Annotated in this window: 65 protein-coding genes (2 of these 65 only partly in view); 25 read left to right on the top strand and 40 right to left on the bottom strand. The window is 36.0% G+C overall.

Annotation, left to right across the window (positions count from 1 at the left end):
* The 6 genes from AC2A1G_RS17525 to greA form a co-directional block, all read right to left on the bottom strand.
* On the bottom strand, positions 1-300 hold the 5' portion of the coding sequence (locus AC2A1G_RS17525) for a peroxiredoxin family protein (RefSeq protein WP_484048183.1). 984 nt of this gene lie to the left of the window's left edge; only the first 300 of its 1,284 coding nucleotides appear in the window; its start codon is at positions 298-300; the stop codon falls past the left edge of the window.
* Positions 301-362: 62 nt separating this feature from the next.
* Positions 363-599, bottom strand: a complete 237-nt coding sequence (locus AC2A1G_RS17520; RefSeq protein WP_484048182.1) for a signal peptidase — start codon at positions 597-599, stop codon at positions 363-365.
* Positions 600-622: 23 nt separating this feature from the next.
* Entirely contained in the window at positions 623-2,644 is a 2,022-nt protein-coding gene (locus AC2A1G_RS17515; protein ID WP_484048181.1) for a T9SS type A sorting domain-containing protein, read from the bottom strand.
* Positions 2,645-2,742: 98 nt separating this feature from the next.
* The gene (gene clpX, locus AC2A1G_RS17510) at positions 2,743-3,909 is read right to left on the bottom strand and encodes an ATP-dependent Clp protease ATP-binding subunit ClpX (protein ID WP_484048180.1); all 1,167 of its coding nucleotides are present in this window, start codon (positions 3,907-3,909) and stop codon (positions 2,743-2,745) included.
* A 64-nt stretch (positions 3,910-3,973) separates the two neighbouring features.
* Positions 3,974-4,363 carry an HIT family protein gene (locus AC2A1G_RS17505; RefSeq protein ID WP_484048179.1) on the bottom strand — a complete coding sequence of 130 codons (390 nt, stop codon included), beginning with the start codon at positions 4,361-4,363 and terminating at the stop codon, positions 3,974-3,976.
* A gap of 24 nt (positions 4,364-4,387) precedes the next feature.
* Entirely contained in the window at positions 4,388-4,858 is a 471-nt protein-coding gene (greA, locus tag AC2A1G_RS17500) for a transcription elongation factor GreA (protein ID WP_484048178.1), read from the bottom strand.
* A 108-nt stretch (positions 4,859-4,966) separates the two neighbouring features.
* Here greA and AC2A1G_RS17495 point away from each other — a divergent pair, with 108 nt between their 5' ends.
* The 4 genes from AC2A1G_RS17495 (at position 4,967) to bamJ (ending at position 7,771) form a co-directional block, all read left to right on the top strand.
* The gene (locus AC2A1G_RS17495) at positions 4,967-5,419 is read left to right on the top strand and encodes a hypothetical protein (RefSeq protein WP_484048177.1); all 453 of its coding nucleotides are present in this window, start codon (positions 4,967-4,969) and stop codon (positions 5,417-5,419) included.
* Positions 5,420-5,869 carry a D-aminoacyl-tRNA deacylase gene (gene dtd / locus AC2A1G_RS17490; protein WP_484048176.1) on the top strand — a complete coding sequence of 150 codons (450 nt, stop codon included), beginning with the start codon at positions 5,420-5,422 and terminating at the stop codon, positions 5,867-5,869. It begins immediately after the preceding gene.
* A 221-nt stretch (positions 5,870-6,090) separates the two neighbouring features.
* Entirely contained in the window at positions 6,091-6,942 is an 852-nt protein-coding gene (locus AC2A1G_RS17485; RefSeq protein WP_484048175.1) for a hypothetical protein, read from the top strand.
* Positions 6,943-7,066: 124 nt separating this feature from the next.
* Entirely contained in the window at positions 7,067-7,771 is a 705-nt protein-coding gene (gene bamJ / locus AC2A1G_RS17480) for a BamJ family beta-barrel-assembly machinery protein (RefSeq protein ID WP_484048174.1), read from the top strand.
* A 78-nt stretch (positions 7,772-7,849) separates the two neighbouring features.
* On the opposite strand, the gene AC2A1G_RS17475 is transcribed toward bamJ, so the two are convergent.
* From AC2A1G_RS17475 to AC2A1G_RS17425, 11 genes are all read right to left on the bottom strand, one after another.
* A complete protein-coding gene (locus AC2A1G_RS17475) occupies positions 7,850-8,365 on the bottom strand; it encodes a hypothetical protein (RefSeq protein ID WP_484048173.1) in 516 nt (171 codons plus the stop codon).
* Between the two features lie 44 nt (positions 8,366-8,409).
* A complete protein-coding gene (locus AC2A1G_RS17470) occupies positions 8,410-8,955 on the bottom strand; it encodes a hypothetical protein (protein WP_484048172.1) in 546 nt (181 codons plus the stop codon).
* Between the two features lies 1 nt (position 8,956).
* Positions 8,957-10,333 (bottom strand): DUF4153 domain-containing protein, encoded by a 1,377-nt coding sequence (locus AC2A1G_RS17465; RefSeq protein ID WP_484048171.1) that lies wholly within the window; start codon positions 10,331-10,333, stop codon positions 8,957-8,959.
* 32 nt (positions 10,334-10,365) lie between these two features.
* On the bottom strand, positions 10,366-10,851 hold the full coding sequence (locus AC2A1G_RS17460) for a Coq4 family protein (protein WP_484048170.1): 486 nt from the start codon (positions 10,849-10,851) through the stop codon (positions 10,366-10,368).
* A gap of 175 nt (positions 10,852-11,026) precedes the next feature.
* Positions 11,027-11,416 (bottom strand): hypothetical protein, encoded by a 390-nt coding sequence (locus tag AC2A1G_RS17455; protein WP_484048169.1) that lies wholly within the window; start codon positions 11,414-11,416, stop codon positions 11,027-11,029.
* A 154-nt stretch (positions 11,417-11,570) separates the two neighbouring features.
* Complete coding sequence (locus AC2A1G_RS17450) at positions 11,571-11,870, bottom strand: hypothetical protein (RefSeq protein WP_484048168.1); 300 nt, start codon at positions 11,868-11,870, stop codon at positions 11,571-11,573.
* A gap of 287 nt (positions 11,871-12,157) precedes the next feature.
* Positions 12,158-13,006, bottom strand: coding sequence for a metallophosphoesterase (locus AC2A1G_RS17445; protein ID WP_484048167.1), 849 nt, complete (start codon positions 13,004-13,006; stop codon positions 12,158-12,160).
* A gap of 126 nt (positions 13,007-13,132) precedes the next feature.
* Positions 13,133-13,423, bottom strand: coding sequence for a hypothetical protein (locus AC2A1G_RS17440; protein WP_484048166.1), 291 nt, complete (start codon positions 13,421-13,423; stop codon positions 13,133-13,135).
* A gap of 66 nt (positions 13,424-13,489) precedes the next feature.
* Positions 13,490-13,780 carry a winged helix-turn-helix domain-containing protein gene (locus tag AC2A1G_RS17435; RefSeq protein WP_056076403.1) on the bottom strand — a complete coding sequence of 97 codons (291 nt, stop codon included), beginning with the start codon at positions 13,778-13,780 and terminating at the stop codon, positions 13,490-13,492.
* A 375-nt stretch (positions 13,781-14,155) separates the two neighbouring features.
* Positions 14,156-14,407 carry a hypothetical protein gene (locus AC2A1G_RS17430; protein ID WP_484048165.1) on the bottom strand — a complete coding sequence of 84 codons (252 nt, stop codon included), beginning with the start codon at positions 14,405-14,407 and terminating at the stop codon, positions 14,156-14,158.
* A 1-nt stretch (position 14,408) separates the two neighbouring features.
* Positions 14,409-15,026, bottom strand: a complete 618-nt coding sequence (locus AC2A1G_RS17425) for a hypothetical protein (protein WP_484048164.1) — start codon at positions 15,024-15,026, stop codon at positions 14,409-14,411.
* A 101-nt stretch (positions 15,027-15,127) separates the two neighbouring features.
* On the opposite strand from AC2A1G_RS17425, the gene AC2A1G_RS17420 reads away from it, so the two are divergent.
* Both AC2A1G_RS17420 and AC2A1G_RS17415 read left to right on the top strand, forming a co-directional pair.
* Positions 15,128-16,729 (top strand): class I SAM-dependent methyltransferase, encoded by a 1,602-nt coding sequence (locus tag AC2A1G_RS17420; protein ID WP_484048163.1) that lies wholly within the window; start codon positions 15,128-15,130, stop codon positions 16,727-16,729.
* A 205-nt stretch (positions 16,730-16,934) separates the two neighbouring features.
* A complete protein-coding gene (locus AC2A1G_RS17415) occupies positions 16,935-17,477 on the top strand; it encodes a GNAT family N-acetyltransferase (RefSeq protein ID WP_484048162.1) in 543 nt (180 codons plus the stop codon).
* 44 nt (positions 17,478-17,521) lie between these two features.
* On the opposite strand, the gene AC2A1G_RS17410 is transcribed toward AC2A1G_RS17415, so the two are convergent.
* On the bottom strand, positions 17,522-18,286 hold the full coding sequence (locus AC2A1G_RS17410) for an enoyl-CoA hydratase/isomerase family protein (protein WP_484048161.1): 765 nt from the start codon (positions 18,284-18,286) through the stop codon (positions 17,522-17,524).
* A gap of 165 nt (positions 18,287-18,451) precedes the next feature.
* Between AC2A1G_RS17410 and AC2A1G_RS17405 the strand changes: the two genes are divergently transcribed.
* From AC2A1G_RS17405 to AC2A1G_RS17395, 3 genes are read left to right on the top strand one after another with little or no spacing between them, the layout of a single operon-like run.
* Positions 18,452-18,994 (top strand): phage tail protein, encoded by a 543-nt coding sequence (locus tag AC2A1G_RS17405; protein WP_484048160.1) that lies wholly within the window; start codon positions 18,452-18,454, stop codon positions 18,992-18,994.
* A gap of 36 nt (positions 18,995-19,030) precedes the next feature.
* Positions 19,031-19,558, top strand: a complete 528-nt coding sequence (locus AC2A1G_RS17400) for a phage tail protein (protein WP_484048159.1) — start codon at positions 19,031-19,033, stop codon at positions 19,556-19,558.
* 29 nt (positions 19,559-19,587) lie between these two features.
* Positions 19,588-20,418 carry a T9SS type A sorting domain-containing protein gene (locus AC2A1G_RS17395; RefSeq protein ID WP_484048158.1) on the top strand — a complete coding sequence of 277 codons (831 nt, stop codon included), beginning with the start codon at positions 19,588-19,590 and terminating at the stop codon, positions 20,416-20,418.
* A 117-nt stretch (positions 20,419-20,535) separates the two neighbouring features.
* Here the strand turns inward: AC2A1G_RS17395 and AC2A1G_RS17390 are convergent, their stop codons facing one another.
* The 19 genes from AC2A1G_RS17390 to AC2A1G_RS17300 form a co-directional block, all read right to left on the bottom strand.
* The gene (locus AC2A1G_RS17390) at positions 20,536-21,300 is read right to left on the bottom strand and encodes a methyltransferase domain-containing protein (protein WP_484048157.1); all 765 of its coding nucleotides are present in this window, start codon (positions 21,298-21,300) and stop codon (positions 20,536-20,538) included.
* A 233-nt stretch (positions 21,301-21,533) separates the two neighbouring features.
* Positions 21,534-21,998, bottom strand: coding sequence for an IS200/IS605 family transposase (tnpA, locus tag AC2A1G_RS17385; protein ID WP_484048156.1), 465 nt, complete (start codon positions 21,996-21,998; stop codon positions 21,534-21,536).
* A 203-nt stretch (positions 21,999-22,201) separates the two neighbouring features.
* Positions 22,202-24,697, bottom strand: coding sequence for a phenylacetic acid degradation bifunctional protein PaaZ (gene paaZ / locus AC2A1G_RS17380; RefSeq protein ID WP_484048155.1), 2,496 nt, complete (start codon positions 24,695-24,697; stop codon positions 22,202-22,204).
* A gap of 74 nt (positions 24,698-24,771) precedes the next feature.
* The gene (locus AC2A1G_RS17375) at positions 24,772-25,599 is read right to left on the bottom strand and encodes an alpha/beta hydrolase (protein WP_484048154.1); all 828 of its coding nucleotides are present in this window, start codon (positions 25,597-25,599) and stop codon (positions 24,772-24,774) included.
* 27 nt (positions 25,600-25,626) lie between these two features.
* Complete coding sequence (locus AC2A1G_RS17370) at positions 25,627-26,454, bottom strand: alpha/beta hydrolase (protein WP_484048153.1); 828 nt, start codon at positions 26,452-26,454, stop codon at positions 25,627-25,629.
* 91 nt (positions 26,455-26,545) lie between these two features.
* Positions 26,546-27,124 (bottom strand): transposase, encoded by a 579-nt coding sequence (locus AC2A1G_RS17365; protein ID WP_484048152.1) that lies wholly within the window; start codon positions 27,122-27,124, stop codon positions 26,546-26,548.
* Between the two features lie 64 nt (positions 27,125-27,188).
* On the bottom strand, positions 27,189-27,782 hold the full coding sequence (locus AC2A1G_RS17360) for an acyltransferase (RefSeq protein WP_484048151.1): 594 nt from the start codon (positions 27,780-27,782) through the stop codon (positions 27,189-27,191).
* Between the two features lie 143 nt (positions 27,783-27,925).
* Positions 27,926-29,134, bottom strand: coding sequence for a 3-oxoadipyl-CoA thiolase (gene pcaF / locus AC2A1G_RS17355; RefSeq protein ID WP_484048150.1), 1,209 nt, complete (start codon positions 29,132-29,134; stop codon positions 27,926-27,928).
* A gap of 206 nt (positions 29,135-29,340) precedes the next feature.
* Positions 29,341-29,589 (bottom strand): four helix bundle protein, encoded by a 249-nt coding sequence (locus AC2A1G_RS17350; RefSeq protein ID WP_484048149.1) that lies wholly within the window; start codon positions 29,587-29,589, stop codon positions 29,341-29,343.
* 65 nt (positions 29,590-29,654) lie between these two features.
* Positions 29,655-30,068 carry a hydroxyphenylacetyl-CoA thioesterase PaaI gene (gene paaI / locus AC2A1G_RS17345; protein ID WP_484048148.1) on the bottom strand — a complete coding sequence of 138 codons (414 nt, stop codon included), beginning with the start codon at positions 30,066-30,068 and terminating at the stop codon, positions 29,655-29,657.
* A gap of 292 nt (positions 30,069-30,360) precedes the next feature.
* Positions 30,361-30,663, bottom strand: a complete 303-nt coding sequence (locus tag AC2A1G_RS17340) for a hypothetical protein (protein ID WP_484048147.1) — start codon at positions 30,661-30,663, stop codon at positions 30,361-30,363.
* 85 nt (positions 30,664-30,748) lie between these two features.
* Entirely contained in the window at positions 30,749-31,882 is a 1,134-nt protein-coding gene (locus AC2A1G_RS17335; protein WP_484048146.1) for a 3-hydroxyacyl-CoA dehydrogenase NAD-binding domain-containing protein, read from the bottom strand.
* Positions 31,883-32,007: 125 nt separating this feature from the next.
* Positions 32,008-32,808: an enoyl-CoA hydratase-related protein gene (locus AC2A1G_RS17330; protein WP_484048145.1), complete on the bottom strand. Its 801-nt coding sequence runs from the start codon at positions 32,806-32,808 to the stop codon at positions 32,008-32,010.
* A 154-nt stretch (positions 32,809-32,962) separates the two neighbouring features.
* Positions 32,963-33,427 (bottom strand): 1,2-phenylacetyl-CoA epoxidase subunit PaaD, encoded by a 465-nt coding sequence (gene paaD, locus AC2A1G_RS17325; protein WP_484048144.1) that lies wholly within the window; start codon positions 33,425-33,427, stop codon positions 32,963-32,965.
* An 81-nt stretch (positions 33,428-33,508) separates the two neighbouring features.
* Positions 33,509-34,258, bottom strand: coding sequence for a 1,2-phenylacetyl-CoA epoxidase subunit PaaC (paaC, locus tag AC2A1G_RS17320; RefSeq protein WP_484048143.1), 750 nt, complete (start codon positions 34,256-34,258; stop codon positions 33,509-33,511).
* An 84-nt stretch (positions 34,259-34,342) separates the two neighbouring features.
* Positions 34,343-34,624: a 1,2-phenylacetyl-CoA epoxidase subunit PaaB gene (gene paaB / locus AC2A1G_RS17315; RefSeq protein ID WP_034679196.1), complete on the bottom strand. Its 282-nt coding sequence runs from the start codon at positions 34,622-34,624 to the stop codon at positions 34,343-34,345.
* A 105-nt stretch (positions 34,625-34,729) separates the two neighbouring features.
* Entirely contained in the window at positions 34,730-35,668 is a 939-nt protein-coding gene (paaA, locus tag AC2A1G_RS17310; protein WP_484048142.1) for a 1,2-phenylacetyl-CoA epoxidase subunit PaaA, read from the bottom strand.
* 84 nt (positions 35,669-35,752) lie between these two features.
* Positions 35,753-36,838, bottom strand: a complete 1,086-nt coding sequence (locus tag AC2A1G_RS17305) for a 2Fe-2S iron-sulfur cluster-binding protein (protein WP_484048141.1) — start codon at positions 36,836-36,838, stop codon at positions 35,753-35,755.
* On the bottom strand, positions 36,835-38,154 hold the full coding sequence (locus tag AC2A1G_RS17300) for a phenylacetate--CoA ligase family protein (protein WP_484048140.1): 1,320 nt from the start codon (positions 38,152-38,154) through the stop codon (positions 36,835-36,837). The genes AC2A1G_RS17305 and AC2A1G_RS17300 overlap by 4 nt, the downstream gene beginning before the upstream one ends.
* A 215-nt stretch (positions 38,155-38,369) precedes the next feature.
* On the opposite strand from AC2A1G_RS17300, the gene AC2A1G_RS17295 reads away from it, so the two are divergent.
* The 4 genes from AC2A1G_RS17295 (at position 38,370) to AC2A1G_RS17280 (ending at position 42,511) form a co-directional block, all read left to right on the top strand.
* Positions 38,370-39,377: an aldo/keto reductase gene (locus tag AC2A1G_RS17295; protein ID WP_484048139.1), complete on the top strand. Its 1,008-nt coding sequence runs from the start codon at positions 38,370-38,372 to the stop codon at positions 39,375-39,377.
* A gap of 267 nt (positions 39,378-39,644) precedes the next feature.
* On the top strand, positions 39,645-40,541 hold the full coding sequence (locus AC2A1G_RS17290) for a helix-turn-helix domain-containing protein (protein WP_484048138.1): 897 nt from the start codon (positions 39,645-39,647) through the stop codon (positions 40,539-40,541).
* Between the two features lie 98 nt (positions 40,542-40,639).
* The gene (locus AC2A1G_RS17285) at positions 40,640-41,542 is read left to right on the top strand and encodes an SDR family oxidoreductase (RefSeq protein ID WP_484048137.1); all 903 of its coding nucleotides are present in this window, start codon (positions 40,640-40,642) and stop codon (positions 41,540-41,542) included.
* 54 nt (positions 41,543-41,596) lie between these two features.
* On the top strand, positions 41,597-42,511 hold the full coding sequence (locus AC2A1G_RS17280; RefSeq protein WP_484048136.1) for a helix-turn-helix domain-containing protein: 915 nt from the start codon (positions 41,597-41,599) through the stop codon (positions 42,509-42,511).
* A gap of 12 nt (positions 42,512-42,523) precedes the next feature.
* Here the strand turns inward: AC2A1G_RS17280 and AC2A1G_RS17275 are convergent, their stop codons facing one another.
* Positions 42,524-42,904, bottom strand: a complete 381-nt coding sequence (locus tag AC2A1G_RS17275; protein ID WP_484048135.1) for a winged helix-turn-helix transcriptional regulator — start codon at positions 42,902-42,904, stop codon at positions 42,524-42,526.
* A 106-nt stretch (positions 42,905-43,010) separates the two neighbouring features.
* Between AC2A1G_RS17275 and AC2A1G_RS17270 the strand changes: the two genes are divergently transcribed.
* On the top strand, positions 43,011-43,613 hold the full coding sequence (locus AC2A1G_RS17270; RefSeq protein WP_484048134.1) for an FMN-dependent NADH-azoreductase: 603 nt from the start codon (positions 43,011-43,013) through the stop codon (positions 43,611-43,613).
* A gap of 185 nt (positions 43,614-43,798) precedes the next feature.
* Here the strand turns inward: AC2A1G_RS17270 and AC2A1G_RS17265 are convergent, their stop codons facing one another.
* A complete protein-coding gene (locus AC2A1G_RS17265; RefSeq protein WP_484048133.1) occupies positions 43,799-45,139 on the bottom strand; it encodes a dihydroorotase in 1,341 nt (446 codons plus the stop codon).
* Between the two features lie 122 nt (positions 45,140-45,261).
* Between AC2A1G_RS17265 and AC2A1G_RS17260 the strand changes: the two genes are divergently transcribed.
* From AC2A1G_RS17260 to ribA, 8 genes are all read left to right on the top strand, one after another.
* Entirely contained in the window at positions 45,262-46,716 is a 1,455-nt protein-coding gene (locus tag AC2A1G_RS17260) for a lipopolysaccharide biosynthesis protein (protein ID WP_484048132.1), read from the top strand.
* Between the two features lie 32 nt (positions 46,717-46,748).
* Positions 46,749-47,765 carry a sugar phosphate nucleotidyltransferase gene (locus tag AC2A1G_RS17255; protein ID WP_484048131.1) on the top strand — a complete coding sequence of 339 codons (1,017 nt, stop codon included), beginning with the start codon at positions 46,749-46,751 and terminating at the stop codon, positions 47,763-47,765.
* 101 nt (positions 47,766-47,866) lie between these two features.
* Positions 47,867-48,712, top strand: coding sequence for a lipoprotein insertase outer membrane protein LolB1 (lolB1, locus tag AC2A1G_RS17250; RefSeq protein ID WP_484048130.1), 846 nt, complete (start codon positions 47,867-47,869; stop codon positions 48,710-48,712).
* The gene (locus AC2A1G_RS17245; RefSeq protein ID WP_484048129.1) at positions 48,709-50,271 is read left to right on the top strand and encodes a murein hydrolase activator EnvC family protein; all 1,563 of its coding nucleotides are present in this window, start codon (positions 48,709-48,711) and stop codon (positions 50,269-50,271) included. The genes lolB1 and AC2A1G_RS17245 overlap by 4 nt, the downstream gene beginning before the upstream one ends.
* Positions 50,272-50,297: 26 nt before the next feature.
* On the top strand, positions 50,298-50,516 hold the full coding sequence (locus AC2A1G_RS17240; protein ID WP_484048128.1) for a twin-arginine translocase TatA/TatE family subunit: 219 nt from the start codon (positions 50,298-50,300) through the stop codon (positions 50,514-50,516).
* Positions 50,517-50,530: 14 nt separating this feature from the next.
* On the top strand, positions 50,531-51,142 hold the full coding sequence (locus AC2A1G_RS17235) for a DUF4254 domain-containing protein (RefSeq protein WP_484048127.1): 612 nt from the start codon (positions 50,531-50,533) through the stop codon (positions 51,140-51,142).
* On the top strand, positions 51,139-51,585 hold the full coding sequence (locus AC2A1G_RS17230; RefSeq protein WP_484048126.1) for a hypothetical protein: 447 nt from the start codon (positions 51,139-51,141) through the stop codon (positions 51,583-51,585). The genes AC2A1G_RS17235 and AC2A1G_RS17230 overlap by 4 nt, the downstream gene beginning before the upstream one ends.
* 12 nt (positions 51,586-51,597) lie before the next feature.
* Complete coding sequence (gene ribA / locus AC2A1G_RS17225) at positions 51,598-52,194, top strand: GTP cyclohydrolase II (RefSeq protein WP_484048125.1); 597 nt, start codon at positions 51,598-51,600, stop codon at positions 52,192-52,194.
* A gap of 67 nt (positions 52,195-52,261) precedes the next feature.
* Here ribA and AC2A1G_RS17220 read toward each other — a convergent pair whose 3' ends face one another.
* Entirely contained in the window at positions 52,262-52,777 is a 516-nt protein-coding gene (locus AC2A1G_RS17220; protein WP_484048124.1) for a hypothetical protein, read from the bottom strand.
* Positions 52,778-52,893: 116 nt separating this feature from the next.
* Between AC2A1G_RS17220 and AC2A1G_RS17215 the strand changes: the two genes are divergently transcribed.
* The 3 genes in view from AC2A1G_RS17215 to AC2A1G_RS17205 are tightly spaced (at most 53 nt apart) and all read left to right on the top strand, a layout consistent with a single transcriptional unit that may run on beyond the window.
* A complete protein-coding gene (locus AC2A1G_RS17215; RefSeq protein WP_484048123.1) occupies positions 52,894-54,582 on the top strand; it encodes a glycoside hydrolase family 3 protein in 1,689 nt (562 codons plus the stop codon).
* A 31-nt stretch (positions 54,583-54,613) separates the two neighbouring features.
* On the top strand, positions 54,614-55,762 hold the full coding sequence (bshA, locus tag AC2A1G_RS17210) for an N-acetyl-alpha-D-glucosaminyl L-malate synthase BshA (RefSeq protein ID WP_484048122.1): 1,149 nt from the start codon (positions 54,614-54,616) through the stop codon (positions 55,760-55,762).
* Between the two features lie 53 nt (positions 55,763-55,815).
* Positions 55,816-56,178: the 5' portion of a hypothetical protein gene (locus tag AC2A1G_RS17205; RefSeq protein WP_484048121.1), read on the top strand. The gene runs 183 nt beyond the window's last position; 363 of the gene's 546 nt are visible here — the first part of the coding sequence; the start codon lies at positions 55,816-55,818; the stop codon falls past the right edge of the window.

Below are 56,178 nucleotides of genomic sequence, written 5' to 3'. Positions count from 1 at the left end.
TTTATCTCCTTCAGTTTCCAACGTAATCTCAACATTTTTATTTTCTGAAATAAAATTGAAACTGTTGTTGGTATTGGGTAGAAAGACTTTCATCATTCCAACATAATTCTTTGGATATTTAAAAGTCCAGACATTTTTCTTAGCTGTTTCCTTAGTGAAAACAATATCCTTCGAACCGTTTAAAGTATATAGAATTGCTTCCTGTTCTTTGAAATTAGCAGGTGCTTTGATGGTAACCGCGAACTGAGCATTTATACTAAAAGCGACAAGCAAAGCTGCTGATGCGAAAATCTTTTTCATACTGTAAAAATAAAAAAACTCTCTGAAACAAATCAGAGAGTTTTGATATTTTAATATAATTTTTATATTTTTTGAGACTTGTATTTTTTTGCAAAAAACACAAGCAACATAATTGCCATAGCTGCAAGTACATAAACGTACATATCTACAGGGACGGATTGTGCACCAGGTGTCCCGGTATCGCCAGTAGATCCTCCAGGTCTTGCTGCCGACGGGGGAGCAGGAACTTCCTCTGCATACATAAATCCGCTAACAAATAAATATGTTAAAATTAAGAAGCGTAATATATTTTTTTTCATTTTTATCAAGTTTATGGTTATAATTATCTCTCAATTTTCGTTTGTACAATTTCTCCCTTGTCTGAAACTACTTTAACAACATAAACAGCTTTTAAGCTTTTCTGCAGTTTAATAGTATAATCAGATCCTGCATCTACATTCTTTTCAGAGATTACAAGTTTACCACTCATGTCATAAACCTGAATATCTGCTTTTTTCCATTTTGGATCAAATCTTACAATATAATCATCGATTGGAGGATTATAAACCACCACCGTTCTTGTTGGAGATTTTACTTCAGTAGCACCTAAGGTAGCAGAATTTGGCTGACCGTAATAAAGATCATATTCCTGTTCTGCAGCACCTGTAGCAGGTAACATTTGCTCATTACTAATTGATTGAAGAACACCATCCGGACCTTTAAAGTAGAATCCTATACCTGTTGACAAAGCATGAGCACCAGGTGTAATTGGTGAACCATCTTCTTTAACAAAAAATTTGAAATTAGCGATATTTGAAGTATACTTAACCATTTTTATTGCCTTCCCAACGAAATTATCATTTGCTTCATTGATATACAACCAATATTTATTTTGATAATTTACATCATATCCACCAATAGTTGGATTTTCTTCGTAAGTACCCAAATCATAAGTATTGTCATTACCCATTTGAGTTTTTGCATCAGGAGAATATCCAGTAATTGAATTAGGAGAAACTACAAAATAAGTTCTAACTAATTCATTTCCGTTTGCATCATAACCAATTACTCCCAATTGTTTTACTGTACCTGAATTATTTTGACCATTTTTTGCAGCAGTAACAGAATAAGGAGTTCCACCTGCTTTAGAGTGATAATTAAACCTTCTAAGATTTGCAAAGTTTAATGTTGGTGAAGCTGGGCTTGGCCCAGGAATGTTGCTACTTAATTTTATTACAAATGTACCAAATGGTCTCACGTTAAGATATTCAGTATCTCCTGTCCACACGCTTCCCGATCTAGTAACCTTTTTAAATCCTATTACAGAACCCCCTTGACCTGAAACATAAGTTGTGCCGCCAGCTGTAGGCTCGAAACGGATCCCTTGCAAATTACTAATATAATTTGGATCAGATGGGTTGATTAGGTTATTTAGGTCGATATTAGTTAAATATGGATTTGAAAAAAAGTAAAGATTTTTACCAAATTTTACTCCGTCCCAAATATTACCAGCAAGTTCCGTGTAAGCAAAATAATCACCCAAATACGAATTATACTTTTCATTATAAGCATTCACAGCATTACCACCAACTCCGTAATTTACTGGCAAACCTGCTCCAGCTAAAGTTACAGTCGTATTCGATTGATCAGATACAGGTCTACCTATCAGGGTTCTTTTTGTACCTAAACCATTTGATGCCCAAGCTGAACCTGTACCTCCTGCACCTAAAATATAATACGAGTATGCAGGTCTGGTATTGCTACCAAAATTAGCAGTCGTTATATTATCAAATACGGTATTAGGGTTGCTCCAAAGTAATACTTCGTTTTGCGAAAATCTTGTTGTATTAAAAGTTTTTCCAAACTCGGAAAGTGATGTAAACGATTTATCCCAAAAAGGAACACCTATTTGTTGATAAGAACCATGGTTCACCGAAGCAAACTCTTGATTTACTACAGCTTTAATATTATCCTGAATTAATCCAGAAATATAAAGCTGTCCATAAGTATAATTTAATGTACTTAGAGGAACTGTCTGATTTCCAATGGCTGTATTTCTTAAAGCAAAGTTAGCTTCTTCATTGAGTTTGTTCACAAATGTACCTGAAACTCCACCCGGAACTTCAGCTCCAGAAGTACCATCTAAATTCCTAAAAACATCAGAAGAATTATTACCAGAAATCATGAAATTACCATGATTTTCGATATTACCACCTCCTTTTGTTTGCAAACCCCCGCCATTATAGACAAGAGTCCCTTTACTTACATACATTTTAGCTGCATTATCAACATGCATTAGTACCGTCTGCGCCTGAACAGAAAGACCTAAAGCTAAAAGACCAATAGTTAATAAATTTTTTTTCATTGTATATTATTTTATGTGTTAATACAATATTCAATTGCAAAGATAGAATAATTTTGTTTTAAAAAAAATAATATCAGGTGTTTAAGGGAAATTTTATATTATGTTAATATGATTTCTTCCTGTTCTCCTACACTGAACATATAATCTTCTAAAACCTTTTCTGTAGTTCCGCGAAGACCTCTCGCCCCTAGACCTTTCTCCATTGTATCGTCTACAATTTTCTCTATGGCGGCGTCTGTGAACTCCAATTTTGTACCATCCATCTTAAAGAGTTCAATGAATTGATTTACGATAGAATTTTTAGGTTCTTTCATAATCTGAATCATGGTCTCTTTGGTTAATTTTTCTAAATAGGTAATGATTGGAAATCTTCCCAACAGCTCAGGAATAAGACCAAAAGTACGAAGATCAATAGCATTGATGCTTCTTAAAATATATTCATCTTCATCTACTTTATTGATTTTTTCCGCACTGAAACCAATCGCCTGCTTATTCATTCTTCTTTCGATGATTTCTTTGATACCATCAAATGCTCCGCCGGCAATGAATAAGATATTTTGGGTGTTTACCTGGATATATTTTTGATCAGGATGCTTTCTTCCCCCTTGAGGCGGTACATTCACAATACTTCCTTCCAAAAGTTTCAGCAAACCCTGCTGTACTCCTTCTCCTGAAACATCTCTTGTAATGCTCGGATTATCTGATTTTCTTGCAATTTTGTCGATTTCATCGATGAAAACTATTCCTTTTTCCGCTTTTTCTACATCGTAATCCGCCACCATCAATAGCCTTGAAAGTATACTTTCAACATCTTCACCTACATAACCAGCTTCAGTTAAAATCGTTGCATCAACAATACAGAAAGGCACATTCAGTTCTTTGGCAATGGTTTTTGCCAAAAGCGTTTTACCCGTTCCCGTTTCGCCAATCATAATGATGTTTGACTTCTCCAATTCTACTTCACGGTTTTCTGTCTGTGCGTGAAGCAATCTTTTATAATGATTATAGACCGCAATCGCAAGCTGTTTCTTTGCCTGATCCTGCCCGATTACATATTGATTGAGAAATTCTTTAATCTCTTTGGGCTTTTTTAAATCTTCCATACGTTCTGCCGGAGACAATGCAGAATCTGAAGACGCTGTATCTTTTACGATAGAATGCGCCTGCTCGATGCAGCTTTCGCAGATAAAACCATTTTGCCCGGAAACCAGCATCTGTACTTCATTTCTCTTTCTACCGCAGAAAGAACATTGGTTTGGATTCATTTTATATAGGTATATGATGAAAGAAAATCGCAAAAAATTTCTTTTTTACGATCTTCTATATTTGTTAAGAATTAATAATTGAATTTTGAATTTCGGAATACTCTTCCGATGAAAGTTTAAGTCTTTCATTTTTGAAATTCATGTCTTCGACTTTGTTTAAAGGAATAAGATGAATATGAGCATGAGGAACTTCGAGACCTACAACTGCAACACCAACCCTCACGCATGGAATTGCATTTTTCACCTTCTTGGCGACTTTCTGAGCAAAAGCCCATAAATTTTTATAGTCTTCACTTTCAAGATCAAAAATAAGGTCAACTTCATTTTTAGGAACCACCAAAGTATGACCTTTTACCAAGGGCATAGCATCCAGAAATGCTATAAATTTTTCATCTTCAGCGATTTTGTATGCGGAAATTTCTCCGTTGATGATTTTTGTAAATATTGAGCTCATTTTTCCGAGTTTTAAAAATGATATTTAAAGAGTGATATCCAAAACTTCAAAAGAAAGTTTATTTCCGTTTGGCAATACGATTTCCGCCGTTTCACCAATCACTTTCCCTAATAAACCTTTAGCAATAGGCGTATTTACAGATATTTTACCGGTTTTCAGATCACTTTCGTTATCCGGAACCAATTTGAAAACCTGCTCTTTTTTTGTATCGTTATTTAAAAGTTTAACTGTAGTAAGAATTGATACTTTAGATGTATCCAACTGCGTTTCGTCAATTACTTTTGAAGTTGTAACAATATCTTTAAGTTTTGAAATTCTCATTTCGAGCATTCCCTGCGCTTCTTTTGCTGCGTCGTACTCAGCGTTTTCAGACAAATCTCCTTTATCTCTTGCTTCTGCAATCTGTTGGGTAATTTTCGGTCTTTCAATTTTTTCTAATTGCTCAAGCTCGGCTTTCATTTTATCCAATCCTTCCTTAGTTACATAGCTTGCCATAATTTTAAAATTTTGTTTTAGTATAAAAAAATAATCCGACATTTGTCGGACAATGTTTTTGCTTGTTAATCGTTATTGTTTTACAAATATATAAAAATTTCAATTCAAATGAAAAAAACTTTTTCGCTCATCATATTTTCAATAATTCTGATTTTCAGTAATTTAAGTCTAAATTCTTGCAGAAGTACCAATGATACCGTAAGCTGTTTTCCTAATGCTCCTGTGAATGTTTCTTTAAATTTAAACCTTCCCGCCTACTTTAATCTTACACAACCTCAGGGCTGGATTTACGTGAACGAACAACAGTCCGGAACCCGAGGTTTAATCATTGTTCGCAGATCCGGAAACACCTTTCAGGTCTATGACAGAAATGCACCTCATCTTTGTCCGGACACCAATACTACACTCGAAGTAAAAGACAATATCAGCATCGTTTGCCCAAAAGATAACGCCACCTGGATTTTACTGACAGGAGATCCCACTTCAGTTACGTCACTTCCTCCAAAAACATACCTTTACAATTACGATGCTTCTACGAATGTTTTAAATGTATATTTTTAAATGAAAGCAGTAATACAGAGAGTTTCTGAAGCAAGCGTAAAGGTGGATGCTAAAATTGTAGGAGAAATAAAAAAAGGCTTCATGCTTCTTATTGGAATTGATGAAAGTGATGAAAAACCGGATGCCGACTGGCTGGTTCAAAAAATTCTAAATCTCAGGGTTTTTGGGGACGAAAATGACAAACTCAATCTTTCCATTCAGGATATATCTGGGGAGATACTTTGCATCAGCCAATTCACTCTTATCGCAGATTATAAAAAAGGCAACAGACCTTCTTTTATAAAAGCCGCAAAACCCGACAAAGCCATTCCGCTGTTTGAATATTTCAAATCTGAAATTTCAAAATCCGGACTAAAAACCGAAAGCGGAATCTTCGGAGCGGATATGAAAGTCTCTCTCATCAACAACGGTCCCGTTACAATTATAATGGATACAAAAACGAAAATTTAACATTACTCCTGTTTTTGGTGATTTAAAATCGTTAAATCACTCCTAAACCCGTGAAAACAGTACAGTTTCATTAAGAAACCTTTTTTAGTTACAAAAACACACTATTACTGATTACGCATCAATAATTTAATATTACGATGATAATCACAACATAATAGCATATTTTTTGCTTTGGTTTTATTAAATTTAACTAATTTAACACCAACTAAAAATTAAATCTTATGAGAAAATGTTACATTTTGCTTACAGCTCTTCTATGCAGCTATGGCATACACGCACAAGTAGGGATCAACACCGATAATCCACAAGCAACATTAGACGTTCAAAAAAGTACAACTTCCAGTCAGCCAATGGGAATCATTCCGCCCCGTGTCACAGGAGATGAGCTTAGATTGAACGCTAACCTGTATGGATCTGCTCAAAACGGTGCAATCGTATACGTTACAACACCTGTTACAGCTACAAATGAACCTAAATCATCAGGAGTTACAACTCGTGGACTATTTATTTATGATGCATTAGAACCCAATGGAGTTGGAAACGGGTCGTGGCAGATAATTCCTGACGGGCCGGCAACACCAACAACTGGCGCAGGAGATGGAGCTTATGCTGCAAAATTTAGCAGTAACTTTAACCTTCTGGGATTAAGCGTTGCAAACAGTTTGGTAGAACTGAATATCGGAGGAACAACAGGAGGAACAACTACAGTACAAGTACCTTCATCAAGCATGAGCAATGGAGTTTATACAGTTCCTTCAACAGGAATTTATCAAATCACATATCAGTATAAAGAGGGGTCAGGTGCCAATGTAAGTCTTCTTACAAATTCGGGAATCCGTATTCTGAGAACACCTGTTGGCTCAACCACTGCTTCTATCTTAGATTCTAAAGGCTTTGGAGGTGTAAGCGTTGCTTTAGTTCTTACAGTCAGCATTACAGAAACCACAATCAATCATTTATATAGCTTGAATGCTGGTGACAAAATTCAGTTTGGTATCGACAGACAATCGCTTGTCGGAGTTTCCCTAACTACCACTTCCGAAGCTGACATCTCTATTTACAGAATAAAATAAAACTCTTCAAAAAAAATAAAAATGCTTTCTCAATTGATGGGAAAGCATTTTATTTTACATATCAATTAAGAATTTCCACAATAATTGTTAGTTTTGTATCCTTATAATTTTAAGATTAAAAAAAATGAAAAAACAGACCATCGCATTGATCTGCGTAGCAATATTCAGCGTTTCCTGTGCTCAAAAGAAAGACAAGCAGGCAACAGACAAATATACTGATGACCAAAAAGCATCTTATTATATTGGATTGAACATTGCTCAGAACATGAAAAAAGAAGGCTTTAATGTAGATGCAGATTTATTGGCACAGGCAATTAAAGAGGATTTGGCCGGAAAACCAAAACTTTTTCCTGAAGAGGAAATGAATACTTTCATGCAGACTTTCATGCAAAAGCAAGGCGAAAAAAAGATGTCTGAAGCTACAGCGAAAGCAGGTGAAAACAAGAAAAAAGGATTGGAATTTCTTGCAAAAAACAAGCAAAACGCAAAAATAAAAACTACTGCTTCAGGTTTACAGTATGAAGTTGTAACTGAAGGTGATGGAAAGACAAAACCTAATGCAACTGATGCTGTAGAAGTAAAGTATACAGGAAAATTAATCGATGGAACTGTTTTCGATTCTACAGACAAGAATGGCGGCGCACCCATCGAACTTAATCTTGGAAGCGTAATCAGAGGATGGACAGAAGGCATTCAGCTGATGAGCAAAGGAGCAAAATACAGATTTTACATCCCTTCAGATTTAGCTTATGGCGATCAGGGAGCAGGAGGAGCTATTCCACCGGGAGCAACCATTATATTTGATGTGGAACTTGTGAATATCAAATAGATTTTTTGACCTATCAGATAAAAAAAATGTCTTTCATTAATTTTGAAAGACATTTTTATGTTTAATATTTTAATGTAATTATCTTACAGGTACGCTGCTGAAATTCAAAGCTACTTTCAGATTCATGTCTGAGGAAGTCTGGTTTTTCAGTTCGTAAACGGTTCTCACTGTTACTCCCGAGCTTTTCACTACAGAATCCAAAAATCCTGTTTCGTTATTTAAATCGAGATTTAGGCTTGAAGATGTTGTAGAAATATTAGATCTCGAGGCAACCAGTCTTTCGCTGGTACCGTCTGACGATATGTAAATTTTTACAGATTTCAATGCGCTTAAAGTTCCTCCTGTGGGAGATGCTACTGAGATTTTGGCATCAGAAATTCTTACATCTTTGATCTGAGCATTATTATTTCCGCCAAACCAAGTTTGAACGTTATTTGCTGTTGACGTAGACGAAACTTCTTTATCTGCAGGAACTCCCGTAGATACTAAGACACTTGTTGTGTAAGGAAACGTATTTTGTACAATAGACTGTACTGCACCGCAACTTGCCAAAAATGCAGATGCAAAAACTGCGGTTGCTACTATCTTTTTCATTTTAAATCAATTTTTTTTGTTTCTGGCATCACAAATTATACCAATTATTCAACTGTTACCGAAAAGTCTCCGGTGGTGATTCCGTCGGACATATTGTTTTTACCGATGATTAGCCACAGTTCGCCTTTTCCTTTTACTGCATGTACAAGTTCTTTTCCGAATGGGCCATCCATTGATCCGTCGGGCATTTTGATCTGATTAAATCGGATGTTTTGGTTTTTATCTTTGACTTTTATTGTTGCTGAAATATCAGATTTCGTAAAATCGGTAATTTTCAGAATCAGTTTATCGTGTTTTTCTGTAAATTTTTCTCCGATGGTAAAAGGAAGCCTCTGTCCGTCTGCCATTCTGATGATCACACGGTCTTTTTCTTCCCGCATCACACCTGTTTCCAAAACCTCTTTGGTTTTTGGGGCATTGTTGATGACAGAATCTTTCATTCTCACCGCTGCTGATTCTTCAACATTGATGTTTGCTGCCTGTTCATCCACAATCACAGAGTCGTTAGTTTCATTTACCGCTTGCTGTTTTTCTTTCTGACAGGAATTTAGAGATAAAAACACGATGGCTATTGGAAATAAAAATTTCATATTACTTAGTTTTGGTAGTTTCGTAGAACAGAATTTTTGAGAAAAAGGTTTTCTGTTTCTCCTGTTCAATTTTAAAAATAACTTCTTTTAAAAGTTTTTCATCCTTTTTTTCTTCAGCATATTTCAGCAATTGTTTTTCGCTGAAACTAATGGACTGAAGATGAAAATTAATGGCAAAATCACTTCTCTTGCTGTTTTGAAAGGTGATCAATCCACCCCAATTGACGAAAGAACATGCTAAAACTGTTCCATAAAAAGCCCAGATCATTGAGTTGAATAAGTAAGCATTGGTTTTCTTTTTCTGAATTTTAATGAAAGTAATAATTAATCCGACAGCGGAAAGAATAAGGAAAGCATAGACTCCCAATTTTTTGTAGGTGAAGGCATGAAGAATAAGATATTCTGTGTTTTTAGCTGCTGTTACGAGAAGCAGGATCAGATTCAGAACAATCCATAATTTAGCTAAAACTTTAAGCCAATATGCTTTCGGATCAAAATTGAAATTTGATTTAAAATAAAACATAATCACCATAATCGCCATAACAATCGAACCAATGACCGCTTCTACCCTGTTGTGCGTTTCTTCCGACATGTAATTCGGAGATTTTTCTGTTTGGTAAAACTGTTCGTAAGTATAAGTTGCGATAAAAAAGATCAGCATAATGTTTAAAACCACCAGAGAAACGATGCCGCTCGCTCTTTCAGAATTAAAATCTAAAAATGAAAATGTAGGTTTTTCTCTATTTAAAGATGAAGAAAATGCATTGTTGAGGATAGAATTGTTTTTATAAATAACTCTTTCCACAGTAAAATTATAAAAGTTGAAGGTAATGAAAAATCCTAAAACCGAAAGCACAAAAATCTGCCAGAGGTTAATATCTAAAATGACATTATTGAACAGTCCTGCAAAAGAATCGCTTCCCGCGGAATAAATCCAAAAGAAAATAAGGGCAAAAATTAATGGTATGAGAACAAATGCTAAAGTTTTCTGCCACAAACCTGAAACGTTTCGCTTCGGCATCCAATCATCAAAACTGAAAACCCTACAGACTGAAGTAAAAAAACTGGTGATAAAGACCGGCAAAATCATAAAAGTTTTTAACCTGTTTTGTTTTGAGCGGTATGACAGAAGGAAAAGCGAAGAAATTTCAGCAAAAAATGACGGAGCATCGCAGTAATAAGCAAATGCGAAAGCCGAAAACAGACTTGCTACAAACGCAAAGTAAAATATTTTGGTTTTATTCTGAGCTGGTGTTTTCAAAAATGTAAAAACGGAATAAACAACCCCGAGAATTCCGAGGTTGAGACCAATATCTTCGTTGTAAAATACAATAACGAAAACTAATGTTGAGATAAATATATAGTGATGTGTTTTCATGATGCTGGATGTTGGATGCTTGATGTTGGGTGTTAAAATAAGACTTGAGTTTCTTTCTGTCTGAAGAAGTCTTTTACGTTTTCGAAATTTTGCCAGAGAAGTTCTTCGAAGTCGATGTGATGAAAGGCTCGCATTGATTTTCCTTTTTGGTAGGCATTTCTGTAAATTTTGTGATATTCGGGTAGGATGATGCTTCCCAAAACAATGGCGGCCAAAAGATGGGCGTTGAGTTTTCCGTTGCCGAGGAGCAGGAACTGCATGGCGATTTCGTCTTCGAAGTTGGTTCCGCAACCGGTGATCAGATGATGTACGTCGTGGTTTTCCATTTTTGGGATCATCGTGAAGCCGTGTTTTTTGTAGAATTCGCCGAGTTTTCTGCCAAGGGAATCTTTTTCAAATTCCAAAAGCTGTTTTTCATTAAACTGCCACTGTCTTTTCTTCTTTTTGAAATATTTTCTGTAGAGTTTTTGTGTTTTGTCGTAAACGAAAAGCAGGAATTTTACGCGGAGTTTTTTCATAATTTTTATTTTTAAACGCAAAGTGCGCAAAGGTTTTTTTTAATTACTAACTGTTTTTAGGTTCGCAAAGGCGTTCCACTCAGCAAAGACTGCGGGTTGCAAAATGAGCTGAATTTATCTCAGACATAAAAACTTTAAAACATTTATTTTCAAGCATTTATTACTGAAAGTTTTTTTAATAAAATTCTAAAAAGTAAGACCTCACAATCATCAGAGGAACTAAAAAAGGCAGGGAAACTGAAAACCAAAAGCCGATATTAAAAAGATGAATTCTGAACTTATGAGAATTTTCTTTATTAAAATTAAAGTCATGATTCGCACCTAAAAAATAGAATAAATTAGCAAAAACCATCATGCCCACATAGCCGACTCCCTGAAAGAACATTGTAAAAAAAGTAATTTCAAATTCGGGATCATGAGGCATAATAAGCGTAACGCCCAAAATTACATACAGGATAAAAGCAGTTATTCCAGAAACTACAAGTCCGAAATTGTAGAGCAATCTTTTTTCACTCCACCATTCTTTAATCTGTGAGTTGGTGAGATTTGAATTTTCGGTTTCCATTGGGTAAGGTTTTTTCTTTGATAAATGAATACAGTTTGTTTGGACGGTGAATTGCACGCGCCCCGACCTGAACGGAGCTCTTTTTGTAAGCGATGGGAAAAGCCAAGGCACAAAAAAGCGGGAGTGGAGGGCGGATACAGGCGCCCAAAAAAAATTAAATAGAATTTAAAGTGAGTCCGATATAGGTGTAAAGAGCTGCGATTGGGATGTTGATGCAGAGCATTGCGGATGCAGAAAAACAGTTGGGGAGCTGGCTGCGACGAAACAAACCGTAAATCAATAATCCAAAAATAATCAGCAGATTGAGCGCCGACGCAAGATATAGCAAAACAAAAGCGCAGAGCGCAAAATCAATATTTTTTGTAATGATATTCCCGAAAAGGCAGATGTTGCCGAGAATAAAACAAATCCAAAACGTATAATTTCCGATGTTTTTGATAGCTGAATTTTTCATGATTTTGATTTTAAATGATTGAAATAATGAAGTACAGAAACAATATGTCAGGAAAGTTGAAAAACAATAAAACAGCGGAATTTCTAAACTCTATTCTGTTTTCTGAAAATACATAGTAAAATAGAAGTAGAACAATAATTAAAATTGCATTGACTATGATATTGAGGATCGAAATGACAAGAAGAAAAACAACTACTTCATTTAAAGCTCTTGCCAGATACGCCATTAGAATTATTATTCCAACCAGCCAACTTGCACAGAAATAAAGAACCGCAGCTGAATTTATTTTAAATGTCTCCATCGCATTCCAATTTAAAAACCGTAATCTCCGGCCTTACCATAAATCTCACCTGATAAGAATGCCCGATCGCGCGGTTGATGTAGAGCATTCTTCCATCCTGCAGATCAATTTCTCCGGAAATATATTTTCTGTTTTTGACGGGAAGAATTGGAGTGACAACTCCCGGAATTCTGCACTGTCCGCCGTGGGTGTGGCCGCTGAGAATCCAGCCCTGATAGCCGTTCCAGACATCTTTGTCGCAGACATCGGGATTGTGACAGAGGACTAAATTGGCTTTAGAAGCGTCGTAATCTTTCATGACTTTCATAGGATCAAAATTGGGCGACCACAAGTCGTCGAAGCCGATGAGATTTAATCCATGACAATTTTTTTGAGCATTATTAATCATTGTAACGCCGCTATCCTCAAGAATTTCACAGATAATTTCTGAAGTTCCAACATCTTTAAATTTCACGCCATAATCGTGATTTCCGAGAATTCCGAATGTGCCTAAATTTCCGTAAACGGCATCTGCCATTACTTTTCTCAGACTATCGTGATCTTCGGTCGTTCCGTGATTGACGTAATCTCCGGTGTAAACCACAAAATCGGGATTGAAGTTTTTGGCTTTCTGAAAAGATTCGATGAGAAATTTCCAGTCGAAACGGTCTCCCACGTGTAAATCTGAAATCTGCATCAGGATTTTACCTTCCAGTTCTTTCGGCAAATTTTTGATAGGCAGTTTTCTTTGTACAAACTCCACCCAAAACGGTTCGATCTGCCATGAATAAAGGAACGGTACAGACCCGACTGCGGAAAGCTGCAACAGTCTTTTGAGGAAATGTTTTCTGGTCATGTCTCTAATTTCTTTGCGATGTTTTTTTATCTCACGCGGATCTTTTGGATTTAGCAGATTTTAAATTGCTTGTAAATCTGCTCAATCTGCGTGAAACTTATTTACTTAAAATCCTTTCGACTACATTTAGCTCCCAGCGATCGGTGATCCGAAAAGACCAACTGCCATTTCAACCCAAATAACCATCAGAATAAGAACGATGACGATGGAAATCATGATCTTTGCTCTGAATGAAAGTTTTGAATTCACAATCATGTAAATAAATGAGGCTGTTCCGAAGAGTAAAACTGCGGCGATCAGGAAGTCTGAACCCGTCCAGTTAAAGCCTTCCACAACGTAATTTGAAATGAAAGCTGCCGCCATTAAAACAGAAGGAATGGCTAAAATTAGTGCTGTTTTTTGTTGTTTTGTCATCATAATTTTTAATTTTAATTTATTAAAGTACTTTGTGTTTCAAAGTTAATTTTCAAAAAAATATAGTGTTTATCTTCCTATTAATTTTTCAAGTGCATCTAAATGTTGTGTGAAAGCTGTTCTTCCGGATTGCGTCACACGGTAAGAAGTCTTTGGTTTTTTGCCGACGAATTCTTTTTTTACTTCGATGTAATTTGCTTTTTCCAGAGCGTTGCTGTGGCTTGCCATATTTCCGTCTGTGATTTCCAGAAGGTTTTTCATTTCAGAAAAATCAACCCAGTCGTTGACCATCAGAACGGACATGATGCCCAATCTCACACGGCTTTCGAATTCTTTGTTGAGTTTTGAAATGTTGATCATTTTTTTTTAATTATTGCTTGGGAAAACATTGAGAACCGACTGCACCTCCTCCATATTCCAACATTAAGTTTCTATTTACTAAAATGTATTCGCATCTATTTTTAAATGCACTTCTATCTGTTTGAATTTCCTGAAAGATATTAAATGAATACATTCCCAAACCGCTTCTTTTAAAACCTATTTTTATTGGCTCGCCATCTTCTACAGATATACAGTTTGCTTTATCCAGTTTCTCTTTTAACTTAACAATATCTTCTTCATCCCATTTTAATATGTTTTTTAAACTATCTTTTTGTAAATCTTTAACATCAACATCCCATTTTTGATAAATCGCCTGACTTAAGGAATCTTCGTGAGCTGAAATCTGTAATCTATTTAATGTTTATCATCTTCAAATTCAATATCTATTGAGTATCCATCTGGTTTAATCTGATTATAATACATTATTAATTCTCCTATTTCTTTCTCTTTCGAAAAATATTCATCTTTCAATTCAGATATAGAATAATTTTTATCAAAACCGCCAAAAGCCATACTAAGCATTACAGAAAAAACAATTGCACCAATCAAAAGCAATCCTCCTACAATGAAAATTCCAATAAAAATATACTTAACTGTCTTTTCCATTTCATTTATACTTCTTATGCATAATCAATCCATACACAATATGCAAAACCCCAAAGCCAATCGTCCAAGCCACCAATCCCCATCCTAAAAACAGGAAAGAAACCAAGCCCAAAACAATCTGGCAATAGCCTAAATATTTTATATCCGTTAAAGTGTATCTTTCTGCGCTTACCAAAGCTAGTCCATAGAAAATCAATGTTGCCGGAGCGACCAAAACGAACAAGTGATGATACAAAAGTCCAAGACAGAAAAATCCTCCGGTTACTAAAGGAACAGCAAAGGCAAAAAGCAATTTTTTTGTCGTGGCATCCCAGATTTTCAGTCCCTTCTTTTTGCTTTTGTTGGCAGTAAAAATGTATCCACTTGCAATCGCGACAACGAGAATTACTGCTCCGATTACAACAAGTTCCTGCACCAAAGATTTGCTGAAAATATTTCTGTCGCCATCAAAATAATCGATTCCCTCTCTTTTAAAAACAAAAAAAACATAAGCTGCACCAATCATGGCAGCTAAACCTGCCACTACTCCCGACAGGCCACTCAGTGAAATAAACCGTGACGACCGTTCCATCATAGAACGGATGTGTGATAAGTCTTCGTGATAGTTTTTTGATTCCATATAAAAGAACTTTGAATTGCAAAGTTATATTTAATTTTTAAACAGCAAAACTTTTTTCAGAATATTTATCTAAATTTTTTATTTTAGAAAAAACATATTGTATGGATAAGGAAATTCTGAGGTCGGAGATTTTTAAGCATCTGGATGGCGTGGTAACAGCTCCCATCGTGGCATCGCTCATAGAAAAGGAAATTATTTCTCTGATTATTCAGCGTGAAAAAATATTGCTGAATGAGCTTTCGGACGAATTTGGGGCTAATGAAGGTTATTTGAATGTAGCAGTTCGGGCATTGGCATCGCAGGGGTTTTTAGATTACGATGTTGAAAATCACAATGATATTATTACGATTTCAGCGAATAACAGAACACCGTTTCTCCAGAAATACAGTTTGCTTTATCTGAAAGTCATCCCTTTTCTAAAGCTTTCAACCGATATTAAAAATCAGATCAACGAAAATTCTTTTATTGAAGAGTTTTCACAATTGAGCAATTCTGTCAAAAGTAATTTTGGAATTCAGCTTTCTGATGATTTGGAAGAAAAAATCGTGCAGGAACAGATTTTAAAACATATCGAGGGTTGTATCATCGGCCCAGTCATCGTTTATTTGGGTATGACAGGAATGTTTCACAAATATTTTATGGAAACTTCTTTTCAGGCGGCAGAGTTTCATAAAAACTCAGAGAATTTTGAAGTGATTTTGGACTTTCTGACTTACTTAAACTGGTTTAAAAAGACTGGCGACAATTATAAATTTACCGAAACGGGAATTTATTTTGCCAAAAGAGCAGCATCATACGGCGTTACGGTTTCCTATCTTCCATTGTTGAATAAAATGGATAATCTTCTGTTTGGAAACGCTTCTAAAATAAGAGAAATTGCTGATGGCGAAGATGAAATTCACGTTGACAGGGCAATGAATGTTTGGGGAAGTGGCGGCTCGCATTCCAATTATTTTAAGGTGGCAAATGATTTTATTATTCAGATTTTTAATCAGCCTATTCATCTGCAGCCGAAAGGTGTTCTCGATATGGGTTGCGGTAACGGTGCCTTCATTCAACATATTTTTGAAACGATTGAAAGATATACGCTTCGTGGAAAAATGCTGGAAGAACATCCTCTTTTTCTGGTGGGTGCAGATTACAATCAGGCTGCTTTGAAAGTAACACGGGTCAATCTCATCAACAATGATATCTGGGCAAAAGTAATCTGGGGAGACATCGGAAATCCGAAACAGCTCGCTGATGATTTAAAGGAAAATTATGAGATTGAACTTTCAGATTTATTAAATATAAGAACCTTTTTAGACCACAACAGAGTTTGGAAAGCTCCAGAAAACAGCCAGCCGGAAAGAATCAGCACTTCGACCGGAGCCTTTGCCCATCGTGGAAAAAGATTGCCAAACAATTTAGTTGAAGAAAGTTTAAAGGAACATCTCGAACTTTGGCTTCCCTATATCCGCAAAAACGGACTTCTCATCATTGAGCTTCATGCTTTAGATTCAAAACTGACAGCTGGAAATTTAGGGAAAACTCCCGCAACGGCTTATGAAGCAACTCATGGTTTTTCAGATCAATATATTCTGGAGGTTGAAGTATTTAAAAAGATATGTCTGGAAACGGGTTTGAAAATCGATAAAGAACTGTTCAGAAAATTTCCTAATTCTGATCTGGCGACGGTGTCGATTAATTTACTGAAGAGTTAGGTTGGATAAACCACAAAAGTCACAAAAGATTTACTTTGAAAAATTAGTTGTGCAAAAGGGCAAAAATGTGGGCGAATGAGAAACACTTTAAATCTACATGATTAGAATCAACAACTCACGCAGATTTTAGGGATAAAGCAGATTATTTTCCACACAATTTAATCTGCAAAATCTGAACGAACAGTGGAAAAAAAAAAATAAAAAAATGACATTTGAAACTTTAGAAACAGAACGTCTCATTCTTCAGAAACTGGATCCAAAAAAGATGATCGAGATTTTTGAATTGAATAATGATGAAAAAATTAAGGAAATATTGGGCATTACGGATGAGGAAGAATTTGCCCGACAGAAAAAAATAAATCATTACGGCTACGAATCTTACAACCGAAAAATACTGAGTTTTAAAATTGTAGAAAAACAAAGCGGTAAAAAAATCGGTAACATCAGTTTTCATACCTGGAATCCTCAACATCACCGTGCGGAAGTAGGTTATGATTTGTTTTTGGAAGAATTCAAACGCAAAGGCTACATGAAAGAAGCCCTCGGAAAGGTACTTGAATTTGGTTTTGAAGAATTGGATCTCAATCGGATTGAAGCATTAATCGATGATGCCAATACACCTTCCAAAAGGCTTTTGGAGCATTACGGCTTTTCAAAAGAAGGAATTACACGCGGACATTATTTGGTGGATGGCGTTTTTGAAGATTCCGTATTGTATTCTCTTTTAAAATCTGAATATAAAAAGTGAAAAAAAGCGTTGTCAGTTTTAATTCTGACAACGCTTTCTGTCAATTATTTAGCTCTTAATCTTTCTTTAATCGCTTCTATATTTTTCTTGGCAGAATCTTCCAAAATCAAACTTGCACTCATGTGAATTCTGGCAGGCATTAATTCGTTAAAATGCTCCGTTCCTTCCCACGACACTTTTTTAATTAAAGCCAAAGCATCTTCACTTCTGGTTGATATTGTGTTTAAGAATTTCTCCAATTTAGAATCCATTTCTGCAATTGTTTCAGAAACTGAGTGGTAAATATTGTGCTGCTCCGCCCATTCCGCTGATCTGAAATCTGCATCAATCGCCATAGCAGAAAACTGTGACTTCCCGATTTTTCTTTCTACATAAGGTCCAATAACGAAAGGTCCAATTCCTAAATTGATTTCCGTCAAAGCCAAAGCAGAATCTCTTGTTGCAAAACAGTAATCAGCACCGCAAGCCAGGCCTACTCCACCACCTGTAGTTTTCCCCTGAACTCTTACGATTACGATCTTACCACAGTTTCTCATTGCATTTAAAACTTTAGCAAAACCACCGAAGAATTTCGTTGAAGCTTCTAATTCTTCAATAGCTAAAAGTTCATCAAAACTTGCTCCTGCACAGAACGCTTTTTCGCCTTCACTTTTTACAAGAATTGCTTTTACCTCATTTTTCGCGCCTTCTTCAAGAATAGTTTCAGCTAATTTTTCCAGAATGGCTCCTGGAAGAGCATTGCTTTTTGCAGTTCCGAAAGTGATTTCGGCAATATTGTTTTTAATTTCTGATGTTACAAAATCGCTCATCTGTTTTTCTAAATATGATTTAAACAAAAATACTAACAATTGTTCGGGTAAAAAAATCATTAGGTATAAATACTGAATCCTCCAATTGGTTATTTATACGCTAAAAAACAATTATGTTAAGTTTTACCTTTGACTTAACAAACTAACCAATAAAAACTTATTATCATGGAAGAAATGATGGCAACCATCAAGCTTTTCGCAGGAAACTTTGCTCCTCAGTATTTTTTACCTTGCGACGGAAGATTATTATCGATAGCACAGAACACCGCACTGTTTTCTCTACTTGGAACTACTTACGGAGGTGATGGAAAAACAACTTTTGCATTACCTAATCTCAACGGCAGAGTACCAATAGGAACAGGAGCTTCCGGCACAGGAGAACAGATAATCTTAGGACAAGTGGGCGGTACACCTACCACTACAATTTCAACTTCTAATTTACCAAACATTACAAGCCAATTGAAAGTCTCTAAATCTAATGCACTTTCAGTATCACCATCTGCTAACTCATCTATTGCAGTAACAGGATCAATGGTAGGACGAGATTTCACAGCTATTCCCAGCTTTGTTGATAATGCACCGGATACTGCAATTAATGCAGCATCAGTATCATTTACAGGTGGAAATCAACCAATCAACAACATGCCGCCATACGTGGGATTGATGTACATTATCTGTGTACAGGGTATTTATCCTTCAAGACCATAAAACTACACTTAAATCAACCATTAAAACAATTACACCATGGAAGAAATGATAGGAATCATCAAAATGTTTGCAGGTACTTTTGCACCAAGAGGCTTTTTATTCTGCAACGGAGCATTATTGAGTATTAATCAAAACCAGGCACTGTTCTCAATACTAGGAACTACATATGGCGGTGATGGAATGACCAATTTTGCTTTACCAAATCTAAACGGACGTGCCCCTGTTGGCGCAGGACAATCTGTGAAACTTGGTGAAATGGCAGGCTCTCCCACTACAACAATTTTAAGCTCTAATTTACCTAGCTTTAACAGCCAGTTGAAAGTGTCTAAATCTAATGCACTTTCTTCGTCACCATCTGCTAATTCATCTATTGCAGTCACAGGTTCAACTGTAGGACGAGATTTCACAGCAATACCAAGTTTCGTAGATGCTGCACCAGATACTAGTATTAACGCTGCTTCTGTAGCATTTGCTGGAAATAATCAACCGATTAATAATATGCCACCATATTTGGGGATGAATTATATTATTTGTGTTGAAGGAATATACCCATCAAGACCATAACACACTCTAAAATTTTAAAATCTACTATCATGAAAAGAACAACTATCCTATTAATCTGTAGTCTGTTCACATCTATTTTTTTATCAGCGCAGACAAGCACAGAACAATTTGAAACCGAATCGCATGGAAGTACAAGCTTCACCGACAACGGAGTGATATTCAATATACTGACTCACACTGGAGGATTTGACATTCAGGGAAATTATCCTAATACAGGATGGAGCGGCACTGCAAATGACAACAGATACATTGATAATTCAGGAGCTGGAAACATAGCTTCAGGGGCATCATTTAGTGTAAAAACTACTTCAAATTTATTTAAAGTAAATAGATTTTGGATATTTCTTTCAGATACAAACCTGAACCAGAATGTGACAGGAACCTTAACTGTAACAGGAATGCTTAGCGGTGTAACTAAGTTTACGCAGACAAAAACAACCGGATTTGCAACAAGTTTAGGAACAACGAACGGTTATACCCTTATTGATTTAACTAATTTAAACGGTCAGAATTACAGCAATATTATTATTGATGAGTTAAAAATAACCTGTGGCGGCGCCTATACCTACGCTGGTTTAGATGCCTTTACATGGGTGAAAGACACCAATATTGTATTGTCGACTTCTGAAGAAAGTCTGATCAGTAAAAACCAATCTGCAATTTATCCAAATCCTACATCAGGACCATTGACGATCAATACCGAAAAGAATGGAAAATTCGAGATCTACAGTCAGTCAGGAACCTTAGTAAAAACCATTGACGTACAAAAAGGTGAGAACAGAACAGACATCTCCGAACTTCCCAACGGCATGTACATTCTGAAATCTCAAGACTCATCTCACAAGGTGATCAAAAAATAAATCACACCATGAAAACCCTCTTTTTGAATTAAAATTATCTCAGACGATTCTAAAACATGATGAACAAAATTTCCCGATCTCTCCGGGAAATTTTTGTTTTAGAAGTTTCTACTCTATTTACTTTTTCCCATACAGCAAGATTCTCTTGAATGCATAAATTGCAGGAAACTTTTCAAATTTTTTGGTAATTCGCTTCTTATATTCTGCGCTAAATTTTTGCTGTTTTAGCTCATCTAATCTTTCCAAATAAGGAATCAAAGCCGAGCCGGAAATAAACTGAAAGAGCTCCTCTGCATCTTCAGCAATGATTGGATAGACTTTTACAGAAATATTTAAATTTCTCAAACCCGCTTCAAACATCATTTTAGTATAATCATCCAAACTCAAAACCGGCGAAATTCGGTTGAAGCCATTCAATTGAGTTTTAAAAGGCTCTTCCGAGGCCAGTTGAATTAAAATCTGGTTTAAAACATTCTCATTCTGCACAGGCATTTGTACTGCAAACTGTCCGTTTTCACTTAATAAAGAAAGTAATTTCGGAAATAGTTTCTGATGATTATCAGACCACTGCAAAGCCGCATTGCTGAAAATGAGATCCCATTTTTCATCCGATTGATATAATCGTTCGATTGTTTCCTGTTTAAAACTTAAATTTTCGTTTTTAAATTCCAAAGATTTCTGAAGCATTTCAGCAGACGAATCGATTCCCAAAAACCGTACATCAGGAAATTCATCTGAAAGAATTTTGGTTTGCTCGCCGGTTCCGCAGCCGATATCAATGGCTATTCTGAGATTTTCAGGCGTAATGTTTTCAGCTAAATCAAAGAATGGTTGGTAGCGGATGTTTTTGAATTGGTTGTAGGTGTCAGGATTCCAGGGCATATTTTCTATTTATTGGTTTGTAAATTTATTACAGTACAATCCGTAGGATTCTTATCTGTGTGGTGTTATTTGGAAAGACAATAGGCGGACTCCTTAGGAGTCATATCTGTTTAGATTTAAGAATTTCATTATTCGGCGCAGTCCGTAGGACTGCTATCTTTTTCATATGATATTTAAAAACCATAATTCGTATATCATGATCTGAACCTATTTCATTGAATGATATGTATTTTTCAATCATAAAATTCAAATAAATATTCATCCTTAAACTCAATTTCAAAAGCATTTAAAAATTCAATATATTCATCTCTAAAACTTTTCTTTTTATGATGAGCTTCCTGATTTAAAACATAATGAACAACCTTTTCCTTCTGACTTTTAGAATAAGAAAATGCGCCATAACCTCGTTGCCATAAAAAATGATTCATTGTCAATTTCCTTTCATTAATAAAATTACCAGATTCCGTCTTGACAATTTTTACTAAATCTGAAATGGTGATTTGCAGATTTTTATAAGTGAAGAAAATATGAATGTGATCAGGATTTGCATAAATTGCTAATACTTTTTGACCCTTATTCCTGAATATTCCGCAAATGTATTTTTCAATTTCATTCCGAATCGTACTTGTGATTTTGGTTTCCCTGCCTTTGGTAGCAAATACCAATTGAATGTAAATTTGGGTGTATGTATTTGACATCTTTGTGTTTTAGATAGCGTTCCTACGGAACGCTGTGTTAGTTACCGATCTATTTCTACACAGATAGCATTCCTCCGGAATGCCCCATTTCACATTCTAATTTATGTAATTTTTAAATATGAACATTCATAATTGTGCAACAAAAAAAAACAGTGCAACAAAAAATTGTTACACTGCTAATTTTTCACATTGATACATTCAGATTAAATCAATCCAAACTGCTCAAAATGATGCGTAAAATGCTTTCTCTGGAAAAGCTCCATCATTTCTTTATTCAAATGCCCGAATCTTGGATTATAGTGTTCCGCAAAAGGATTTTCCTTGAAATAAACGGTAAACTCTTTTAATGTTTCTACTAACTGAGTTTTAGCTGCGTCCAGATTTTTATTTTTGTTTTGAGGAACTTCACCCTCTTTCCATAAAGGATATTGTGCTCCCGGACGGATTTTTTTGTCGGTGTACAGCCAATCCTGAAGTTTTTCTAATTTTTCTTCCGGAATTTCATCAAAATCTTCCGGCTTCAAATCACCAAAACCGTTTCTCAGAACCTCTTCCAAATGCTCAACCATCAATTGTGGTGTAAAATCTCCAAAAACAGGTTTCGTATTTTCAGTTAAAGCATTTAATTTTTTCTGAATATTCTGAACTTTAAAATCAATAAAAGGAGAATGTTTTGCCACCAATGTTAAAATTGTAGCAACACAAACTACCTCATCTCTTTGGTTAACAACTTCAACCAACCATTTTACAACACCGGAAGGAATATTTCTTCCTTTTACACCACGGTTGATTTTTTCTTTCGCCGTTAAATAAACGGTAATTGTATCTCCTGCATAAACAGGTTTGAAGAATGAACAGTTTTCCAATCCGTAATTGGCGATAACAGGACCTTTTTTCCCTGAAACAAACAATCCGGCTGCTGCAGAAAGGATGAAATATCCATGAGCCACCGTTTTATCGAAAATCGTTCCTGATAAACTTGTTGCGTCGGTGTGTGCGTAGAAATGATCCCACGAAACGTTAGAGAAATTCACGATATCTGCATCAGTAACCGTTCTTCCTGCTGTTTCAAGAGAATCTCCGACCTCAACTTCCTCAAAATATTTCTGGAATGGATGTTTGTCTGAATATTTTTTCTCAGTGCCTTGCTGATATACTTTTGTAATTGCTGTCAGAATATCCGGCGAACCCTGAATTGCTGTTTTCTGAAGGAAAAAATGAAGACCGTTCAATCCACCCATTTCCTCACCGCCACCCGCTCTTCCAGGACCACCGTGCATCAAAGTTGGAAGCGGAGAACCGTGGCCTGTACTTTCTTTCGCATTGTCTCTGTTTAAAACAAAAATTCTACCGTGCTGAGATGCCATTTTCCAAGAAGTTTCTGCAACGAACTTCTCATCGTGAGAAACGATTGAGCCCACTAAACTTCCTTTTCCTCTCTTTGCCAACGCTGCAGCTTCTTCCGCATCTTTGTAAGGCATCAATGTAGAAACCGGACCGAAAGCTTCGACGTCATGAGAGATATTTTTTGTAAACGGAGAATCATTTAAGAACAATTTCGGAGACATAAATGCGCCGTTTTCATAATCAGCGTCTACCAATTCATGTTTTCCGTCGTAAATCAGTTCGTTTTCCGTTTTCAGGATGTCTACTTTTCTTAAAACTTCGTCGTATTGCTGTTTTCCAACCAAAGATCCCATTCTTGTATCTCTGCTTAACGGATTTCCAATTTTAGTTTGATCTAATGCTTTCGATAAAGCATTCTGAACGTCTCCAATTAAATTTTCAGGAACCAAAATTCTTCTAATCGCTGTACATTTCTGTCCGGCTTTCGTCGTCATTTCTGTACGAACTTCTTTGATGAACAAGTCGAATTCAGGAGTTCCCGGTTTTGCATCCAATCCAAGAATTGAACAGTTCAAAGAATCCGCTTCCATATTAAACCGAACCGCATTTCCTGAGACTGAGGGTAATGATTTTAATTTTTTACCTGTCGTCGCAGAACCTGTGAATAATACAGAATCTCCATCATGAACGTAATCCAATATATTTCCCGGTTCACCACAAACCAATTGAAGCGCACCTTCCGGAAGAAAGCCACTTTCAATCATATCCTGAAAAACAGCATTCGTCAAATAAGAACCGTAAGGAGAAGGCTTTACAATTGAAGGAACACCCGCCAACAAAGAAGTCGACAGTTTTTCCAACATTCCCCAAACCGGAAAATTGTAAGCGTTGATTTGTACAGAGACACCTTCGCTTGGTGTTAAAATATGAGTTCCAAGGAAAGTTCCGTTAGCAGAAATTTTCTGAGTTTCCCCATCAACCCAAAACGGGGTATTTGGAAGCATTCTCTTTGCCAAACCAGAGTATGTAAAGAAGGTACCAAAACCACCTTCAATATCAACCCATGAATCTGCATGAGTTGCACCTGTTTTATAGGATAAATCGTAATATTTTTTCTTTCTTTCTAAAAGGTAAAGTGCTACTTTTTTCAACATTTCTCCACGGTCGTAGAACGTCATGGATGAAAGATTTTTGTAACCTACAGTTCTTCCGAAATCCAAAGCCTGTTCGAAATTCAGCCCTTCCGTATCTGAAATGGCAACCTGCTCTCCCGTCACTGCGTTGTACAAAGGGATTCCGTTTCCGGTGCCTTCGATCCATTCGCCGTGAATATAGTTTTTTAATTTTTCCATATAATTTTAATTTAACAATGTATCAATTTAACCGTTTACCAATTACTGATACATTTTTAGATTTATTTTAAATTTTAGTTGTCCGATTTATTTATAAATTCCAAAGTTTCATCAAATCTTTTACTCCAAGGAAAGAAATACTGTATGATCATTGGAATATGTTTTTTATTGATGAAAACAGGTTTTACATTGGGTTGATAAGGTTCAAGCGCTTTTAAAAAATTTTCATTGGCCACTTTAATCGATGTATAAGTTTTTTCACCAACATAAATTAAAAAAGGCGGTGTCTTTTCATCGATAAAATAGATCGGAGAAGCCTCTTTCCATTTCTGCGGATCTTTGCTCCATGCAACATCGTAATTACTCTCTGATGTTGGTGGATTTTTTTCCAAATAGTTCTTCATATCAATTCCCGCAGCATCAATTAAAATAATCCCCGAAACTGTGTTTTCCGGAATTTGATATTTTGGATTCATTACCGCAGAAGCTGCCAACTGACCGCCCGCTGAATGTCCTGAAACAAATATTTTTCGAGAATCTCCGTTGTATTTCTGAGCATTTTCTTTGGTAAATTGTATCGCTGCAGCTACTTCTTTTGTCATTTGATCGACGTCAGCATTCGGACTCAAAGTATAATCCGGAATAATGGCAATGATATTTTTGCGGGCAAAGTTTTTACCCATCAGATTGTAGGTCTTTTTATTTCCTGTATTCCAGTTTCCGCCGTGTACAAAGATCAGAACAGGATATTTTTTATCAGTTCTCTTAGGCGTGAAAACATTTAATTTCACTTCGTTTCCAACATGGTTTTTTGTGAAGGAAATATCCTTATAAGCGGATGTAGATTTACAACTGCTTAAAAGCAAAACCATTATAAAAATTATGCAGAAACGTAATTTCATTTTGACTATATTATCTAATTGAATCTGTTATTTGGGCTCCTGATACGGAAACAATTTAACCAAACCTTCGTACAAACTTCTGTGAAGGATCGTTGCATGATTGTCTAAATCCATCATTTTATATTCTATCGTCCAGTTTTTCTTGTTTGATTTTTTAAGAATATCAAATAAATCCTCTGCATCTTTTACCATCAGTTTATGCTCGCCTTTTCCGACGGAGACATAGACAAATTTCTTTGTATCGGAAGATTTGGACAACAACTGATTGGCCTTTTTTAAAAGACTTTCATCATCCCACCACAAACTCGGACTGATGATAAAATAATTATCGAACATTTCAGTTTTTTTCAATAAAACTTCTGTGGCTAAAAGTCCGCCCAGAGACTGTCCAAATAGATAAGTGTGAGTAGTTTTAAACTGACTTTCTAGATAAGGTTTCAATTCTTTTTCAAGAAAACCGATGAATTTATCAGAATGTCCCGTTGTAGGATAATCTTTCTGTAAATCCTTTAAATCTGTGTGAAAAGTGAAATCTTTTTTTCGATCAATATTGGCAATTCCGACTACAATTGTTTCGGGCATTGCGTACATTAAATTGAAGAATTGCACCAATCCTGAAACATGGATAAAATCTTCGTTCATACTTCCATCCAAAAGATAGATGATTGGGTAGGGTTTTGTTTTATCGAAATTTTGCGGAAGATAGATGTTTAGAGTTCTGTCTTCTTTTAAAATTTCTGATTTTATTGTTCTGATTTCTCCTATAGTTAATGGTTTTACATTTCCAGTCTGGGCAAACACCATGAATGGGAATGTAAATAGAATGATGCAGAAAATGAGAAGCTTTTTTAACATTTATTTTAAAAATTTTTCTAGTCTGAAAATACTTTGCTTAAACCTAACGGGTTTTAAAAACCCGTTAGGTTTGGGATTGTTTTATCAGCAATTATTCTAAATTCAAGAAATCATATTCAACATTAGATTGATGATAATTCCTAAAAATCTCTACCGAGTCAAAATACTGTAAAATCTCCGATCTATTCAATTTACTTTCTTTTTCCAGATGTAAGTAAGAATTATATGAAGAATACTTCCACTGATTGACTTTATTTGCAAGTCCGTGATTAACCGGATTATTATGGATGTAATGCAAAACTTTTAGCAAATATTTCTCATCTCTTATTTTTTTTCGTTTAATTGCATTCAGAAAAAGAGCTCCTTGACGGTTATATTTTTTATTAAATGCCTTTGCATAAGAGTTTAGAAAACTGCCAAAGTTCTTCATTAAAAACGGGTACGCGTCATTAACTTTTACACCTTCAATATTTTTAAATCTTAATAATAAATGAAAATGATTTTGCAACAAACAATATGCATAAATGTCTGCAATTGGAATAATATATTTATCTAACTGCTTCAGAAAAAATTGATAGTTTGTCTCTTCACGGAAAATCAGTTCTTTCCCATTTACATGAGAAAAAATGTGATAAACAGAGTCAAACTCAAAACTTTCTGTATTAATCATTTTGCTTTTATTGAAAAACCTAACGGGTTTTAGAAACCCGTTAGGTTTGTGTTCGCATCAATTTTTATTTCACATCATCCCAAATACTGTAATCAACAACCTTCGTAGGAATCTGCTGAACATATTCTGTAAACGGCTCACAAGGTAAAATCGCATCTTTGCCCTCTCTTGCCAATTCCTGATATAATCTCGTTCCTTCCGTTTTCCATTTGATCATTTCGTCAGAAACATCACGAATGATTTTTGCCGGACTTCCGACGATCAGTTTTCGTGCATCACATCTGAAATTTGCAGGAACAAAAGCCAATGCTCCGATGATGCACTCGTCGCCGATAACGGCTTTGTCCATCACAACTGCATTCATTCCAACCAGACAATTTCTACCGATATGTCCGGAATGGATGATCGCACCGTGACCAATGTGTGCAGATTCTTCCAAAATGGTTTCAATACCGGGAAAAACATGGAGTGTACAGTTTTCCTGAACATTGGCACCGTCTTTCACAATAATTTTACCCCAGTCTCCACGAATAACCGCGTTCGGACCGATATAAACTTCTTCACCGATTTCCACATTTCCAATAATCACCGCTTGCGGATGAACATAAGCAGAAGGTTTGATGATGGGACGAATTCCGTGGTATGAGTAAATGTTCATAATTTTTTTTGTTAAAAAATTAATTTATCAATGTATCAGTTTACCAATGTACCAATTTAAAAGCTGTTCACAAGAATTGATAATTGGTATATTGATACACTGCTAGATTGTTACATTGGTATATTGTTACATTATTGAAAAAGTTATACTTTTTCAATGACCATTGCATAACCTTGTCCGACACCGATACAAAGCGTACACAATGCATATTTTTTATCTTGTTTTTGAAGTTCCAATGCTGCAGAACCGATGATTCTCGCTCCGGAAACTCCAAGTGGATGACCGATGGCAATTGCGCCTCCGTTTGGATTTACTCTTGAGTCGTCGTCTTTTAAACCTAAACTTCTGGTTACCGCTAAAGACTGAGCAGCAAAAGCTTCGTTCAATTCGATAACATCCATATCATCCAATGAAAGATCTAATCTTTTTAAAAGTTTCTGAGTCGCTTCAACAGGGCCGATTCCCATAATTCTTGGCTCCACACCGGCAACTGATGAACCTAAAATCTTAGCTTTTGGCTTTAAACCATATTTTTTTACGGCTTCTTCACTTGCTAAAATCAACGCTGCTGCACCGTCATTCATTCCTGAAGCGTTTCCGGCAGTTACAGTTCCGCCTTCTTTTTTGAATGCAGGACGAAGTTTTCCTAATCCTTCCATCGAAGATGTAGGTTTGATGAATTCGTCTTGATCGAAAATTTTCGGTTCGCCTTTTCTCTGTGGAATTTCAACTTTTATAATTTCTTCTGCCAGTCTTCCGCTTTCCTGAGCTTTAGTCGCTTTTTGTTGTGACCAAAGTGCAAATTTATCCTGATCTTCACGGCTGATGTTGTGCATTTCCGCTAAGTTTTCAGCGGTATCGCCCATTGCATCAACACCGTACATTTCTTTCATTTTGGGATTGACAAATCTCCAACCGAAAGTAGTATCGAACATCTGACTGTCTCTACCGAAAGCCGCACTAGGTTTTGACATTACATAGGGCGAACGCGTCATGTGCTCTACTCCACCTGCAATATAAAGTTCACCTTCTCCCGAAGCAATCGAACGGAAAGCGTTGGCCACCGCCGACATTCCTGAAGCACACAATCTGTTTACCGTTTCACCTCCGATTTTGTACGGAAGTCCGGCCAGTAAAAGCCCCATTCTTGCTACGTTTCTGTTATCTTCACCCGCTTGATTGGCACACCCGAAAATAACGTCCTCAATTTCCTCAACAGGAACTTCAGGGTTTCTTGCAACAATTTCTTTAAGAACGATCGCTGCCAAATCATCGGCACGCACTTCTGAAAGACCTCCACTTAATTTTGAAATGGGAGTTCTGATGTAATCTATGATGTATACGTTGTTCATAATGTTTTTAATGTAACAATTTAGCAATATAACAGTGTAACAATTATGAGCAACATAGATTAAAAATCATTGGTAAATTGGTACATTGATACGTTGGTAAATTAAATTTTATTTAAACTTGTACTTAATATTTTATAAATAATTTTTCCTATTTCTGTAATCTGATTCTCCAATTTTTCGTCGAATGGATAGTTTTTAGAATGTTTTCAGAGATAGAGCCAATATTTTGTTTCCTCTAATTCTTTAGCTGCAATTTTAATTTTATTAATAAAATCATTCTTGCTGTGCGGATTTTGTGCTTCAAAAGAATTTGCTCCGATACTGGTTCCAGATCGTAATAATTGTTTTGAAATAACAAACTTCCTTTTCTCATCCAATAACTCACAAAACTCAATTATATCCAAAGAAAATTGAACAGTTTTCTCAATTAATGGATTATTCTCAAAATTTATCATTAGTGTTTAATTTAAATCATTTCTTCATTGGTAAATTACTAAACTGGTAAATTGGTACATTGAGCCTAAAGCTCTGTTACTTTTTTTCCAATCTTATAAACTGTTCCGACAAATTTTGCAACCAAATCATTATTCTGGTTGGTAATTTTAATATCATAGATGGCTGTTTTTCTGGTATCGTTTACCAAAATACTTTCAGCTCTGAAAATATCGCCTTCTCTTCCAGCCTTTGTGAAATTGATGGTTACACTTAATGCAACCGCTGCGTTTCCGTCATTGTTTGATGAAAATGCAAATGCTGAATCGGCAAATGCAAACGTTACTCCGCCATGAACCGTTCCCAAGCCGTTGAGCATTTGTTTGGTGATTTCCATTTCTATCAAAGCGTAATTTTCTTTAATATCAATGATTTTTATTCCTAAAAATTGGGAGAAGTAATCTTTCTCCATCATATAATCTACAACCTGTCTTGGATTCATTAATTTTTATTTAATTTTTTAAATTTAATCACATCTATCCATGAATAATCTCTGCCGTCTAAAATAAAATACATTAAAAAAATGCCTGTGAAATAAATTGTAAAACCAATGATGTTGAAGCCCTGTTCGTCTTCCCATCCTAAATAATAAAAGAGAAGTTTGAGCAAAAAAAAAGCTGTCACAAAGATGAAAGCTCTCATCAATGATCTCAGAAAATTCTTTAATGTAAAAATCCTTTTAAGCATCGTCTTTGAAATTCTACTTACTGTGACTAAAATTTATTTTTTATTTACTATTTGCCTGTTATTTCCTCATATAATTCATCAGCCAACTTGTCATAAATACTCATCGTTTTCCCTAAAATTACCTGTTCAATCGTGAGATAATCAGCAAAATTTTCTGAGGCATCCAAAGCATTTAAATCTATTCCTTCTTCACTGGCAATTCTTGTGATAAGCTCTTTATATTTTTCATTGAATTTTCCCAACAAATCCAGCTTTTCTTCGTCATTAGTTATCGAAAGTTGTTCAATAATATATTCTTTTTCAATGGAAAGCCTTGTTTCCAATTCGGCTTTAAAGCTGGTTAAATCCATAGTTTCAATGTAACAATTTAGCAATCTAACAGTTTACCAATGTTTTTAAATATTGTTACCTTGGTAAACTATTACATTGGTACATTTATAATTTTCGTAGCAATGGGCTTTGCTTGTATCTTTCTTCCTGATATTCATCATAAAGGTTTTGCAGCGTTTCAGAGATTTTTGCATATCCAATTTCTTTTCCCCAAGCCAATAATCCTTTTGGATAATTGACACCTTTCTGCATCGCCAATTCTAAGTCTTCATCGTTTGCAACGCCCAATCTTTTAGCTTCAACTGTTTCATTAACCAACATAGAAATAATTCTCAAGAAAATCTGTTGATAAAGAGCATCATTTTTTTGAGCAACAGTTTTTTCTGCTCCTTCGCTATAATCATAGAAGCCTTTTCCTGTTTTTCTGCCGTGAAGTTTGGCTTCAGACATTCTTTGCTGTAGAAGTGATGGTTTGTATTTGGGATCGTAAAAATATTCGTTGTAAACAGTTTTTGTTACGGAGAAATTCACATCAACACCTATTAAATCCATCAGCTCAAAAGGTCCCATTTTAAAGTTTCCAATTGTTTTCATGGCATCATCAACCTGTTCAACAGTAGCGATATTCTCCTCAACAATTCTTAAACCCTCTCCGTAAAAAGGGCGGGCAATTCTGTTCACGATAAATCCAGGGATGTCTTTAGCAATAACCGGAACTTTGCCCCAATCTTTCATAAGATTATACATTTTTTCGGCTAAAGATTTTTCCGTGAGTAAAGATGGAATAATTTCAACCAAAGGCATCAGAGGAGCCGGATTGAAAAAGTGAATTCCGATGAAACGCTCCGGTTTTTGCAGTTCCGCACCGAGGGACGTGATCGAAATGGATGATGTATTGGAAGCTATAACACAGTTTTCAGAAACATGTTTCTCTAATTCTGTGAAAACTTTGGTTTTGATCTCTTTATTTTCGATGATAGCTTCAATGACAAGTTCACAATCTTTGAAGTTCTTCAGTTCGGTAGCAATGGAAATATTGGATAAAATTTCAACCATTTTTTCTGATGAAATTTTCTGCTTATCAACCAATTTGGTCAATGTTTTTTCCAAACCTACAGTTGCCGTTTCTACTTGTTTTGCGTTTGCGTCATAGACCCAAACTTTGCATCCATTCGTTGCGGCTACCTGTGCGATGCCGATTCCCATAGTTCCGGCACCGATAATTCCTACATATTTCATAATGTAACAGTGTATCAATGTAACAATGTAACAATCGCTGTCATACTTGTCTATAGTGAGCTTGTCGAACTATTCGAAGCATTTCATTGGTAAACTGCTACATTAGTACATTGTTATATTAATTCTTACTTTCCTTTATATTCCGGTTTTCTTTTCTCTAAAAATGCGCTTACACCTTCTTTGAAATCTTCTGTTTCAGCGGCTTCCTGCTGTAAATCTCCTTCGAGTTCCAATTGATCTTTCAATGAATTACTATAAGAAGCAGCGAAGGCTTTTTTGGTTAATTTTAAACCAACAGTTGGCATATTGGAAACTTTTTCTAAAATTTCCATTGATTTTGAATTGAATTCTTCTTCAGTGAAAACTTCAGCCACCAAACCGTAAGATTTTGATTCTTCAGCCGATAATTTTTTGCCTGTAAATGCAAGGTAATTTGCCAACTGTCTTCCCAGTAATTTAGGTAAGAAATACGTTCCGCCTGTATCAGGGATTAATCCGATATTGGAGAATGCCTGAGCAAAATAGGCTTTATTGTTGGCTAAAACGAAATCACAAATCAATGCCAACATGGCACCGGCACCGACTGCAGGACCGTTGACTAAAGCAACGACAGGTTTTTTGCAACGTGTAATTTCAAGTACCAAAGGATTGTAATAATCAGTCACGATTCTTCTGATAATATCATCGTCGTGATGGTCATTTCCCTGTACAAAAGCATCATCCAGATTCTGACCGGAACAAAATGCTCTTCCCCTACCCGAAATCGCAACACATCTTACTGTTGGGTCGTTGCTGCATTCTTTTATAAAATCTTTCAAATCTCCCAAAGATGGCTTGGTTAAAGCATTCATCGTTTCAGGCTGATTGAGGTAAGCAATTTTTAATTTTCCTTCAAAATGGGTTTCGATATCGAGTTGTGTGTACATAATTTTTAGTTTGAAGTTTGAGGTTTGAAATTTGAAATTTTTAGTTCTACCAATTTACATATAAAAATGCAGCAATGTATCAGTTTACCAATCTAACAGTATTTACTGCATTCAAAATTGTTACATTTTTACACTGCTAAATTGTTACATTAGTTTAGTGACATTTAAAATAATCAAACGGTTCTAAACAGTCTATACATTGGTAAGAAGCCTTACACAAAGTAGAGCCGAATCTGCTGATTTGTTTTGAATTCATCGAACCGCAACGTGGGCATTTTTTTGGTTTTCCGATGTGATTTTCGTCGGCTCCTTTTTCGGGAGGTGAAATTCCGTAAACACGAAGTTTCTCTCTCGCTTCATCTGTGATCCAATCTGTTGTCCATATCGGAAACATTTTGGTGACTACTTTTGCATCCCATCCGTTTTCCTTCATGATTTTCATGATGTCTTCCTCAATGGTAAACATGGCTGGACAGGCAGAATAAGTCGGCGTAATTGTTACTTCACAAGAATTCTCGCTGGTAATTTTCGCTTCTCTTACAATACCTAATTCCACGATATTGATTACCGGAATTTCCGGATCGGGGACTAATTCTAATATTTCTAACGGATTTTTCAATTTCAAATCTAACAATTTAACAGTGTATCAATGTAACAATCATTGCTAGACTGTTACATTGATATATTGGTACATTTTTTACTACCACGTACAACCAGGATATGCTCTCTGCATATACTGCAATTCGCAAAGGATAAATCCGAAATATTCTGTATGATACCCTGTTCTTGATTTTGGTTGCATAAAAGGATTTGCCGGATATTCTAAACCGAAATCTGCAAAATCTTTTTGTGTAATAGAAAGGAAATCTTCATAAAGAGCATCAACATTTGGAGCAATATTTAAAGCAATTAAATCATCTTCACCTTCTGTTTTTGCGAATAAACCTTTCGTGTATTCCCAGATATTTTCGATGCTTCTTTCTAAACGCATTTTGCTTTCTTCTGTTCCCTGTCCGAAAATTTTCATCCAAGATGCAGCATGAGTGTAGTGATATCTTACTTCTTTCAAAGATTTTTGAGCGATGGCAGAAAGTTCTTCATTTGTTGAATTCGACAAAGCCTCATACATCAATTTCTGATACACCGAAAAAACATACACTTTCAAAATGGTTTGGGCATAATCTTCGTTGGGAAGTTCTGTCCAGTGTGCATTCAGATATTCGTGTTCGTATCTAAGGAAAGCCAAATCATCTTCGCTTTTTCCGTTGTCCGCAACTCTTGAAGCGTAAACATAAAAGTTGTTGGCCTGACCAAGCTCATCCAAAGCAATGTTTGTCAATGCAATATCTTCCTCAAGATAAGGACCTTCACCGCACCATGCAGACAAACGCTGTCCCATAATGAAACTGTCGTCTGCTAGTTTTAATAAATAATTGTATAATGGGTTCATTTTTTATAGATTTAAAGACTGAGAGACAAGAGACTAAGAGATTTTAAAATCTCATATCTGTTGTCTGTTAATCTCATGTCTTATTTACATATTTTTCACATCGTTTGGAATGTCGTAGAACGTCGGGTGACGGTACAGTTTGTCATCAGCCGGATCGAAGAATGCTTCTTTATCAATTCCTTCTGAAGTCACGATATATTTGCTTGGAACAACCCAAACGGAAGTTCCTTCTTTTCTTCTTGTATAAACGTCTCTTGCGTTCTGCAAAGCCATTTCTGCTGTTGGCGCCTGTACTATTCCAACGTGTTTGTGAGATAATCCCGGTTTAGTCTGAATAAACACTTCCCACATATCTAAATTTGCCATAAATAAAATTAAATTTAACAATGTATCAATGTACCAGTTTACCAATGAGATGCTTCGACAACCTCAGCATGACAAAGATTGTTACATTTTTACATTGGTATATTGTTATATTGAAATTTTTTCCTGTTTTTCCGCAAAAGCCTTCGCAGCCTCTTTTACCCAAAGATTTTCCTGCTGTGCTTTTACTTTGGTCTGTAATCTTTTTTTGTTTGCAGGGCCGTTTCCTTTTAAGATCTCCATAAATTCATCCCAAGGAAGTTCTCCGAAATCGTAATGTTGTCTTTCTTCATTCCATTTCAAATCTTTATCCGGAACGGTTAAGCCTAAAAATTCGGCCTGAGAAACGGTAACGTCGATAAATCTCTGACGAAGACTGTCGTTGCTCTCTCTTTTTACTCTGTAATTCATAGAGATTTTAGAGTTAGGCGAACTGTCGTCATTCGGACCAAACATCATTAAAGCCGGCCACCAGAAACGGTTTAACGAAGCCTGAGCCATTTCTTTCTGCTGTTTTGTTCCACGGCAAAGAGCCATCAGAATCTCATAACCCTGTCTTTGGTGGAAAGATTCTTCTTTACAGATTTTCACCATCGCTCTTGAATAGGGTCCATAAGAATTCCCCATCAACATTACCTGATTCATAATCGCTGCACCATCAACCAACCAACCGATTGCACCGATATCAGCCCAGCTTAAGGTTGGATAATTGAAAATACTTGAGTATTTCGCTTTGCCTTCCAACATATCATCGTAAGTCGCATCTCTGTCGGCTCTGATGGTTCCGTTTCCTAAAGTTTCAGTGGCAGAATAAAGGTATAAACCGTGACCTGCTTCATCCTGAACTTTAGCCAACAAAGCCATTTTTCTTCTCAACGAAGGTGCTCTTGAAACCCAGTTGGCTTCCGGCAACATCCCGACAATCTCAGAATGCGCGTGCTGTGAAATCTGGCGAACCAATAATTTTCTGTAATCATCGGGCATTACATCTTTTGGTTCTACTTTATTTTCATCGTGTACGTATTGTACGAATTTTTCTAAGTCCATAATTTTTTCAATTTAGCAATGTATCAGTCTAACAATGTACCAATGATTGTTACACTGGTAAATTTTTACATTGTTACATTAATTTTACACGTCATAATTTAGCATCACAACATTCGTTGTCGGATGACACTGGCAAGTCAGAACAAAACCTCTGGCTACTTCGTCTTCGGTCAATGCGAAATTTTTCTCCATGAAAACTTCTCCTTCGAGAACTTCCGCTTTACACGTACAACAAACTCCTCCTTTACAAGCGAAAGGTACTGGAAGATTGTCTTTCAATGCTTTATCTAAGATACTCTCTTTTTTTGAATTCAAATGGAACGAATATTCATCATCATCAATAATCACCGTTACCATACTTTCAATATTGGCGATTGCCTTGAATTCATCGCTCATTTCCGCAGAATCTTCTTCGTCCGGAGCCGAGAAATATTCAAACAAAACCTGAATCGCAGGAACTTTTTTATCTTTCTTTAAATAATCTGAAATCCCTTTAATCATCTCCGAAGGCCCACAGATAAAATAAGTAGCTTCCTTAACGTCGATATCGGTATATCTTTCAAATAAATGATCTAATTTTTCAGGAGAAATTCTACCTTCAAAAATAGGGTCTGCGTGTTTTTCACGGCTTACCAGATAAACCACCTTCAGTCTTCCTTTGAACTGCTCAACTAACTTATCAATCTCAGCTTTTTTCATCACATGATTCATGCTTCTGTTGCTGTAAAAAAGATACGCGTTGGAATTAGGTTCCTGATAAAGACTTTCCTTTAAATTAGAAAGAATCGGGCTGATTCCGCTTCCTGCAGCAAGTCCAACATACGTTTTTGTATTGGTCGGATGATAAGAAGTATTGAAACCACCCATCGGAGGCATCACTTCCAAAACCTCATCCATATGAAGATGCTCATTAAAATATCCTGAAACTCTTCCGCCTTCCAAAAGCTTTACCAAAACTTCAAGTGTGTTGCTTTTTTCGCTTGGCGCATTGCAGATAGAATAAGAACGGCGCTCTTCATTGCCGTTGACCATCAATTTAAAATTCAGATACTGCCCCTGTTTGAACCTGAATTTATCTTTCAGCTCCTCAGGAATTTCCAATGCTACATTCACCGCATCATTGGTATCTTTCTGAACTTTTACAGTTTTTAATTTATAAAATGAATTCATTTTGTCTTTAGTATTCTGTTAATTTTTCCACCTTCGCATTTCGGTAAGCTGTCCTGAGCGTGAATTTTCACTTTCGTCGTAATCCCTACTCTCTTTTTTATTTCGTTTTCGATGCTTTTCCCAAAATTTCCTGCGAAAATAAGATATTCATCTGAATTTATATTTAAATTTTCTGCAGCCACCAATTCATCCTCAATTTCCACGTCGATATCAAGTGCTACACACATTTGTTCTTTCTCAATTGGTGTCAAATAATAATTTGGAACCACACCTTTCACATAAGAAAAAGCCTCCTCAATCTGACTTGGGTACACATTTACACCTCTCACAATCAGCATATCATCTGCTCTGCCCAGAATTGGTTTCATTTTAACCATGGTTCTTTTGGCATTTTCGTCGTAGTACAGACTTGTAATATCATTTGTCCAGTAACGGAGAAGCGGCATTGCTTTTTTAGTTAAAGTGGTTATTACCAAAACACCTTCTTCACCGTAAGGAAGCGGTTCTTTGGTAACCGGATCTAAAATTTCAGGATAAAAATGATCTTCCCAAATGTAAGACCCTCCCTTCTCCTCAAAATCTTCCATCGAAACTCCGGGACCGATAATTTCACTTAAACCATAAATATTGGTTGCGTGAACACCCAGCCTTTCTTCGATGTGATGTCTGATAATTTCCGTCCATGGTTCTGAACCTAAAACAGCATATTTTAAACTGATTTCGTCTGCAGAAATTCCTCTCTTTGCAAATTCGTCAGCGATGGTTAAAGCATAAGAAGGTGAACAACAAAGAACTTCTGGTTGGAAATCGATGATTAAATCAACCTGTCTTGAAGTCATTCCACCGGAAATCGGAAGAACGCTCATTCCTAATTTTTCCGCACCGTAATGAAGTCCTAAACCTCCTGTGAAAATTCCGTAACCGTAGGCGTTGTGCAGTTGCATTCCTGCTTTTGCTCCGGCTGCGTTTAAAGATCTTGCAACCACTTCACTGAAAAGATCTACATCTTCTTCGGTGTAACCCACTACGGTTGGCTTGCCTGTTGTTCCGCTTGAACAATGAATTCTCTGTAATTCATTTTTCGGAACGGTAAAAAGACCAAACGGATAGTTATCTCTTAAATCTTGTTTATAAGTGATAGGAAGTTTGGAAATATCTTCGATCGTCCTTATATCCTGATTGGAAATTCCTAATTCATCAAATTTTCCTTTATAAAAATCTGATTTCTCTTCAAGATAAACGACCAAATCTTTCAATCTGTCTGACTGAAGAGCTCTCAATTGGTCGAGTTTTAAGTATTCAACTGAAAAATCCATAAACTAACTAACATTTGTTAGGTAAAATTAAAAAGAAAATTTAAGCTGACAAAAAAAATACTGATATTTATCATATTTTGAATGATTCTAAATAGTATTTTAGCATCGGAAAAGTTAACGCCAACTCAATCTGTAATTTGCATACGACAATCTTCATTTTGCATACATCAGACTTGTGATTTCTGCTGAATTTTGTATCAATAAAAATCAACATTATGAAATTGAATCAAGTAAAATTAGGAAGTCAGGGATTAGTTGTCCTTAATATCGGTTTGGGATGTATGGGAATGACGGGTTTCGGAGATGCAGATATGTACGGAAAAACCGATGAGATGGAAGCGATTGCAACCATTCACCGTTCTTTGGAATTGGGTGGAAATTTTCTCGACACTGCAGATTTGTACGGACCTTTCGCAAATGAACGGTTAATTGCAAAAGCCATTGAAGGAAATCGTGAGCAATACATTCTTGCAACAAAATTCGGTTGGGAAATCGATGATAATGAGCAAGTAACCTGGAAAATTAATGGAACAAAAGATTATGTCAAAAAATCGGTTGAACGTTCACTAAAAAATCTTAAAACAGATTATATTGATTTGTACTACATGCATCGTCTCGATAAAAATGTTCCGGTTGAAGAAACGGTTGGAGCGATGAGCGATTTGGTTAAAGAAGGAAAAATAGGATACATCGGTTTGTCGGAAGTATCTTCTGAAACGGTGAAAAAAGCGCACACAGTTCATCCGATTACAGCTGTACAAAGTGAATATTCTCTGTTTGAAAGAACGGTTGAAGAAAAAGGTGTTATAAAAACTTTAAACGAACTGGGAATTGGTTTTGTGGCGTATTCTCCGCTGGGAAGAGGATTTTTGTCGGGACAAATCCGTTCGATTGATGATTTGGCAGAAAATGATTTCCGAAGAGGAATTCCAAGATTTCAGGAGGAGCATTTTTATAAAAATATTGAGCTCGTGGAAGCGATTGAAAATATGGCGAAAGAAAAAGGAATCACTTCTTCCCAACTGGCTTTGGCGTGGATTATCAGCAAAGGAATTGTTCCGATTCCAGGGACGAAACGCAGAACTTATCTTGAACAGAATATTGAAGCCAGTAAAATCGTACTGAGCGAAGCTGATGTTCAGAAGCTGGAAAGTATTGTACCTTTGGGAACAGACACCGGAGCGACTTATGATGAGTTTGGGATGGGACTTTTGGATTATTAGTTCTTGCCACAAATGCGCGAATTTTAATTTAAGAAATATTTAAACCTTCAAGGTTTTTGAAACCTTGAAGGTTTGTTTAAAACGCAATACGATTGCAGCCCGACTTGAGCGGAAATCCTTTTTTGCCAGCTCCTCAAGTTCAACTTAACTGAAATTGTCTGCAAAAAAGATTGGGAGCGGAAGGCGGATTAAGCTGCCCAAACCTAACAAAGTGGTTCGACGGAGTCAAATAATAATCATTACCTTTAATATTTAGAATTTTAAGTTATGAACACGATAAAATCCATTTCAGCTTTTCACAGATTACTGTCGCTTCCGGAGCCGAAACATCCGATGGTCAGCGTTATTAATCTTTCTGAAAGTGTCTTTATTGAGGATGAGGTTTGGAAGGGTTTTGTGAGCCGTTATTACTGCGTTGCGCTGAAGCGAAATGCGACCGGAAAAATAAAATACGGCCAGCAACATTATGATTACGACAAAGGTGTCTTGAGTTTTACGGCGCCAAATCAGGTTCAATATTTGGATTTAAAAACAATGGATTGTGAAAACACGGGATATCTGCTGATTTTTCACGAAGATTTTCTTTTGAAACAACCTTTGGCAACTACAATTTCTTCTTACGGATTTTTCTCGTATGCCGTAAATGAAGCGTTGCACCTTTCTGAAGATGAGGAAAATGACTTGCTGGAAATTCTGAATAAAATTGATAAGGAATGCCAGCACATTGACCAACACACGCAGGAAATTATTTTGTCGCAGATTGAACTGTTGCTGAATTATTCCAAACGGTTTTATGAAAGACAGTTCATCACCAGAAAAAGTGGGAGTCATCAGCTTTTGACGAAATTTGAATCTTTTCTGAATGATTATTTTGATAAAAATTCTTCCGAAAGAGGTTTATTGACCGTTCATCAGATTGCCGAAGCAATGAATCTTTCGCCGAATTATTTGAGTGACTTATTAAGAATTCAAACCGGTCAAAATACACAGCAACATATTCACGAAAAGCTAATCAGCAAAGCAAAAGAGAAGCTTTCAACCACGGAATTATCGGTAAGTGAAATTGCGTATCAACTGGGATTTGAACATTCGCAGTCTTTCAGTACACTTTTCAAAAAGAAAACGAAGATGTCGCCTTTGGAATTCCGGCAGTCTTTTAATTAATTTGAATGATAAAAATCTTTTGGCTACAGGAAAATACTTTTTGGATGCATTGTTCATGTCACGAAAACTGAACTTTGCATCATAAAATTATATTAAAAATGAAAGTATTTGTTACAGGTGCCACAGGTTTTGTAGGTACTGCCGTGGTGCAGGAATTATTGTCTAATGGTCATCAGGTTTTAGGTTTGGCGCGTTCGGAAGAATCGGCAAATAAATTGATCGCAGCAGGAGCAGAAGTGCACCGAGGAGATTTAAATGATTTTGAAAGTTTAAAATCCGGTGCAGCAATTTCTGATGCAGTCATTCATTTAGGATTTGTACATGATTTCGCACGATTTGAGGAAATGTGCAAACTTGACGGTCAGGTCATCGAAGCCATCGGTGAGGCTCTGGTTGGAACAGAAAAACCCTTTCTTATCACATCCGGAACTGCACTTTTTTCCAAAGAGGGAATTACAACAGAAAAAGACCGCTCGGTAAACAATCCACATCCGAGAATTGCAACAGAAAATGCTGCTGATGCGGTTGCATCAAAAGGTGTGAAAGTCGCTGTCGTGAGATTGTCGCCATCTGTTCACGGTGAAGGTGATAAAATCGGTTTCGTTCATTTATCAATCAACATTGCCAAAGAAAAAGGAATTTCTGCAGTGATTAATGATGGAAATAATTTTTGGCCGGCAGTTCACAGATTAGATGCTGCGAAACTGTACAGATTGGCTTTGGAAAAACCTTTTGAGACCGGTACAAGATATCATGCAGTGGCAGAGCAGGGAATTCCTTTTAAAACGATTGCTACAGAAATTGCTGACAGGCTCAATATTCCAGTTGTTTCCCTTTCTACTGAGGAAGCAGCGGAGCATTTTACTTGGTTTGCTCATTTTGCTAAATTAGATAATTTGACTTCCAGCGAAGAAACCAGAAAAGCATTAGACTGGAATCCGAAACATCCTACTCTACTGGAAGACCTGAAAGGATCTGTTTATTTTTCTGATGGTCACTAATTTGTTTATTTATTTTCATTAAATTTAAATCTGATTTTAATTTAAGCCAAAAAAATGTCTGAAAATCAACCGATAAGACTGAAAACAATTTCCGAATTTCATTCCTTGAGAGGCTTGCCAAAACCAAAGCATCCTTTGATCAGTGTCATCAATTTTGATGATATGGAACAGACTGAAATCGGCAAACAGAGTTTAATTTTTGATTTTTATACCATATCTGTAAAAAGAGATATGAGCCATAAATACCGGTACGGACAAAAAGATTATGATTTTGATGAAGGTGTGATGTTTTGCATGGCGCCTCACCAAATTCTCAGCGTTACGAGAGAAGAAAAAGGAAAAAACCCGTCCGGATGGATGCTGATGATTCATCCGGATTTTCTTTATAATACGCCAATGGCAAGCGCAATCAGGAAGTATGAATTTTTTGATTATTCTGTGAATGAAGCATTGTTTTTATCGGAAGATGAAGAAATAAAGACGCTTCAGATTATTGAAAATATTAAACAGGAATATCAAAGCAACATTGATCAGTTCAGTCAGAATATTATTCTTTCTCAGCTGGAAACGCTACTGAATTATTCCGAACGTTTTTATCAGCGGCAGTTCATTACCCGACAAAAAGCCAGTCATCAGTTTCTGGAACAGTTGGAAATTTTATTAAATGATTATTTTAAAGCAGAAGATTTTCCTGTAAAAGGATTGCCAAGCGTACATTATCTTTCTGAAAAACTCAATATGTCGCCAAAATATATGCGTGGTCTGATGAAAACTCTGACCGGACAGACAACTCAGCAACACATTCATGAAAAAGTAATTGATATTGCCAAAGAAAAACTTTCCACGACAGAGCTTTCTGTGAGTGAGATCGCCTACGCACTGGGTTTTGAACATCCGCAGTCTTTCAATAAATTGTTTAAGGCAAAAACGAATGTTTCTCCATTGGAATTCAGGAAATCATTTAACTAAAAACTAAAATACCTAATCAAACAAATCTCCTTTGATATTATTTTTATGCTGCCGTCCCCACTCGGAAAGCGCCATAATCACATTTTTTAAAGTCTTGCTGTAATCTGTCGAAATATATTCTACCACCACCGGAGTCTGTTCCGAATGCACTATTCTTTTCACAAAACCATTCAGTTCCAGATCTTTCAATTCGTTTGAAAGAACTCTTGCCGATATGCCTGCAACGATTCTCTGGAGCTCATTGAATCTGATGTTTCCACGATCCTGCAAGGCAATAATTATTTTTAATTTCCATTTTCCGCCGATGACGTAGATGGCATCTTCCACCGACGAGAGACTTTCTGAGCATCTTTGAGCGGTAATCGGTTCTTCAATATCAACGTTTGTTTCCATATATTAAATTTTAACTAACCGAAAGGTTACTGCTAACCTTTTGTTCACTACTAACTTTTGATAAGCAAATGTACATAATTTTGTCAGAGAATTAAAAATTTAAAAAATGAAACAAATTTTGCACATCATCTCAAGTCCGAGAGTAGAAGTATCCGCGAGCAGAAAATTAGGAAAATCTGTTCTTGAAAAAATTCAGGAGAAATATCCCGACAGTACTGTAAAAACACGTGACTTAACAAAAAATCTTGTTCCGCTTCTGGAAGATGTACACATCAATTCCTTTTTTACTCCCGCAGAAAGCCGTTCTCCAGAGCAGGAAACTATCAGCCAATATTCCGAAGATTTAATTTCAGAATTGCAGGAAGCTGATATTATTATTGTCGAATCGCCGATGTATAATTTCTCTGTTCCTGCGACACTTCGGGCGTATTTTGATTTTACTTCAAGAGCCGGATATACTTTTCAGTACAGCGAAAAAGGTCCTGAAGGTTTGCTGAAAAACAAGAAACTGTATATTGCTTTCACTTCAGGAAACGTTTATTCACAAGGTCCTTATCAAATTTATGATTCTAATGTTCCTTACCTGAAGAATGTCTTCGGATTTTATGGGGTTACAGATGTGAGTGTTTTCCGTGCAGAAGGCCTGTCGATTCCCGGAATGATGGAAAACGCTTTGGAAAAAGGAATTGAAAGTATTGTGATTGATTAAATTTCACGTCTTTGTTATATATTTATCTCACGCAGATTGGGCTGATTAGGCAGATTTTTAAATATTTATTATCTGCAGAATTGCAAATCTGCGTGAGATTTAAATTTTGACTGAAGTCAATTTGATTTTTTAAATAAAAAAACGGGCTAAAGCCCGTTTCTATTGATACTTATTCTGATAAAGTATTATTCTTCAACTTCAAAAAGCAAACGCTCCCCAAATTTTTCCTCATTGATTTTTCCGTTTTCGTAAACCAGATTTCCGTTGACGAAAGTATGAGTGACTTTAGAATGAAACTCAGTTCCCTCCAACGGACTCCAACCACATTTATAAAGGATATTATCTTTTGAAACGGTTTGTTTTTCCTTAAAATCTACTAAAACCAAATCTGCCTTAAAACCTTCTCTGATGAAGCCTCTCTTTTCAATTCTAAACAAAATCGCAGGGTTGTGACACATCTTTTCAACTAACCTATCAAGAGAAATCTTTTGGTTGATGCAATGCTCAAGCATTTGACTTAAAGAATGCTGTACCAAAGGTGCTCCTGAAGGACATTTCGTATAAACATTTTGTTTTTCTTCCAAAGTGTGAGGTGCGTGGTCGGTTGCAATCACATCAATTCTGTCGTCCAGCAAAGCTTCCCAAAGTCCGTCTTTGTCTTTTTGCGTTTTTACCGCAGGATTCCACTTGATTAATCCGCCTTTTGTATCGTAATCTTCATTGGTGAAAGTCAAGTGATGAACGCAAACTTCCGCTGTAATTTTTTTGTCTTTTAAGGGAATATCATTTCTGAAAAGATCAGTTTCAATCGCCGTTGACAAATGGAAAACGTGTAAACGCGCGCCTGTTTTTTCTGCCAGTTCAATTGCTTTTGAAGAAGATTTATAACAGGCTTCTTCACTTCTTATCAAATGGTGGAATTTCACAGGAATATCTTCACCGTATTCATCTAAATATTTTTGAGTATTTTCTTTGATGGTTGCTTCGTCCTCGCAATGAACGGCAATCAGCATTTTTGTATTGCTGAAAATATTTTCTAAAGTTTCAGGATTATCAACCAGCATATTCCCTGTTGATGAACCTAAAAATAATTTGATTCCGGGAACATTTCTTGGATTTGTTTTCAAAACTTCTTCCAGATTGTCATTTGTTCCTCCCATCATAAAACCGTAATTAGCGAAAGATTTCTGAGATGCAATTTCGTATTTAACCGCCAACAATTCCTGTGTTACAGCATTCGGAACCGTATTCGGCTGTTCAATAAAACTCGTAGTTCCACCTGCGATTGCAGAACGGGATTCAGATTCTATATCTCCTTTGTGCGTTAAACCCGGTTCACGGAAATGTACCTGATCATCGATAATTCCAGGCAAAAGATATTTTCCGGAAGCGTCGATAATCTGGTCAACATTTTCTTCGGAAATATTTTTTGAAATTACTGAAATCAAATCATTTTCAATAAGAATATCACTTTGGAAAATCTTTCTTTCATTGACGATTTGGGCGTTTTTTATAAGGATTTTCATAAATTACTTTTAGAATTGAGATTTTATATTTCACAAATTTAATATTTTCAGAAATGATTTTTAAGCATCAATCTGAAAATTATGATTTCTAATATTTACATTTGCATTTTAAAAACCTGAAATTGTATAAAAAATTATTTGGACAAACCGCGGTTTATGGGCTCAGTTCGGTCTTGGTAAGAATTTTTCCGTTCTTAGTTGCACCCATTATTACCGATGCGTATGGTCCGTCGGCTGCGTCCCCTTTTATTGATTGGTATTCGATTGCAGGCGTAATTACGGTTTTCCTGACTCATGGGATGGAAACTTCATTTTTCCGCTTTGCACAGGAAAAGGAAATTGATAAGAAAACTTTGGTTTCTACCTGCTCCATGAGTATTCTGGCCATAGGTTTCATTTATTTGATTTTAGGATATACCTTCAGACAGGATTTAGCAAACGCTTTCGAAACACCCGATCAGGTCAATTATTTGGTGATGTTTCTTTTCATTTTGACATTTGATGCATTTTCAACCATTCCATCTGCAGTTTTAAGGCTTGAAGGAAAACCAGTTCTGTACACGGCATCAAAGGTCGTTGGCTCAATAGTGTATTTTTCACTAACATATTTTTTCATCGTAATCCTTCCGGAATATCCTAGCGGAATTTTAGGTTTAAAATATGACCCCGAAATTGGTGTTGGTTACGTTTTTGTAGCAAATCTGGTTCAAAGCATAATCACATTGGCAATTGTAGGAAAAGAATTTGTGAATTTCAGCTTCAAAAAATTCAGTTTTCCACTTTGGAAAAGAATTATGAATTATTCCTGGCCAGTAATGGTAGCAGGTTTAGCGGGAATTATCAACCAAACTTTAGACCGACAGTTTTTAAAATTTCTTTTGCCTGAAAATCAGGCTAAACACCAAATAGGCGTCTACGGTTCGGTATATAAAATTGCAACTTTCATTACCGTTTTCAGACAAGCTTATCAATTAGGTATTGAGCCTTATTTTTTCTCAAGTTTTAAGGATAAAAACAGTCATAAAACTTATGCGGTTTTAATGGATGTTTTCGTCATTTGCAACTGTCTAATTTTTGCTGGATTGATGGTCAATTTACAATGGATTTCAGAAAAATATTTGGGTGATCCTATGTATTTCGAAGGAATTGAAATCATTCCTTACGTCATGCTCGGAGCCTTATTTTTAGGAATTTATCTGAATCTTTCGATTTGGTATAAATTATCTGACCAAACCAGAGTCGGGCTTTACATCTCTTTAATTGGAGCTGCGATTACGATTCTCATCAACTTTTTATTCATTCCAAAGTATGGTTATTGGGCAAGTGCCATTGCGGCACTCACCACGTATGGAAGTATGATGGTAATTTCTTACATTTGGGGCAGAATTCAATATCCTATACATTATAACATAACAAAAATCGGGATTTATATTGTTTTTTCGGTGGCTATCTCGATGATTTCGTTTTACTTTTTCCGTACAAATTACTTTATCGGAAATGGTTTATTTCTCTTCTTTATCGGATTCCTGGTTTACAATGAGAGAACGATGATCAATAAAATTCTCAGAAAATCTTAAAATTATACATTAAACTATATAAAAATCAACACATGAAAATAATCGTTCCTATGGCTGGTCGTGGATCAAGACTACGCCCACATACTTTAACTGTTCCAAAACCACTTATTCCAATTGCTGGAAAACCAATTGTACAGAGATTGGTAGAAGATATTGCGAAAGTTGCCGGAGAGGAAATTGAAGAAGTTGCTTTTATTATCGGAGATTTCGGTCCTGAAATTGAAAAGTCACTTTTAGACATTGCAGCTAAATTAGGTGCGAAAGGAAGCATTTACCATCAGTTGGAACCACTCGGAACAGCTCATTCACTGAAATGCGCGGAAGCTTCAATGGAAGGAAATGTAGTGATCGCTTACGCTGATACTTTGTTCCGTGCAGATTTTATTTTAGATAAAAATGCTGACGGCGTTATTTGGGTAAAAAGTGTAGAAGATCCTTCTGCTTTTGGTGTTGTAAAATTAGACAACTATGGTTTTATCACAGATTTCGTTGAAAAACCAAAAGAATTTGTTTCAGATCTTGCCATCATCGGAATTTACTATTTTAATTCTGCTGAAAAATTGATGTCTGAGATCAACTATATCATGGATAACGACATTAAAAATGGGGGAGAATATCAATTAACTACCGCTTTGGAAAACCTCAGAGCTAAAGGTGGAAAATTCAGTTTAGGAAAAGTGAATGACTGGATGGATTGCGGAAATAAAAATGCTACAGTAGAAACCAATTCTAAGATTTTGGAGTATGAGAAAGAAGAGATGTCACAATTTCCAGCTTCTGCTACAATTGAGAATTCATTAATCATTCCGCCTTGTTTTATTGGCGAAAATGTGAAAATTTCAAACTCAAAAATTGGCCCAGGCGTGTCTTTAGGAAACAATACACAAGTTGTGAATTCAAATATTGAAAACTCTTTGATTCAGGAAAATACAAAAATCAATCACGGAAATCTTTCCAACTCTATGATTGGAAACTCAGCTCAGTATTTTGGGGTGGCGAGAGAGATTTCTCTAGGAGACTTTTCAGTTCTAGACTTTTTATCAAAATAAGTCATTAAAATTATTTATCTTTAAGTAAAATAATTTCCAAACCACACAAAATGTTTTGTGTGGTTTGGCGTTAATATTGCAAAGTTTTAGCAAATTTCAATATGAAAAAATGGATTCCTTTAATCATACTTACTTTCTTCATTTTCAGCTGTAAATCCAAAAAAGCGCTGACCGATCAGGAGCAGAATTCCGACAGTCTCGTTGTAAAAAATTCAGATCCGAACAATCCTGTGGACGCAAATGAAAACGTTGGCGACCGTCTTAGTTTTTATGAAAAAATTTATCTTCATGAAAATTTTGATTATCTGAAAATCACAAGTAAAATTACTGCTGACAATATCCGTGTGAGTCCATTAGATGCTACTATTTATATTGAGACAGATAAAAAAATCTGGTCAAATATTTCTTTCTTAATAATCCCAGCCGCAAGAGCAATCATTACTCCTGATGGGATAAAAGCGATGGACCGATACAATAAAAATTATATCGATTCTGATTTTGAATATTTGAATAATCTTTTAAATGTTAACTTTTTCGACTATAAAAATCTTGAAAAACTGCTGATCGGACGTACATTTTTTACCATCAGCAACAGAAATTCCAAAATCACTAAAAATATGCAGGGTTATCAGATGGAATCAATTCAGAATCTGAAATTTACAACTGCCGGTGGTGAGCGTGAATACAAATTAAATCTCCAGTATTCAGAGGATTATAATCTGACTGATTTAAAACTGAAGGATGTGAAATCCGATGATGCTGTAGAAATCGTATATTCAAATTGGGAGACACAACCCAACAATGTAAAGCTTCCGAAGAATGTTAAAATAATTATAAAAGGAAGCAAAAACAGTCAGATTTTATTAGAAAATACGAATTTTGTTTTTTCGAGGATGGATACGCCGTATTCGGTTCCGTCTAGTTATAAGAAAATTGAAATCAAATGATCAAAAGAATCAGCCTTATACTGAGCATTTTACTCTTCGGATTTATAAGTGCGCAGAAAAATAAAGAACAGTTACAGAAAGAAAATGCAGATCTAAAAAAGCAGATTGCTCAGATCAATTCAGATCTGGCAAAAACCAGAAACGAATCTAAATTATCTGTATCCTATCTTACCAATGTAAACCAGAAATTAGCACTTAGAGAGAAAGTTTATAACAATACTCAGAAAGAAAAAAAGTTTATTGAAAACGAAATCTATCTCCGTCAGCTTGAAATCAATCGCCAGAATAAAGAATTGGCTGTTTTGAGATCAAATTATGCTGAAGTTTTGGTGAAAGCGTATAAAAATAAAGGTGTTCAGAATAAGGTAACATTTATTTTATCTTCTAAAAGTTTGGGAGAGGCTCTGAGAAGAGTTCAGTACTTAAAACAATATGCAGATTATCAGGATAAAAAAGCCGCAGAAATCACTAATGCAGCTGTAGAACTTAAAAAATCTGTTGAATCTAAAAAGAAATCGGCAGATGACAAAGAAAACCTCTTAGTCAATCAGAAAAAAGATCTTTCAACGATTGAAGTAGAAAGAAAACAGAAAGAACAGTTGGTGGCTGATTTCAAAAAGAATGAAGCAGTACTTACCGCCGAATTGAAGCAAAAACAGACCCGTTCTAAAGCTTTGGAAGGTCAGATAAGATCAATTATTGCAGAAGAAATCAGAATTGCCAAAGCAGAAGAAGAATCACGAAAAAAAGCTGAAGCTGAAAAAATAAGACTTGCCAAAATAGCAGCAGAGAGGGAAAAGGCAAGAATTGAAGCAGAAAATAAAGTACGAGCTGAAGCACTAGAGAGAGAAAGAAAAATTGCCGAAGCGGAAGCCAAAAAAGCAAATGAGCTCGCTGCGAAAAGAGAAGAAGAAGAAAGAAAGCGTACTGCTGACGCTGCAAAGGCTGCTGCAAATGCCAGAGATGAAGAAAGAAGAGTTGCCGCTAAAAAAGCATCAGACGAAGCCAACGAAAAAGCAAGGGAGGCTGCAAATAAATTAAAAGTAGCAAGGGATGCCGAAGCTGCACTAGACAAGAAAAAAGAGGATGAAAAGAAAGTAGCTGAAACAAAAGCTTACACCAATTTTGGAGTTTCATCAGGTATTGCAGGAAATAATTTTGCCGAAAACAGAGGAAAAATAGGTTTCCCTGTAGATAAAGGTCAGATTACCCATAGATTTGGAATTCAACAGCATCCTGTTTTTAAAAATATTAAAGAAGAAAACAGTGGAATTAAAATTTCAGTTCCGGCAGGCTCAAGAGCAAAAGCAGTTTTCCCCGGAAGTGTAAATTCTGTAATTGCCAATAACGATGGTACTAAAACAGTAATTGTGAAGCACGGAGCGTACTTTACCATCTATTCAAATCTTTCGAGTGTAAGTGTTTCAAAAGGCCAGCAGGTATCGGCAGGATCTTCGGTAGGAGCAGTTGGTCAGGATTTTGATGGTGCTTATACACTAGACTTCCAGGTTTGGAACGGTACAACACCGGTAGATCCATTGGGTTGGATTTCATATTAAAAGCTTAACTTTGTAAAAATTATACTATGTACGCATTAACAATATTAACTCCATTTGCTGCTTGGCATTGGATTATAGTAATCTTAGTAGTTCTACTACTATTTGGAGGTAAAAAAATACCGGAACTGATGAGAGGATTAGGATCTGGAATAAAAGAATTTAAAGATTCCGTAAAAGAAGACGATAAAACTGAGGTTAAAAAAGAAAATCCTACAAATAACAGCAGTAATACTACTGTTAACTAAATAGTTTTTTTCACATGAATTTTACCGAGACTGCATGGAAAGTCTTCAATCAAAGTATTGAGGACTATCATGTTTTAGATAGTGTAGATACACCCATAAACAACCCTTACGAGCTCCACAGTTTGGAACGCATTTTGTATGCAAAGAATTGGATTGATACCGTTCAATGGCATTTTGAAGACATCGTAAGAGATGAAAATATTGACCCTGCCGAAGCCTTAAAACTCAAAAGAAGAATTGATGCTTCAAACCAGCAGAGAACTGACTTAGTAGAATTTATAGACAGTTGGTTTTTAGACAAATACAAAGATATTTCTCCAAAAACAGATGCGAAAATTAATACTGAAACTCCGGCTTGGGCTGTAGACAGATTATCTATTTTGGCACTTAAAGTGTATCACATGGCTTTGGAAGCAAACAGAGACACCGCATCCGAAGAACATCGTGCAAACTGTCAGATAAAATTAGATGTACTTCTTACTCAGAAAGTAGATCTTTCAGTTTCAATAGACCAGCTTCTTTCAGATATTGAGAACGGAAATGTTAAGATGAAAGTGTACAAACAAATGAAAATGTACAACGATGAAAGTCTTAACCCAATCCTTTATCAAAAGGAGCAAAAATGAGAAAGACTTTTCTATCTGTATCAATAATATTTATTCTCTGGTCTTGTGCTACTGAAAAAAGTAATACGTCACCAGTTCCGGCAGCAAACACGGAAAAAAAATCTGATGAAACCGGAGATATTTCATTAAAAATTTCTGAAAACACCAACGCTGCGGAAATAAGCAATCTTTTGTCCACATTTCCAGTTTTTTCTAAAAAGGAAGTAAATGATGAAGTTTCAGTGCTGAAATACAGTCTTCAAAATTACCTTTATGCTTTGGATGCAGGAAATGTAAGTGCAAAAAACAAACAGCTGAAAGGCATGCAAAAATCTTACAGAAAGATACAGAAACTTAGAAAATCTCTATCAACAGACGAAAATGATATCCTCAACAGATATTTGGTACGTATTAAAACGAATGTAGCCGTCATCGAAAACTCGGTGAATGGTAACAAAAAATAATAAATTCTATTAATGATTACAATTCAGGCGGAAGCTAATGTACCCACAGAGCACGGTACTTTCCGGATGATTGCATTTGCAGAAAATGCTGAAGACTGGATGCCACACATGGCGATTGTCGCTGAAAACACAGATTTTAACAAAGCAGTAAACGTTAGATTCCATTCAGAATGTATTACAGGAGAAGTCTTTCATTCCCAAAAATGTGAATGTGGACAACAATTGGATGCAGCTATGAAATACATGCATGAAAATGGAGGAATCGTGATTTACCTGCGTCAGGAAGGAAGAAATATAGGCATCATCAACAAATTGAAAGCTTATTCTCTTCAAGAAAAAGGTTTCGACACTGTGGAAGCTAATTTGAAACTGGGACTTCCGGCTGATGACAGAAATTTTGGCGTAGCCATCGATATCTTAAATAATCTGGGTGTGGAAAAGATTAATCTACTTACGAACAATCCTGAGAAAGTAAGATTCGTTGAAGAAAGCAATATTGAGCTCAACTCCAGAATCCCATTGCAGATTCCCGCTAATGACAACAGCCGAGGATATCTTCAGACAAAAAAAGATTTCTTTGGTCATCTTTTGGATGACAACAATCAATAAAACAAAAGCTTCGGAAAAATTTTCTGAAGCTTTTTAATTATAAAAAAATTGAAAAGATATTGTTCTCTTATTTTGGCTCTTTCAAATTATAATACTTTACTACAGCATTGTAATCGTTATAATCTGGTTTATTTGCATTTTTTGCCGGATCTGCAGGTAGCAAAACAATCCTGAATGTTTGATTTGTCTTAAATTCAGCAGCTTCTGCGCCTGACATTGTCGCTTGATCAAAATTTATACCTTCAGAATAAATTTCAATATTTGTAGGATCAAAAAGGAAATTAAATTCTAAGATTCTTCCACCAGATAAATAATATGTTTTTGGTAGTAATTGCCACACAGGCGTTGATCCTGCTATGTTTGAATTATAATTTCTGTACACCAACACAACATCACTACTTAAAATATTTATAGGTGTATTTATTGAATAGTTGTTACCAGAACTTAATGTTCCACTTACATCACGCATTTGAGCATCAACTGTATCTATTGGCTCCTGTACGATCACATCATCATTATTATCACAGCTCACTACGAAAATGCTCAGTAATGCGAACAGGAAAATTGGAAATAGTTTTTTCATTGTAAAAAATTTATATATTTAATTGTTGTTGCCAAATCAAATCATATACCAAAAAAATCAAAAATTGGGTTAAGGCTTATTTTTTAGTTGTATTTTTGTCTTTATTCAATTTAAATATGAAAAAATTATCAAACGTAGCACTTATCGTTTTATTAATTTTAAATGTAAATATTCAGGCTCAATATCAACCTAAAGACTGGTCTAAATCTGATATTAAAAAAGCTGAAAAATGGGTTGACGACAAATACAGTTCCCTCTCCCAAAGCGAAAAACTGGGTCAGCTCTTTATCGTTGCACTCTACACCAATAAAGGTGAAAATCATATAGATGAAATCAGAAATATCGTTAAAAACGAACAGATTGGCGGTATTATTCTGATGCAGGATGATGCGGCAAAAGAAATCAATCTTGTTAATGAATTTCAGCAAAACTCTAAGACACCCATGATGATAGGTATGGATGCTGAATGGGGATTGTTTCAAAGAATTGCAACGGCCCACAAATACCCTTGGGCAATTACCTTAGGAGCTATTCAGGATAAAGACCTTATTGAAAAAATGTCTGCCAAAATTGCAGAAGACTGTCACAGAATGGGGATAAACTGGGACTTTGCGCCAGTGGTAGATGTCAACACCAACCCGAATAACCCCATTATCGGTAACAGAAGTTTCGGTTCCGAGGTAAAAAATGTTACTAAATCTGCCCTCGCCTACTCCAACGGCTTGCAGAACAACAATATTCTTGCTGCTATCAAACATTTCCCTGGCCATGGTGACACCAGCACAGATTCTCACCTTGATCTTCCAGTAGTTTCCCATAAAATTGATAGATTGAATGAAGTTGAAATTGCCCCTTTCAAAGCTTTGATGAATAAAAACATCGGTGGCGTGATGGTGGCTCACCTTTACGTTCCCGCTTTGGAATCTGGAAAAGGAATTCCGGCTTCTGTATCTAAAAATATTGTGACTGGATTATTGAAAGAAAAATTGGGCTATAAAGGTTTAATTATCACCGACGCTTTAAATATGGGGGCTGTAGCCAACAAATACAACCCAGGTGAACTTGATGCCATGGCATTTAAAGCAGGAAATGACATCATGCTTTTTTCACAAGGTGTTGCGGTAGGTAAAAAATTAATTCAGAAAGCAATTGATAATGGCGAAATCCCGCAAGCCCGTGTGGAAGAAAGTGTAAAGAAAATCTTGTTGACCAAATATTTTTTAGGTTTACATCAATACACACCAAAAAATTCACAAAACATCAATTCTGATCTCAACAATGCTTCTCATACGGCGATAGTTCAGGAATTGTATGCGAATGCTTTAACTCTTATTAAAGACGAAAAGAAACTTTTACCTTTAAAGGAAAACACATATTACGTTCCTTTAGAAGAAGCCCCATACCAGACTTTTGTTAATGAAATGGGAAGTTCAGTTACTTTAAAAAAAGCCAGTGAAATTAAAACGATTCCAGACGGATCGACGGTTTTAGTAGGTTTTCATAAAGATAATTCTACCGCATACAAACCTTATAAAATCTCCGCAGAATCTAAGAGGGTTTTAAATGAACTTTCAAAAAAACACAATGTGATTCTGAATGTTTTCGGAAGTCCGTACGCTTTGAAAGATATTGATTTGTCTAAAATTTCAACAGTTGTAGTTGCTTACGAAAACAATGAAGATTCGATGACAGCCACAGCAAATGCACTTAAAGGAAAGACAAAAATCCACGGAAGACTTCCTGTTTTGGTGAATGATAATCTAAAAGCCGGAGCTGGAATTGATCTTAAAGCAAAATCAAATTAAAAATCTCCAAACAAACTATAAATAAGTAAAAATGAAAATAGGTATACTTTGCTACCCAACTTACGGAGGAAGCGGAATTGTAGCAACAGAACTCGGGATGTCACTTGCCAACAAAGGCTATGAGGTGCATTTCATCAGTTCGGCATTGCCTGCAAGATTAGACATCACCAACCCGAATATATTTTTTCACAAAGTAAATGTGCAGACTTATCCGCTGTTCCAATATCAACCTTATGATATTGCGTTGAGCTCGATGATTTACCGTGTGGTGAACCTCTACAAACTTGATTTGTTGCATGCACATTACGCAATTCCTTATGCTTACGCAGCGTTTACTGCAAAGCAGATGTTGAAAGAAGATAACAACGACATTCCGTTGGTGACGACACTGCATGGAACCGATATTACTTTGGTAGGTCAGCATCCGAGCTATAAACACGCAGTAGAGTTTTCGATCAATCAGTCGGATGCAATTACTTCTGTGTCTGAAAGTTTAAAGAAAGATACGCTCCAGTTTTTCAGAATTAAAAAAGAAATTCAGGTAATCACCAATTTCATCGATAATTCTGAATTTGACGAATGCAATGAATGCCAGCGCACCCAATTTGCGAATGCAGATGAGAAAATCCTGATTCACGTTTCCAACCTACGACCCGTAAAAAGGGTTGAAGAAGTATTGCAGATTTTTAAAAGTGTGGAGAAAAAGGTAAAATCAAAACTCATCATCATCGGTGAAGGCCCTGATATGGAAAAGGTAAACCAGTTTCTGGAGCACAATCCCGAACTGATTTCCAAGATCAGACTTTTGGGTAAAGTGAATGATTTGTATAGAATTCTTCAGCTTTCTGACGTATTTCTACTTCCATCTGAACAGGAAAGTTTCGGTCTTGCCGCACTCGAAGCAATGGCTGCCAACACTCCCGTTATCAGTTCCAATGCCGGGGGAATTCCCGAAGTAAACATTCAAGGTGAAACAGGTTTTCTTGCTGAGATCGGAAATGTGGAAGCGATGAGCAACTACTGTATCAAACTTTTGAGCAATGAAGAGCTTTTAGCCCAAATGAAAATCAATGCCAAAGCACAGGCAGTAAGGTTTGACTTAAAAAACATTCTTCCCATCTACGAAGAAATGTACAAAACCACGATTGCAAATTTCAAAGGGGAGTTGACGAAAGTATAAAATAGAAAAGGGCGGAAACGCTCTTTTTTTGTTTACCATTAAACCAAATCAACATGAAAGAAGAAATACTCTCTGAGATAGAAGATATTTTATTTTCCTTAAATATCGATGTAGAAACAGATTCTGACCAAATAAAATGGAAAGATAATTTCGGTGCAGAAAACTGGATTATTCACTGCGACCAATATTTAGACAATTTGGCGTGGTGGAAATCTAATAATGTGGGTAAAGATTTGCTGATGTTTACGAAAGATAACTTCACAGTCAGCTGGACTCCTCCAATAAACAACATGGGAATGTCCTTTGGATGCATTTACCTAAAATTTCATCAGGAAAAAATAATTGTTGCCTGTCCAGACAAGCATGTGGAAAGAGTTTTTGTTCTAAACACTTCAAATCTTAAAGCAGAGGAAATA

The organism is Chryseobacterium sp. HNCC26DJ240 (assembly GCF_057180485.1).
Note: the sequence above shows the minus strand (reverse complement) of the source record. Positions and strands in the feature narration are given on the sequence as shown.

What these genes read in the sequence shown, in the direction of transcription:
- AC2A1G_RS17520 (WP_484048182.1), bottom strand. Translation starts at nt 599, where the DNA reads ATGAAAAAAAATATATTACGCTTCTTAATTTTAACATATTTATTTGTT.
- AC2A1G_RS17515 (WP_484048181.1), bottom strand. Translation starts at nt 2,644, where the DNA reads ATGAAAAAAAATTTATTAACTATTGGTCTTTTAGCTTTAGGTCTTTCT.
- clpX (WP_484048180.1), bottom strand. Translation starts at nt 3,909, where the DNA reads ATGAATCCAAACCAATGTTCTTTCTGCGGTAGAAAGAGAAATGAAGTA.
- AC2A1G_RS17505 (WP_484048179.1), bottom strand. Translation starts at nt 4,363, where the DNA reads ATGAGCTCAATATTTACAAAAATCATCAACGGAGAAATTTCCGCATAC.
- greA (WP_484048178.1), bottom strand. Translation starts at nt 4,858, where the DNA reads ATGGCAAGCTATGTAACTAAGGAAGGATTGGATAAAATGAAAGCCGAG.
- AC2A1G_RS17495 (WP_484048177.1), top strand. Translation starts at nt 4,967, where the DNA reads ATGAAAAAAACTTTTTCGCTCATCATATTTTCAATAATTCTGATTTTC.
- dtd (WP_484048176.1), top strand. Translation starts at nt 5,420, where the DNA reads ATGAAAGCAGTAATACAGAGAGTTTCTGAAGCAAGCGTAAAGGTGGAT.
- AC2A1G_RS17485 (WP_484048175.1), top strand. Translation starts at nt 6,091, where the DNA reads ATGAGAAAATGTTACATTTTGCTTACAGCTCTTCTATGCAGCTATGGC.
- bamJ (WP_484048174.1), top strand. Translation starts at nt 7,067, where the DNA reads ATGAAAAAACAGACCATCGCATTGATCTGCGTAGCAATATTCAGCGTT.
- AC2A1G_RS17475 (WP_484048173.1), bottom strand. Translation starts at nt 8,365, where the DNA reads ATGAAAAAGATAGTAGCAACCGCAGTTTTTGCATCTGCATTTTTGGCA.
- AC2A1G_RS17470 (WP_484048172.1), bottom strand. Translation starts at nt 8,955, where the DNA reads ATGAAATTTTTATTTCCAATAGCCATCGTGTTTTTATCTCTAAATTCC.
- AC2A1G_RS17465 (WP_484048171.1), bottom strand. Translation starts at nt 10,333, where the DNA reads ATGAAAACACATCACTATATATTTATCTCAACATTAGTTTTCGTTATT.
- AC2A1G_RS17460 (WP_484048170.1), bottom strand. Translation starts at nt 10,851, where the DNA reads ATGAAAAAACTCCGCGTAAAATTCCTGCTTTTCGTTTACGACAAAACA.
- AC2A1G_RS17455 (WP_484048169.1), bottom strand. Translation starts at nt 11,416, where the DNA reads ATGGAAACCGAAAATTCAAATCTCACCAACTCACAGATTAAAGAATGG.
- AC2A1G_RS17450 (WP_484048168.1), bottom strand. Translation starts at nt 11,870, where the DNA reads ATGAAAAATTCAGCTATCAAAAACATCGGAAATTATACGTTTTGGATT.
- AC2A1G_RS17445 (WP_484048167.1), bottom strand. Translation starts at nt 13,006, where the DNA reads ATGACCAGAAAACATTTCCTCAAAAGACTGTTGCAGCTTTCCGCAGTC.
- AC2A1G_RS17440 (WP_484048166.1), bottom strand. Translation starts at nt 13,423, where the DNA reads ATGATGACAAAACAACAAAAAACAGCACTAATTTTAGCCATTCCTTCT.
- AC2A1G_RS17435 (WP_056076403.1), bottom strand. Translation starts at nt 13,780, where the DNA reads ATGATCAACATTTCAAAACTCAACAAAGAATTCGAAAGCCGTGTGAGA.
- AC2A1G_RS17430 (WP_484048165.1), bottom strand. Translation starts at nt 14,407, where the DNA reads ATGGAAAAGACAGTTAAGTATATTTTTATTGGAATTTTCATTGTAGGA.
- AC2A1G_RS17425 (WP_484048164.1), bottom strand. Translation starts at nt 15,026, where the DNA reads ATGGAATCAAAAAACTATCACGAAGACTTATCACACATCCGTTCTATG.
- AC2A1G_RS17420 (WP_484048163.1), top strand. Translation starts at nt 15,128, where the DNA reads ATGGATAAGGAAATTCTGAGGTCGGAGATTTTTAAGCATCTGGATGGC.
- AC2A1G_RS17415 (WP_484048162.1), top strand. Translation starts at nt 16,935, where the DNA reads ATGACATTTGAAACTTTAGAAACAGAACGTCTCATTCTTCAGAAACTG.
- AC2A1G_RS17410 (WP_484048161.1), bottom strand. Translation starts at nt 18,286, where the DNA reads ATGAGCGATTTTGTAACATCAGAAATTAAAAACAATATTGCCGAAATC.
- AC2A1G_RS17405 (WP_484048160.1), top strand. Translation starts at nt 18,452, where the DNA reads ATGGAAGAAATGATGGCAACCATCAAGCTTTTCGCAGGAAACTTTGCT.
- AC2A1G_RS17400 (WP_484048159.1), top strand. Translation starts at nt 19,031, where the DNA reads ATGGAAGAAATGATAGGAATCATCAAAATGTTTGCAGGTACTTTTGCA.
- AC2A1G_RS17395 (WP_484048158.1), top strand. Translation starts at nt 19,588, where the DNA reads ATGAAAAGAACAACTATCCTATTAATCTGTAGTCTGTTCACATCTATT.
- AC2A1G_RS17390 (WP_484048157.1), bottom strand. Translation starts at nt 21,300, where the DNA reads ATGCCCTGGAATCCTGACACCTACAACCAATTCAAAAACATCCGCTAC.
- tnpA (WP_484048156.1), bottom strand. Translation starts at nt 21,998, where the DNA reads ATGTCAAATACATACACCCAAATTTACATTCAATTGGTATTTGCTACC.
- paaZ (WP_484048155.1), bottom strand. Translation starts at nt 24,697, where the DNA reads ATGGAAAAATTAAAAAACTATATTCACGGCGAATGGATCGAAGGCACC.
- AC2A1G_RS17375 (WP_484048154.1), bottom strand. Translation starts at nt 25,599, where the DNA reads ATGAAATTACGTTTCTGCATAATTTTTATAATGGTTTTGCTTTTAAGC.
- AC2A1G_RS17370 (WP_484048153.1), bottom strand. Translation starts at nt 26,454, where the DNA reads ATGTTAAAAAAGCTTCTCATTTTCTGCATCATTCTATTTACATTCCCA.
- AC2A1G_RS17365 (WP_484048152.1), bottom strand. Translation starts at nt 27,124, where the DNA reads ATGATTAATACAGAAAGTTTTGAGTTTGACTCTGTTTATCACATTTTT.
- AC2A1G_RS17360 (WP_484048151.1), bottom strand. Translation starts at nt 27,782, where the DNA reads ATGAACATTTACTCATACCACGGAATTCGTCCCATCATCAAACCTTCT.
- pcaF (WP_484048150.1), bottom strand. Translation starts at nt 29,134, where the DNA reads ATGAACAACGTATACATCATAGATTACATCAGAACTCCCATTTCAAAA.
- AC2A1G_RS17350 (WP_484048149.1), bottom strand. Translation starts at nt 29,589, where the DNA reads ATGATAAATTTTGAGAATAATCCATTAATTGAGAAAACTGTTCAATTT.
- paaI (WP_484048148.1), bottom strand. Translation starts at nt 30,068, where the DNA reads ATGAATCCAAGACAGGTTGTAGATTATATGATGGAGAAAGATTACTTC.
- AC2A1G_RS17340 (WP_484048147.1), bottom strand. Translation starts at nt 30,663, where the DNA reads ATGGATTTAACCAGCTTTAAAGCCGAATTGGAAACAAGGCTTTCCATT.
- AC2A1G_RS17335 (WP_484048146.1), bottom strand. Translation starts at nt 31,882, where the DNA reads ATGAAATATGTAGGAATTATCGGTGCCGGAACTATGGGAATCGGCATC.
- AC2A1G_RS17330 (WP_484048145.1), bottom strand. Translation starts at nt 32,808, where the DNA reads ATGTACACACAACTCGATATCGAAACCCATTTTGAAGGAAAATTAAAA.
- paaC (WP_484048143.1), bottom strand. Translation starts at nt 34,258, where the DNA reads ATGAACCCATTATACAATTATTTATTAAAACTAGCAGACGACAGTTTC.
- paaB (WP_034679196.1), bottom strand. Translation starts at nt 34,624, where the DNA reads ATGGCAAATTTAGATATGTGGGAAGTGTTTATTCAGACTAAACCGGGA.
- paaA (WP_484048142.1), bottom strand. Translation starts at nt 35,668, where the DNA reads ATGGACTTAGAAAAATTCGTACAATACGTACACGATGAAAATAAAGTA.
- AC2A1G_RS17305 (WP_484048141.1), bottom strand. Translation starts at nt 36,838, where the DNA reads ATGAATTCATTTTATAAATTAAAAACTGTAAAAGTTCAGAAAGATACC.
- AC2A1G_RS17300 (WP_484048140.1), bottom strand. Translation starts at nt 38,154, where the DNA reads ATGGATTTTTCAGTTGAATACTTAAAACTCGACCAATTGAGAGCTCTT.
- AC2A1G_RS17295 (WP_484048139.1), top strand. Translation starts at nt 38,370, where the DNA reads ATGAAATTGAATCAAGTAAAATTAGGAAGTCAGGGATTAGTTGTCCTT.
- AC2A1G_RS17290 (WP_484048138.1), top strand. Translation starts at nt 39,645, where the DNA reads ATGAACACGATAAAATCCATTTCAGCTTTTCACAGATTACTGTCGCTT.
- AC2A1G_RS17285 (WP_484048137.1), top strand. Translation starts at nt 40,640, where the DNA reads ATGAAAGTATTTGTTACAGGTGCCACAGGTTTTGTAGGTACTGCCGTG.
- AC2A1G_RS17280 (WP_484048136.1), top strand. Translation starts at nt 41,597, where the DNA reads ATGTCTGAAAATCAACCGATAAGACTGAAAACAATTTCCGAATTTCAT.
- AC2A1G_RS17275 (WP_484048135.1), bottom strand. Translation starts at nt 42,904, where the DNA reads ATGGAAACAAACGTTGATATTGAAGAACCGATTACCGCTCAAAGATGC.
- AC2A1G_RS17270 (WP_484048134.1), top strand. Translation starts at nt 43,011, where the DNA reads ATGAAACAAATTTTGCACATCATCTCAAGTCCGAGAGTAGAAGTATCC.
- AC2A1G_RS17265 (WP_484048133.1), bottom strand. Translation starts at nt 45,139, where the DNA reads ATGAAAATCCTTATAAAAAACGCCCAAATCGTCAATGAAAGAAAGATT.
- AC2A1G_RS17255 (WP_484048131.1), top strand. Translation starts at nt 46,749, where the DNA reads ATGAAAATAATCGTTCCTATGGCTGGTCGTGGATCAAGACTACGCCCA.
- lolB1 (WP_484048130.1), top strand. Translation starts at nt 47,867, where the DNA reads ATGAAAAAATGGATTCCTTTAATCATACTTACTTTCTTCATTTTCAGC.
- AC2A1G_RS17245 (WP_484048129.1), top strand. Translation starts at nt 48,709, where the DNA reads ATGATCAAAAGAATCAGCCTTATACTGAGCATTTTACTCTTCGGATTT.
- AC2A1G_RS17240 (WP_484048128.1), top strand. Translation starts at nt 50,298, where the DNA reads ATGTACGCATTAACAATATTAACTCCATTTGCTGCTTGGCATTGGATT.
- AC2A1G_RS17235 (WP_484048127.1), top strand. Translation starts at nt 50,531, where the DNA reads ATGAATTTTACCGAGACTGCATGGAAAGTCTTCAATCAAAGTATTGAG.
- AC2A1G_RS17230 (WP_484048126.1), top strand. Translation starts at nt 51,139, where the DNA reads ATGAGAAAGACTTTTCTATCTGTATCAATAATATTTATTCTCTGGTCT.
- ribA (WP_484048125.1), top strand. Translation starts at nt 51,598, where the DNA reads ATGATTACAATTCAGGCGGAAGCTAATGTACCCACAGAGCACGGTACT.
- AC2A1G_RS17220 (WP_484048124.1), bottom strand. Translation starts at nt 52,777, where the DNA reads ATGAAAAAACTATTTCCAATTTTCCTGTTCGCATTACTGAGCATTTTC.
- AC2A1G_RS17215 (WP_484048123.1), top strand. Translation starts at nt 52,894, where the DNA reads ATGAAAAAATTATCAAACGTAGCACTTATCGTTTTATTAATTTTAAAT.
- bshA (WP_484048122.1), top strand. Translation starts at nt 54,614, where the DNA reads ATGAAAATAGGTATACTTTGCTACCCAACTTACGGAGGAAGCGGAATT.